We start from the raw sequence: 57,671 nt of genomic DNA on the forward strand, positions 1-57,671 counted from the left end.
TGCGGGCATCATCGCCGGAGGGCCCTACTATTGCGCACAGGGCGAAGTTGATATCGCAACGACGCGCTGCAGCTGCACCGGCATTCCCTTTTTCTCAACGTGCGAAGTAGGTCCTGGTTCCACCAATGTCGACCGTCTGGCGACAATCACCAAAAGTGCCGCCGCCGAAGGCAAGATCGATGCGGTGTCAGGCATGCGTGCCCAACGCCTGTGGCTGTTTTCCGGTGGGCGCGACAGCGTCGTGCCGCCGCCGGTCATGCAGGATCTGCAGGCCTATTACCATCGCTTCGTTCCCGCAGCACAGGTCCGGCTCGTCCAGGACGCGCGCGCTGAACACACATTTCCGACTGAAAGCTTCGGCAACGACTGCGGGGAGCTTGGCAGTCCCTATCTGAGCAAATGCGGCATTGATACGGCCGGCGAATTGCTGAAGTGGATTTACGGTCCACTCAATCCACGCAGCAACAGTCCTGGCGGAAGGATCATTGAATTCGATCAGGCGGAATTCGTGGACAGCGGACGTGCATCGGATGTCGGCCTGGCCGACTCCGGCTTCGCCTATGTGCCCGCTGCTTGCGACAACCGCCCGGGCACGCGCTGCCGCCTGCACGTCGCCTTCCATGGGTGCCGGCAGAATGCCTCTACCGTGGGCGACGACTTCGTGCGCCATGCCGGCTATAACGAATGGGCGGACGCCAACCGGATGGTGATTCTGTATCCGCAGACGACATCCCGGTTTTTGCGCAATCCGAATGCCTGCTGGGACTGGTTCAACTTCGGCCGCAATGACCCGGATTACGCCAACCGGAATGGACGGCAGATGCGAGCCGTCAAGGCGATGGTCGAGCGGCTGATGGTACAGCGCACGCCGCTGCCGGTGCGTACCTGCTTTACCGCAACCAATGCCGAGCATGTGCGTGCCGGTCGGGCATACGATCGTTTCCTTCTGGCTTTTGCCTATGGCTCGAATCAGCTGCTTGGTTTCGATAACAGTTTTACCACAAGCTCCCTGCAGCAAACCGGTCCGACGACTTATGTGATCGCTGCTTGTCCCTGAGTTGCAAAACGCTTCGGCGGCCACATCCACGCCAAACCTGCCGAAATGACAGATTTGTTCGTCTGGCAAAGAATGAACGTCTTGTCGTGTGGCATATCAAAGTTCCGAATAGCAATGGAATCACCATCCAATTGAGCTTTCCTGCGCTCTGTCAAACACATGTGTACTTCTAAGACGTCACCTTCAGTGTCAACGATAAGTACTTAATTTTTTTGAGAATTCACTAAACACGTTGCTCTAACGAAACGCGCTAAGTCATTGACTTCATTAGAAAAAACCCCATTTTTGTTGCCGGATATTACTTGACCGCAAATTAACCTCCCTTTAAAGTGGGCGGCAGTGTGAAAAAGTGTATTTTTGTGGGTGAAATTGCAGCGTCGGCTCCCAAAACCTTGTTTCACAGACATTACAAATAACGACAACCACGAGGGTAATCAGGGTGTTTCAGGGCGCGTCAGCACTGAGTCTCGATGCAAAAGGACGGATGACTATCCCGTCCAAGCATCGCGACGCCTTGTCGCTTCAATGCGAAGGCGGCGTCACGCTGACCAAGCATCCGCATGGTTGTCTGCTGTTCTTCCCCCGTCCCGTCTGGGAAAGCCACCGTGAACAGATCGCCGCCTGGCCGATGTCGGCCCGCGCCTGGCAACGGATTTTCCTGGGCAATGCCTCCGATGTCGATATGGATTCCGCCGGCCGCATTTTGATCGCGCCCGAACTGCGCAGTGCCGTCGGCTTGACGCGCGATGTGATGTTGCTCGGCATGGGCAGCCATTTCGAAATCTGGGATGCGGAAAAGCTCGCTGAAAGCGAAGCGCAGGCAGTGGCGAACGGCATGCCGGACGCATTAAGTAACTTTTCATTCTGACGGCCCATATGACAAATCAGACGGTGCCGGAATTGCAGCACCGTACGGTGCTGCTGGAAGAGGCGGTTGAAGCATTGCATATCGACGGCGAGCGCGCCAATGGCGTGTATGTCGATGGCACCTTCGGCCGCGGCGGTCACAGCCGCCGGATCCTCGAGCGTCTCGGTCCGCAAGGCCGGTTGATCGCATTCGACAAGGATCCGCAGGCGATTGCGACGGCGAGCACGATAGGTGACGCGCGATTTCAAATCGTGCATGACAGTTTCGCCACCCTGAGCGATGCGCTGAACGCACGCGGAATCGCGCAGGTGGATGGGATCTTGCTGGACCTGGGAATCTCCTCGCCGCAAGTAGATGAGGCGGCGCGGGGCTTCAGTTTTCGACTGGATGGTCCGCTCGACATGCGCATGGATACCACGCGCGGCATGTCGGCGGCAGAGTGGCTCGCGACCGAGGCTGAACAGACGATAGGAAAGGTTATAAAAGATTATGGGGAAGAACGGTTTGCTTTTCAGATTGCAAAGGCGATTACTGCTCGCAGGACAGTCGCCCCAATTTCAACCACACGACAGCTTGCCGAGATCGTGGCACACGCCGTCAAAACCCGCGAGAAGGGCAAAGATCCGGCCACTCGCACATTTCAGGCTATCCGGATTTACATCAATAAAGAGCTTGAAGAACTCGAAATAGGACTCGACGCCGCATTTGAAAAATTGGCTCCGCACGGGAGATTGGCTGTGATCAGCTTTCATTCACTGGAAGATCGCATCGTCAAGCGCTTCATGGCTTCCAAAGCCAACGCGCCGCAGCCAGACCGTCGCCTGCCGATTCGTGCCGTCGACCTGCCGCAGCCGCAATTGAAGCTGCTGGCAAAAATGAAACCCTCCGACGCCGAAGTCGCGGGCAACCCGCGTGCCCGTTCAGCGATCATGCGGGTTGCCCAGCGCACGACGGTGGCGCTTGGATCCTCCGCATCATCAGCATTACCGGGGAGCGCTCCGTGAGCGGCCGCGTCAATATCCTCCTGACCATCGCGCTGGTCGGGTGCGCACTGTTTACCGTGAACGCGCAGTATCAATCCCGCCGCCTGTTCATCGAACTGGAGCGCGCGCAGGCTGCCGCCCGCCAGCTTGAGATTGAATGGTCGCAGCTCCAGCTCGATCAGTCGACGCTGGGCAAGCATGCGCGCATTGAAGCCAATGCACGGCGCGATCTCAGTATGGCCGCGGTTACTCCCAATCGAACGCAATACCTGACCTCGGGAGCGAAATGATGCGCGCCGCTTCCCGTACCGCGGCAGGCAAGGGCGTTCAGTTCAGCGCCAGTCCGGTGCTGGCTGTCAAGCTGCCAGTATGGCGCTCGCGCGTCGTGCTGTTCGTCCTGTTCGCCGCGTTCGCCGCGCTGGTGGGCCGTGCGTTGTGGTTGCAAGGTTTGTCGACCGAATTCCTGCAAAAACAGGGCGCATCGCGTTATGCGCGTACGCTCGAGCTGCCGGCAACCCGCGGCAAGATCACCGATCGCAACGGCCAGATGCTGGCCTCGTCACTGCCGGTCAAGGCGATCTGGGCCATTCCGGAAGACGTGTCCGAAGCGCCGCCCGAAAAACTGCGCGAACTGGCCAAGCTGCTCGACATGAGCGAGCGCGACCTGAGCAAGAAACTGGACTCGGATCGTACCTTTGTCTATCTGAAGCGTCAGGTCGAACAGGAAACCGTCGACAAGATCCTCAAACTCGGCATCGCCGGTATCGAAACCCGCAAGGAATACAAGCGCTACTATCCGGAAGGCGAAGTGCTGGCGCATATCGTCGGCTTTACCAATGTCGAAGACGCCGGCCAGGAAGGCATGGAACTGGCCTTTCAAAAGAATCTCGCGGGCACCACGGGCACCCGGCGCGTGATCAAGGACCGGCTCGGCCGCGTGGTGGAAGACATCGGGTCCGCCCGCCTGCCGCATGACGGCAAGGATCTGGCGCTCTCGATCGATCGCAAGATTCAGTACATCGCGTTTTCGCATTTGAAGGAAGCGGTGGAAAAGCACAAGGCCAAGGCGGCTGGTATCGTCGTGCTCGATGTAAAGACCGGCGAAGTGCTGGCGCTCGCCAATCTGCCGACGTATAACCCGAACGACCGCTCCGGATTGACCGGCGCCCAGCTGCGCAACCGCGTTCTCACTGACACCTTCGAGCCTGGCTCTACCTTGAAGCCGTTCACCATCGCACTGGGCCTGGAGAACAAGCTGGTCACGCCGATGACCAATATCCAGACCGCTCCCGGGCGCCTCACAATTGGAAAAGCAACGATCGGCGACGCGCACCCGCACGGCATGCTGACGGTTGCGCAAGTGCTTGAGAAATCCTCCAATGTCGGTACCGCCAAAATCGCGCTGCAGATGCAGCCGCAACAGATGTGGGAATTGTTTACCTCGGTCGGGTTCGGGCAGCAGCCGAAGCTGGATTTCCCTGGCGCGGTAGCCGGCCGGGTCCGTCCGCACAAATCCTGGAAGCCGATCGAACAGGCGACCATGAGCTACGGGCACGGTATCTCGACGTCCTTGATCCAGATGGCGCATTCCTACATGATCTTTGCGCGTGACGGGGAAATGATACCGATCACCTTCCACAAGTCCGGCGACGAGCCGATCGGTCAGCGTGTGATTTCGTCCAAGACTGCGCGGGATGTACGCGGGATGCTGGAGATGGCCGCCGGTCCGACAGGGACCGCGCCGCAGGCCCAGGTGCCGGGATATCGGGTCGCCGGCAAGACCGGTACTGCGCACAAGCTGATCGGCCGCCAGTACGGCAATAAATACGTCGCATCCTTCGTCGGCTTTGCGCCGGTCTCCAATCCGCGCATCATCGTGGCGGTAATGGTGGACGAGCCGTCCAACGGTCAGCACTACGGAGGTCAGGTCGCCGGGCCCGTATTTGCCGCGGTGACTGCCAATGCATTGCGTGCATTGAACGTATCGCCCGACACGGCGGTTACCGACATCATCATCCCGGCCGATGCGCCGAAGGAGAGCCTGTGATGAGCATTGCTACCTTCATCCAGGGCACCAACATTGCCGATATCCTGGCCTGGCTCCATGCCGAGGCGCCCGGTGCACAGCTGTCTTCCGATTCGCGCAACGTACGGCCCGGCGATGTGTTCTTCGCGTATCCCGGCGACGTGGCGGATGGCCGCAACTATATTGCGCAGGCCGTTGCCAACGGCGCGCGCGCAGTCGTGTACGAGACGGATCGCTTTACATGGAACGATGGTTGGAATGTCGCGCATCTCGGTGTGAATGGCCTGAAAAAGACCGCCGGCCCGATAGCGCATGCCTACTATGAAGCGCCGGACAAGGACATGTTTTGCGTGGCCGTCACTGGCACCAACGGCAAGACTTCCTGCACCCAGTGGTTGGGCCGGGCGCTGTCGCGCCTGGGCCAGCCGACCGCAGTGATCGGCACGCTGGGAATTGGGCTGTTTCAGCGCGGAGAGCATGGCGGCTTTAATGTCACCGGATATACCACGCCCGATGCGGTATTGCTGCAGCGGGCCCTTGCGCAGCTGCGCGACGGCGGAGCACGTGCGCTGGCTATCGAAGCCTCATCGATAGGCATTGATCAGGGACGCATGAACGGCATGAAGGTGAACGTCGCATTGTTCACCAATTTCAGCCGCGACCATCTCGATTATCACGGTGACATGAATGCCTATGAGGCGGCCAAGCGCGCGCTGTTCGATTGGCCGGGCCTGAGCCATGCGGTGATCAATCTCGATGATGAGATGGGCATGCGGCTGGTACAGCACCTGCAGCAGCACAATGCATCCGTCGCCATCACCGGTTACACCGTGAGCGATCGCAGCGCGCCGGGCATTTCGGTATTGCGCGCGAACGAGATTCGGAGCAGTCATGGCGGGACCGCATTCAAGCTCGATGCCGACGCCGGTTCGGCGCAGGTGAAGACGCAATTGATCGGCCAGTTCAATGTGAGCAATGTGCTGGGTATCATCGGCGTCTTGCTTGCTAACAAGGTTGCATTCAAGGCCGCCATCGACGCGGTCGAGTCGCTTGTCTCCGTACCCGGCCGCATGCAACAGCTTGGCGGCCAGGAAGCGCCGCTGATGGTGATCGACTATGCGCATACGCCCGATGCGCTGGAAAAGACGATAACGACGCTGCGTCAGGTCGCGCAGCAGCGCGGCGGCCAGTTGTGGTGCGTATTCGGCTGCGGTGGCGACCGCGACCCAGGCAAGCGGCCTCAGATGGGAACAATCGCGCAGGCAGCCGATCATGTCATCGTCACAAGCGACAATCCGCGCAGCGAAGAGCCGTCGGCCATTCTCTCGCAGATCGTCGCCGGTATCGACGCTCAGAAGATGCAGAAGGATGCGCTGCACGTGATCGAAGATCGTGCCGCCGCTATCCTGTGGGCCGGCCGTCATGCGGCAAAAAACGATGTGGTCTTGTTGGCAGGGAAGGGCCACGAATCGTATCAAGAAATCAAAGGCAAAAAATTGCCGTTTTTGGATGCAGACCACGCCGCGCTGGCGCTGGCTGCAAGAGCAACAATGAAGGGGATGATGTAATGAAATCATCATTGGCTGTGATCCAGCCAAGGATTTCTGGTGCCGCCGTCGTGAATACGGCTGCGACGGATGTGGTGTTTGACGGCGTGTCCACCGACAGCCGCAACGTCGCCGCCGGCAATCTGTTCGTCGCCTTGCGCGGCGAACGGTTCGACGCGCACGATTTTCTGGCCGATGTCGCGTCGCGCGGCGTCGCCGCCGTTGTCGTCGAGCGTGTGCCTGCTGGATTGACCATACCGGCGCTGGTCGTTCCCGACACTCGCATTGCATTGGGCGAAATCGGCGCGTTCTGGCGCAGCGGGTTCACGCTTCCTGTGATCGGCGTTGCCGGCAGCAACGGCAAGACCACGGTCAAGGAAATGATCGCCTCCATCCTTGCCGCTGCCTTCGGCGCCGATAACACAATGGCCACGCGTGGCAACCTGAACAATGACATTGGCGTACCGCTCACGATATTTCGTCTCAACGATACCTATAAGGCTGCGGTCGTCGAGCTAGGCATGAATCATCCGGGCGAGATTGCTGCCATTACCGCCATCGCACAGCCTACGGTGGGATTGGTGAACAATGCACAACGCGAGCACCAGGAATTCATGGAAAGCGTGGAGGCGGTGGCAAAGGAAAACGGCGGTGTGATTCTCGGCCTGCCGGCAGACGGCGTCGCGGTGTTTCCGGCCGATGACACCTACACCACACTGTGGAAGGCCTACGCCGGCCAACGTAAAACAATGACATTCGGCCTCGCGCAAGATGCCGATGTCACTTGCACATTTCAGGTGAACGATTTCGGCAGTGACCTGTCCATTACTGCCGGTGGGAAACAATTTCAGGTTTCACTCTCTGCAGCGGGCGTACATAACGTGCGCAATGCACTGGCGGCGACTGCATGTGCGCTGGCGATCGGGGTGTCCGAAGACGCGGTGAAACGCGGACTCGAGGCATTCGCCCCGGTCAACGGACGCCTGCAGCGCAAGACCGCGAAGAGTGGGGCACTGGTAATCGACGATACCTATAACGCAAACCCGGATTCGGTGCGCGCGGCAATCGATGTGTTGTCGCATGCGCCGTCTCCCCGCGTGCTGGTGCTGGGCGACATGGGTGAAGTGGGCGATGAAGGCCCGCAGTTCCATGTCGAGATCGGCAACTATGCGCGGCAGCATGGCATTGACCGTTTGCTAACGCTGGGCCAGCTGGCCAGCCATGCAAGCAATGCCTTCGGCGCGGGTGGGCAGCATTACGACGATATCGATTCGATCAACCAGGCGACCGAAGCATTGGTTTCCGCCGATACGACGGCGCTGGTGAAGGGCTCGCGTTTCATGAAGATGGAGCGCGTGGTCCAGCACCTCGTCAATCAGATGGATCAAGGACAGGGAACGCACTGACATGCTGCTTTGGCTGGCACAATATTTTCAACAGGATCTCGGAACACTGCGGGTCTTCAACTTCATCACCTTTCGTGCCGTTTTCGCCACGCTTACCGCGCTGGTCATCGGACTGATTGCCGGTCCGGCCATGATTCGCATGCTGACCCGTCTGAAGGTCGGCCAGGCTGTGCGCACAAACGGTCCGCAAACGCATTTGATCAAAACCGGCACGCCCACGATGGGCGGCGCCTTGATTCTGCTGTCCATCGGTATCTCGACCATACTCTGGTCCGACTTCAGCAATCGTTTCGTCTGGGTCGTGCTGGTTGTAACACTGGGCTATGGTGCGATCGGCTGGGTCGATGACTATCGCAAGGTCGTCTACAAAAATCCGGAAGGCATGTCGTCGAAGGAAAAGTATTTCTGGCAATCGCTGATCGGCGTCGCCGCGGCGATCTATCTTGCATTCTCGGTATCGGCACCGACCAATACCAAGGTGCTGCAACTGTTCATGGAGTGGGTGCAGTCCGGCTTCAGTCTCGACCTGCCGCCCAAGGCTGACCTGATCGTCCCGTTCTTCAAGACCATCAGCTATCCGCTGGGTGTATGGGGCTTCATCGCATTGACGTACTTTGTCATCGTCGGCACCAGCAATGCAGTCAACCTGACCGATGGCCTTGATGGCCTTGCCATCATGCCGACCGTGATGGTGGGGTCGGCGCTGGGATTGATCGCCTACCTGACTGGCAGCGCAATGTATTCCAAGTATCTGTTCATTCCCTATATCCCGGGTGCCGCGGAGCTGATCATTTTCTGCGGTGCGATGGCGGGCGCAGGGCTTGCTTTCCTATGGTTCAACGCGCATCCGGCACAGGTATTCATGGGCGACGTCGGTGCACTGGCCCTCGGCGGCGCGCTTGGCACCATCGCGGTCATCGTGCGCCAGGAAATCGTCCTGTTCATCATGGGCGGCATCTTCGTTGTCGAAACGCTGTCGGTGATGCTGCAAGTCGCTTACTTCAAGTATTCGAAGAAGCGCTATGGCGTCGGCCGTCGCATTCTGTTGATGGCACCGCTGCATCACCACTTTGAACAAAAAGGCTGGAAAGAAACCAAGGTAGTGATCCGCTTCTGGATCATCACCATGATGCTCGTGCTGTTTGGTCTGTCTACATTGAAGCTGCGCTAATGGACTATCAGGGAAAACAGGTTCTCGTTCTCGGGCTGGGTGAATCCGGTCTGGCGATGGCATTGTGGCTCGCGCGATGCGGCGCTAGCTTGCGCGTCGCCGACACGCGTGCCGAACCGGATCGTCTTCCTGCGCTGCGCGCCGCCGTGCCAACCGCTGAATTCATGAGCGGTCCGTTCGCCGCTGCGCTGGTCGAAGGCATGGACTTCATTGCGGTCAGTCCCGGCCTTGCACCGACACGCGAACTGGCCGACATCGTTCCGGCTGCACGGGAAAAGGATGTGCCGCTGTGGGGCGAGATCGAACTCTTTGCGCAGGCGCTGGCTGCGTTGCGCGAATCGCAGGCGTACGCGCCCAAGGTCATCGCGATTACCGGTACCAATGGCAAGACCACCGTCACCAGCCTGACCGGCATGCTGTGCCGTCGTGCTGGCCTGACGACCCAGGTTGCGGGCAACATCAGTCCGGCGGCGCTGGATGTATTGCGTGAAGCGCTCGACAAGAATGAGCTGCCGCAGGCATGGGTATTGGAATTGTCCAGCTTCCAGTTGCACACGACTTACAGCCTGCAGGCCGATGTCGCTACCGTGCTCAACGTGACCCAGGATCATCTTGACTGGCATGGCGACATGGACGCTTATGCCGCCGACAAGGCACGCATCTTCGGCGCGCAAACCATCCGCCTGCTCAATCGCGACGATCCGCGCGTGATGCAGATGGCAGCGCCGATGACGCCCGTGATTACCTTCGGCACCGACGAGCCGGATCATGCCGATTGCTTCGGCCTGGCTGACGAGAATGGCATGCAATGGCTGTCCACCGCGATTGCGTCGGAAGAAGGCGAAAAGCGTCGGCGCAAGAAGGACAACATCGAAATCCCGATCATCCCCAACCGTCTGATGCCGGCCGATGCGCTCAAGATTCGCGGCCAGCACAATGCTGCAAATGCGTTGGCTGCGCTGGCGCTGTGCCGCGCGATCGGCCTGTCGATGGCGCCGCTGCTGCATGGCTTGCGCGAATATCGCGGCGAGCCGCATCGGGTCGAACTGGTGGCCAATGTCGGCGGCGTGGATTACTACGACGACAGCAAGGGTACGAACGTGGGCGCCACCGTGGCCGCGCTGAAAGGCCTCGGCGTCGGTCAGGGCAGCAATCGTTTGCTGCTGATCGCCGGCGGCGACGGCAAGGGGCAGGATTTTTCGCCGTTGGCCGAACCTATCGCCAAGTATGTGCGCGCGGTGCTATTGATCGGCAAGGATGCACCGGCCATTCGCGCGGTGCTCGCTTCGACTTCGGTCGAGCTGGTCGACTGCGCAACGCTGGAAGAAGCGGTACAGGCGGTCTCCGGCATCGCGCATATCGGCGATTCGGTATTGCTGTCGCCGGCATGCGCCAGCTTCGATATGTTCAGGAATTATGCACATCGGGCCGAGGTATTCATCGACGCTGTCCGTGAACTTGCCTTGTCGCGTGGCGAGGTCATCGCATGAAGTTTGCAATGCCGTCATTCTCTTCTTCATCGGCCAAGACGCCGATTCCCGGCGTGGTGCAACGCTCGAAGATGATGGACTACGACCAGCCTCTGGCATGGGTGGTCGTATTGCTGATGCTGTTCGGCATGGTCATGGTGTACTCGGCATCGATCGCGTTGCCGGATTCGCCGAAGTACGCAAGCTACAAGAATTCGCATTTCCTGTTGCGTCAGGCATCATTCATCAGCGTGGCCCTGATTGCCGGTTTCTTCGCATTCCGTGTGCGCATCGAAACCTGGCAACGGCTTGCGCCTTATCTTTTTGTCGCGACCATGGTGTTGCTGGTCCTGGTACTCGTGCCCGGCATCGGCAAAGGTGTCAATGGTGCGCGGCGCTGGTTGTCGTTCAAGGTGTTCAACCTGCAGCCGTCGGAACTCATGAAGCTGTTTGTCGTGCTGTATGCCGCCGATTACACCGTGCGCAAGCAGCAATACATGCACAAGCTGACCAAGGGCTTTTTGCCGATGACGGTTGCGATCGGATTTGTCGGTTTGCTGCTGCTGCTCGAACCGGACCTGGGTGCGTTCGGCGTGATCGTCTGTATCGCCATGGGCATTCTGTTCCTGGGCGGGATCAACGGCATCTGGTTCGGCGGCATCGGCGCGACCCTGGTCGGTATTTTTACCATGGTGATCTTGCTGTCGCCATGGCGCCGTGAGCGGATTTTTGCTTATCTCAATCCTTGGAACGAAGAGAATGCGCTGGGCAAAGCCTATCAGTTGTCGCATTCGCTGATTGCATTCGGGCGCGGCGAGCTGTTCGGCGTCGGCCTGGGCGGCAGCGTGGAAAAGCTGCACTATCTGCCGGAAGCGCACACCGACTTCCTGCTGGCCGTGATCGGCGAGGAGCTTGGCTTCGCCGGCGTGCTGGTGGTCGTTGCTATGTTTTACTGGATCGTCAAGCGCGCATTTGAAATTGGTCGCCAGGCGATTGCGATCGATCTGACCTTTGCCGGCCTTGCCGCCAAGGGCATAGGCATCTGGATCGGCGTGCAGGCCTTCATCAACATGGGCGTCAATCTCGGCTTGCTGCCGACCAAAGGCTTGACCCTGCCACTGATGAGTTATGGCGGTTCCGGCGTGCTGATCAATTGTGTCGGTCTGGCGATCCTGTTGCGCATCGACTACGAAAACCGTGTGCTGATGCGGGGAGGGCGGATATGAGCACGCATACCAAGCGGCTGATGATCATGGCGGCCGGCACCGGCGGTCATATTTTCCCCGGTCTGGCGATTGCGCAAACCATGAAGGCGCGCGGCTGGGAAGTGTCGTGGCTAGGCACCATGCATGGGATGGAGCGCGATATCGTGCCCCGGCATGGTGTGGCGATGGATTCGATCGACTTCGCCGGTCTGCGCGGCAAGGGTCTCAAGCATACCGTGCGCGGCGCGTTCAAGATGGTGGGCGGCTTTGCTTCCTGCTTCAATATCATCGGCCGCCGCAAGCCCGACGTCGTGCTCGGCATGGGCGGTTATGTCACCGTACCGGGCGGGGTGATGGCAAAACTGCGCGGCGTGCCGCTGGTGCTGATCAATGCCGATGCGGCGTTGCTGCTGTCGAACAAGGCGCTGGCGCCGGCGGCGCAACGCGTGCTGTTCGGTTTTCCAGCCGACTTCGGCAGTGCCGCGCGCAAGGCACTTGTCACCGGTAATCCGGTACGCCAGGAAATCATTGATGTGCCCGTGCCATCGCTGCGCTATGCGACACGCACCGGTCCGCTCAAGCTGCTGGTCGTCGGTGGCAGTCTTGGCGCGAAAGCCTTGAACGACTGTCTGCCGGCGGCGCTCGCGCGCATCCCGGAAGCGTCGCGACCCATCGTGACCCATCAGTCCGGCAAGCAGCATATCGATGTATTGCGCAATGCTTATGCAAGCGCAAAGGTACAGGCGGAAGTGGTCGATTTCATCGACGACATGCCGCGCCGCTATGCCGAAGCGGATCTCGTGATATGCCGGGCGGGCGCGATCACCGTATCGGAACTGACCGCCGCCGGCGTCGCAAGCGTACTGGTGCCGTTGGTCGCATCGACCACATCGCATCAGCGCGACAATGCGCAATGGATGGCCGCGCAAGACGCCGCGATTCATTTGCCGCAAGCGGAACTGACTCCGGAGCGACTGATGGTCCTGCTGCAGTCGATCACGCGTGAAAAATGCCGTGCCATGGCGGAAGCCGCCTATGGACGCGGCCGTCGCGAGGCCAATGAAGCCATCGCGAACGTCCTTGAAGAATGTGTCAATAAAGCATGAAACATAAAGTCAAAAACATCCATTTCGTCGGCATCGGCGGTTCCGGCATGAGCGGAATCGCGGAAGTGCTGCTCAACCTCGGCTATACCGTATCGGGCTCCGACCTTGGCAGCAATGCCGCAACACAGCGCCTGACCGAACTCGGTGCGCGCGTCACGCAAGGGCACGCCGCCGAGAACGTGCAGAACGCCGACGCGATCGTTACCTCGACCGCTGTCAAGAACGACAATCCGGAAGTCATCGCGGCCCGCGCCAAGCATATTCCGATTGTTCCGCGTGCCATCATGCTGGCCGAACTGATGCGGCTGAAGCAGGGCATCGCGATTGCCGGTACCCACGGCAAGACCACGACCACCAGCCTGGTCGCCAGTGTGCTGGCCGAAGGCGGCTTCGATCCCACGTTCGTGATCGGCGGCCGGCTCAATAGCGCCGGCGCCAATGCCAAGCTGGGCGCGGGCGACTTCATTGTCGCCGAGGCCGACGAATCGGACGCGTCCTTCCTCAACCTGTCGCCGTGCATCGAAGTCATCACCAATATCGATGCCGACCACATGGAGACCTACGATCACAGCTTCGCCAAACTCAAGCAGGCTTTCGTCGAATTCACCCAGCGCCTGCCGTTCTATGGCGTGGCCATGTTGTGCATCGACGATCCCAGCGTGCGCGAAATCATGCCCTTCATTTCCAAGCCCATCCTGACCTATGGTTTCCATCAGGATGCGCAGGTGCGCGCGGTCAATGCCAAGGCCGTCGACAGCCATATGGAATTCACCGTGCTGCAGGACGGCTATCCACCACTCGACGTGCATCTGAACCAGCCCGGCATGCACAACGTGCAAAATGCCTGCGCTGCGATTGCAATCGCGCGCGAGGTTGGCGTGGCCGACAGTGCAACACAAAAGGGCTTGCGTGAATTCAACGGCGTGGGCCGCCGATTCACGCGCCATGGCGACATCAAGCTGCCGGACGGCGGTTCGTTCACCCTGGTTGATGATTACGGCCATCATCCGGTAGAGACTGCGGCCACGCTGGCAGCCGCGCGCGGCGCCTATCCCGGTCGCCGGCTGGTGCTCGCCTTTCAGCCGCACCGTTATACCCGCACGCGCGACCTGTTCGAAGACTTCGTGAAGGTGCTGTCCAGCGCCGACGCGCTGGTATTGGCCGAAGTCTATGCGGCCGGCGAGCAGCCCATCGTGGCGGCCGACGGACGCGCGCTCGCGCATGCGCTGCGCGTCCTCGGCAAAGTAGAACCGATCTTCGTTGAAGACATTGGAGAAATGCCCGCGACCATCATCAACATGGCAAAAGATGGCGATGTCGTGATCACCATGGGTGCTGGTTCGATCAGTGGTGTGCCCGGCAAGCTGGCTCATACGAGCTGACAGGATTAATCATGAATGCAACAGATTTGAAAAAAGAATTTGGAAAAGTCGGCGTGCTGTTCGGCGGTCGTTCCGCCGAGCGCGAAGTCTCGCTGATGTCCGGCAGCGGCGTGCTGAAGGCACTGCAAAGCAAGGGTGTCGATGCCCACGGTTTCGATCCGGCCGAGCGCAGCATCGCTGAACTGGCTGCGGAAAAGTTTGATCGCGTATTCATCGCCTTGCATGGCCGCTATGGCGAAGACGGCACATTGCAGGGCGTGCTCGAACAGCTCGGCATCCCCTATACCGGCTCGGGCGTGATGGCTTCATCGATCGGCATGGACAAGATCATGACCAAGCGTATCTGGCTGAGTCATGGTTTGCCGACGCCGCGCTTTAGCGTGCTCGACTCGAAGGATGCGACGCTGGAAGAGTTGCGCAAGGTGCCGGACGACCTCGGATTGCCGCTGATGCTCAAGGCACCACATGAAGGCTCGACCATCGGCATCAGCAAGGTGGTTGGCTACTCCGACATGCAAAGCGGTTTCGAACTGTGCGCGAAGTATGACGAAGTCGTGCTGGCGGAAGAATTCATTTCCGGACGCGAGCTGACCGTGCCGGTGCTCGGTACCGGGCGCCATGCACGCGCGTTGCCGATCGTAGAGATCTGTGCACCGCAGGGCAACTACGATTACGAACACAAGTATTTCAGCGACGACACGCAGTATTTGTGCCCGGCACCGCTCGACGCCGCGTTGACCAAGCGCATCCAGTCGATCGCCGTGCGTGCTTTCAATGCGGTCGGCAGCTCCGGCTGGGCGCGCGTCGATTTCATGCTGCGTGCGGCCGACAACGAACCCTTCCTGCTGGAGATCAATACTTCTCCCGGCATGACCGGACATTCGCTGGTGCCGATGGCAGCCAAGGCGGCGGGAGTCAGCTATGAAGACTTGTGCGTGGAAATCTTGCGTTCGGCCGATTTGGACCTGAAGCCGTCGCAAGACTGGAAACCCGCTTAAGACAATCAAGGAAAGAGCCGGATCACCATGTGGCATGACGTCAGAACGCTCAACGCAACCACCAGCGCCTTGCTAGGCCTGCTGGTGTTGAGCTTGCTTGCGTCCGGCCTGTGGTGGGTGGCCAACCGGCCGATGTTTACGCTGAGAAGTATTCAGGTCGAGTCTGTCGACGGAACGCAGTTGAGGCACGTTAATCCTTCGACGATACGCACGACTGCGGTACCGCGCATCAAGGGCAATTTCTTCACCGCCAATCTCGATGCGGTCAGGCAGGCGTTTGAAGCGGTGCCTTGGGTGCGCAAGGCCAGTGTGCGGCGCGAGTGGCCGAACAAGTTGATCGTGCAGGTGGAAGAGCATATGCCGCTGGGCACCTGGGGTGATGACGGCAGGCTGGTGTCGATCAAGGGCGATATCTTCACGGCCAATCTGGATGAGGCGGAAGAAGATGGAGAGTTGCCCGAGTTCGCCGGACCGGAAGGTAGCGAGAAGGAAGTGGTTATGCGCTACCGAGAATTGCAGGACTGGTTCAAGCCTATCCAGCTGGAGCCCGATGCGCTGCAACTGTCCAGCCGCTACGCATGGACCGTCAGGCTCAACAACGGTTTGACAGTGGAACTGGGCCGCGAGCAGAGCAAGACGACCGTGAAAGACCGCGTGGACCGGCTGATCGGAATTTATCCGCAGCTTGCCGCCCGTCTGCAGGACAAGATGGAAAGTGTGGACATGCGTTACCCGAACGGCCTGGCTCTGCGGGCACCGGGAGTGAAGTTCGGAACGGATAGCAAAAAAGCGAAACAAGCGAAGCGATAAATATGACAAAAGACGCAAAAAACCTGATCGTCGGCCTCGACATCGGCACCTCGAAAGTCGTGGCCGTGGTCGCCGAAGTCATGCCAAACGGGAGGCATGAAGTCATCGGACTCGGGCAGCACGAATCCAAGGGCTTGAAGAAGGGGGTAGTGGTCAACATCGAAGCGACGGTCGAGTCTATCCAGCGCGCACTGGAAGAAGCCGAGCTGATGGCCGACTGCAAGATCAGGAACGTCTATACCGGTATCGCCGGCAGCCATATCCGCAGCTTCAATTCGAGCGGGATGGTGGCCATCAAGGACAAGGAAGTCACCGCCACCGACGTGGCGCGCGTGATCGAAACCGCGAAGGCGGTCAACATCCCGACCGATCAGCAGTTGCTGCATACGGTTCCGCAGGAATTCATCGTCGACAGCCAGGATGACGTGCGCGAGCCGATAGGCATGAGCGGCATCCGGCTGGAAGTGAAGGTACACATCGTGACCGGCGCGGTCTCGGCGGTGCAGAACGTCGTCAAGTGCGTGCGCCGCTGCGGTCTTGAAGTATCCGACCTGATCCTGCACCCGATGGCATCGGCCGACGCGGTGCTGACGCCGGATGAAAAGGAACTGGGCGTGGTGTTGATCGACATCGGCGGCGGCACCACCGATGTCGCGATCTTCACCGAAGGCGCGATCCGCCACACTGCGGTCATTCCGATCGCGGGCGACCAGATCACCAACGACATCGCGATGGCCTTGCGCACGCCGACGGCGGAAGCCGAGGAAATCAAGCTGCGCTACGGCGTCGCCAAGCAGGTGCTGGCGGATCCGGGCGAATCGCTGGAAGTGCCGGGACTGGGCGATCGCGGTTCGCGCAGCCTGTCGCGCCAGGCGCTGGCGGCGGTGATCGAGCCGCGCGTCGAAGAATTGTTTGCGCTCGTGCATCAGGTGGTGCGCGAGTCGGGCTATGAAGAAGTGCTGTCGTCAGGACTGGTACTGACGGGCGGCTCGGCAATGATGCCGGGCATGGTAGAGCTGGCGGAAGACATCTTCCTCAAGCCGGCGCGTTTGGGTGTACCCGAGTACAGCGGCCAGTTGGCGGATGTCGTACGCAGCCCCCGCTATTCCACCGTGCTCGGTTTGTTGCTGGAAGCAAAAAAGCAGTACTTGCGCGGCCATATCGTCACCCGCCAGGATGGTTCGGTGAAAGCGGTATGGCAACGCATGAAAGAGTGGTTCCTGGGTAATTTCTAAAATCAAAAATCGTCATTTGCAAAGAACGCAGTTTGCAGTTGCTAGTCGCCACACCGCGTGGTGACTAACGACTGAAAACTGCATCATCATCTAAGGGAGTCATCATGGAAATCGATATGATCGATAACGCAAACCTGGGCACGGTGATCAAGGTGGTCGGTGTTGGCGGCGCGGGCGGCAATGCAGTGCAACACATGATCAATAAGGGCGTGTCCGGCGTGGAATTCATCGCCGCAAATACCGACGCGCAAGCATTGGCGACTTCAAAGGCCAACAACGTCATCCAGATCGGCGAAACCGGCCTGGGCGCCGGCATGAAGCCGGAAGTGGGCCGCAAGCTGGCCGAAGAATCGCGCACGCGCATCGTTGATGCACTGCGCGGCGCGCACATGGTGTTCATCGCAGCCGGAATGGGCGGCGGCACCGGCACCGGCGCCGCACCGATCGTGGCCGAAGTGGCGAAGGAACTGGGCGCGCTGACTGTTGCAGTCGTGTCCAAGCCTTTCTCCTACGAAGGCGCGAAGTGCATGGAAATCGCCGACGAAGGCCTGGAAGCATTGTCCCAGCACGTCGATTCGCTGATCGTCATCCTCAACGAAAAGCTCGAAGAGATTTACGAAGACGACAGCATGATCGAATGGCTGCAGCATGCCGACGACGTGCTCAACAACGCGGTGGCTGGCATCGCCGAAATCATCAATGTGCCGGGTCACATCAACGTTGACTTCAATGACGTCAAGACCATCATGGGCGAGCAGGGCAAGGCAATGATGGGTACGGCAACCGCGTCCGGCGTCGACCGTGCACGTATTGCGGCCGAGCAGGCCGTCGCATCGCCGCTGCTCGACGGCATCGACCTGTCCGGTGCGCGCGGTGTGCTGGTCAATGTCACTGCCAGCCGTGGCTTGAAGGGTAAGGAAATCAAGGAAGTCATGGCGACGGTCCGTGCTTTCGCCGCGCCGGACGCGTCGATTGCGCAGGGCATCGCCTACGACGACTCCATGGGCGACGATATCCGCGTCACCGTGGTCGCCACCGGCCTGGGCCGCTCGCGCAAGAACGTGCAGCTGGTCCAGACACCGGTCCTGCGCACAGGCACGCACAACGAGCCGATCATGCAGAGCACCGGCATGATGAATCACGGTTCGGCCCAGCCTGGCGGTTCCTTCGAAGGCTTGAGCAAGCCGGCGGTATGGCGTCGCGAATCCGCGTCGGATACCGTGCGCGCGCTGGAAAAGAATGGCATGGAAACCTATGACATTCCGGCCTTCCTGCGCAAGCAGGCGGACTGAGTCGAAATAGCCGGCGTATACTTGCGCCGGTGCAGAAAAGGCAATAACAAGGCATACTGCGGTCTGTACGCCGCGCCCCTCGTGAAAACGGGCGGCGCGGCGTTTTTATTGGCGTTAGCGCCATGGCAATACCGCCACATCACATCAAATACGAGGACACATCATGACCATCAAGATCGGTGATCGCCTGCCGGAAGGCTCCCTTTCAGAATTTATCGAAGTCGAATCGGAAGGCTGCTCACTCGGCCCGAATACCTTCAACGTCAGCGAGCTGACCAAGGGCAAGAATATTGCCATTTTCGGATTGCCGGGCGCGTACACACCGACCTGTTCCGCCAAACATGTGCCGGGTTATATCCAGCATGCGGCTGATCTAAAAGCCAAGGGCGTGGATGAAATCTGGTGCGTTTCGGTGAACGATGCTTTCGTGATGGGTGCCTGGGGGCGTGATCAGAAGGCTACCGGTACCGTGCGCATGATGGCAGACGGGAATGCGGCGTTTTCGAAGGCGCTGGGCTTGGATGCGGACTTCAGCAAGTTTGGTATGGGGACGCGGTCGCAGCGGTATTCGATGCTGGTGGAAGATGGGGTGGTGAAGCAGCTGAATGTGGAGCATGCGGGGAAGTTTGAGGTTTCGAATGCTGAGACGTTGTTGGGGCAGTTGGGGTAAGGTTTTCGCTCTTCGGTAATTCGGTTCTTTTCGTTCTTCGGACGGGCTAGCCGGGACTGGCCCCGGCGGGCCACTTACTTTCTTTGCTTCGCCAAAGAAAGTAAGCAAAGAAAGGCGACCGGCGCTCGCAGCCCTTCGGGTCCCCGCCGGTGTGCATACGCAAGCGGGAAGCGAAACAAACTCGCCTGCGGCTTAGACAGGTTTCGCTTCTTTATCCGCTTGCGTATGCACACCGGCGGCTGCTCACAGCGGGAAAGGCTGACACCCATCCCCACCCTGACCCTCCCCTTGAAGGGGAGGGAATCATGCGTTCTTTACATTTCAACCGTAGTCAGAAATACCCGTATTTCCACCTGTTGAATTTATAAAGTAAAGGACAGCACAGTTCCCTCCCCTTCAAGGGGAGGGTCAGGGTGGGGATGGGGTGCAGGCAGTTCCCTTGTAGCGACGCCAAAAGAGTGCCGTTCAAAACGGATAAGAAGCGCAGTTGTCTGGGCCCGCGGAGGGGAGCCGCAGGCGAGTTCTGCGCTTCCCGTTTTGAACGGCAGTCTTTTGGGCACCCGCGCAGCGGGCGGCGATGCAGGGTTCGGCCTCGGCGGCCCCCCTATTTTTGCCTACTTTTTTGGCGAAGCAAAAAAGTGAGTGGCCCGCCGGGGCCAGTCCCGGCAAGCTCGTCCGAAGAAACAACGGAATAGAATCACCGAAGAAAAAGCAATCCATCAATCAAGGCGCCACCACCACCTTCACATGCGCCTCCTTCAACACCTTCGCCAACCCCTCCGGCGGCTTAACATCCGTAAACAACATATCAATCTGCGACAGATGCGCCATCCTCACCAGCGCCTGCCGCCCGAACTTATCCCGATCCGCCACCAGCCACACCTCCCGTGACTGCTCGATAATCGCCTGTGCCACCTTCACCTCACGCGGATCGAAATCGCGTAGCGTGCCATCGGATTCGATACTCGAAATCCCGATAATCCCGATATCCACCTTGAATTGCCGGATGAAATCGATCGTCGCCTCACCCACGATGCCGCGATCACGTCCTCGCACCACGCCGCCGGCGATGATGACCTCGCATTGCGGGTTATCGGCAAGAATGGCCGCGACGTTCAGATTATTCGTTACCACATGCAAGCCATGGTGATGAACCAGCGCCCGCGCCACTTCCTCCGTTGTCGTGCCGATATTGATCAGCAGCGAACATCCGGCTGGCACCTGTTTCGCCACCGCGCCGGCAATGCGTTGCTTGGCATCGATATTCATCACTTGCCGCTGGCTGTAGTCGATGTTTTCCACCGATGAGGGCAGGCCCACGCCGCCGTGATAGCGGGCCAGCAGCTTGGCTTCCTCCATCTGCTTGACGTCGCGCCTGACCGTCTGCGGCGTCACATCCAGCTGCTGCGCCAAGTCTTCGACCGACATCGTGACGCGCTGCCGGACCACTTCAAGCAAACGTCTTTGACGTGGATTAAGAGTCATTCCTTATCTCCGATAAACAATTACAGGACACTTAAACTGATTGTAAACGAACATAAACGAAAAAATAAAGTCAAAATATGTGTTGATTTCGATTCGATTGTTGTCGTATCTTTACGCTCTGTCATGTTACCGAGAATACACTTCTAAGGCGATTACCGCATGGAAATCAGTCAGCACACTCTGGATTGCGACCTGCTGATCGTGGGCGGCGGCATCAACGGCGCGGGCATCGCGCGCGATGCGGCCGGACGCGGTCTGTCGGTGGTCCTGTGTGAAAAAGATGATCTGGCCGCGCATACGTCATCGGCCTCGACCAAACTGATCCACGGCGGCTTGCGGTATCTCGAGTATTACGAATTCAATCTTGTGCGCAAGGCACTGATCGAACGCGAGGTGCTGCTGCGTTCGGCGCCGCATATCATGTGGCCGTTGCGCTTCGTAATGCCGCACGACAAGGGGCAGCGTGCGGGGTGGATGATCAGAACCGGGCTGTTCTTATATGACAGCCTGGCCAAGCGCGAGATTTTGCCCGGCTCCCAAGGCATAGACTTGCGCCGCCACGCCGCAGGCTCACCGCTCAAGCCGGAGTTCACCAAGGGATTCGTCTACTCCGACGGCTGGGTCGACGATGCGCGCCTGGTCGTATTGAATGCGGTCGATGCGGCGGAACGCGGCGCCAAGATTTTTACGCGCACGCTTTGCACTTCGGCGCAGCGTCAAGGAGATCACTGGCTTGCCCAATTGCGCACCGCTTCCGGCTCCGTGGTTGCGGTCAAGGCAAAAAGCCTGGTCAATGCTGCCGGCCCATGGACCGCGCACTTTCTGCAAACCGCGGCGCAACGCCCGTCGGCAAAGTCGCTGCGGCTGATCAAGGGCAGTCATATCGTGGTCAAGCGCCTGTTCGACCATCCCTATGCCTACATCTTTCAGCATCCGGATGGCCGCATCGTCTTCGCGATTCCGTATGAACAGGATTTTACGTTGGTCGGCACCACCGATATCGATTACCAGGGCGACATGAACAAGGTGGCGATCGACGAGAAGGAAATCGCTTATCTGTGCGAATTGACCAATCGCTATTTCCGCAGATCCATTACGCCCGGCGACGTGGTCTGGACGTATTCCGGCGTGCGTCCCTTGGTCGAGGACGAGGCGGCAAGCGCTTCCGCAGTCACGCGCGACTATCGCTTTGAAATGGATGCGGACGGTCCGCCGCTGCTATCGGTGTTCGGCGGCAAGATCACGACCTTTCGCAAACTCGCCGAAGAAGCCGTCGACATGCTGGCGCCAAAGTTGCCGACGCGCAGCAGCGGCGCATGGACCGCAAAGGCATGCATGCCCGGCGGCGATCTGTTCGGCAGCCAGCCGACCAACCAGTCGGTGCTGCAATTCGATCGCTTCGTGCAGGAGCTCCAGAAGCAGTATGCATGGCTGCCGGCGGCGCTGGTTGCCCGCTATGCCCGCGCCTACGGTTCGCGTACCCGCATGCTGCTGGCCGGACGCACCCGAGTCGGCGATATGGGAGAAGAAATCGCGCCGGGCTTGTATGTGGCCGAAGTGAATTACCTGATGGAGCATGAATGGGCGGTAAGCGCGGCCGACATTCTGTGGCGACGCTCCAAGCTCGGCCTGCATCTTCCGGCCGGAAGCGAAGCAAAACTGGATGCATGGATGCGCACGAGCAGGGCCGTCGCATAGCGGATTGTGCCCCAACGATAAGAACGGCGATAACAACCGCACAGGGATTTTTAGGAGGAAGACAGCGTGCTTCTCGTATTGGAAAACGTCAGCAAGAAACATGGCGCGGAAGATCATATCTATCCGACCTCGCTCTCGCTGATACCGGGGACGATCAACGTGCTGCTCGGGACCACCCGGGCCGGCAAGACTTCATTGATGCGGCTGATGGCCGGGCTCGACCGCCCGACCGGTGGCCGCGTGCTGGCCGATGGCAAGGATGTGACCGGCGTGTCGGTGCGTCAGCGCGACCTGGCAATGGTGTACCAGCAATTCATCAACTATCCCTCATTTACGGTATTCGACAACATTGCTTCGCCGCTGCGCATACAGCGCGTGCCTGAAGCGGAAATCAGGAAGCGCGTGGCCGACATGGCCGAGCGCCTGCATATCGCGCCCTATTTGCAGCGTTCACCGGCCGAACTGTCCGGCGGACAGCAACAACGCACCGCGCTCGCCCGAGCGCTGATCAAGAATGCAGGACTGCTGTTGCTCGACGAGCCGCTGGTCAACCTCGATTACAAATTGCGCGAAGAATTGCGACGCGAACTGACCGAATTGTTTTCCGAAGGGCATACCACCGTTGTATACGCAACGACCGAACCGCTCGAAGCCTTGCAGCTGGGCGGGCATGTCGCGGTCATGCATGAAGGACGCGTGCTGCAGGAGGGGAATACGGTCGAGGTCTTCAATGCGCCGAACTCGATCCAGGCGGCACGCACGTTCAGCGACCCGCCGATCAACTTGATGGAAGCCACCGTCGATGCAGGCGGCGTTGCACGCCTGAGCGGCGATCTGTCGATCCAGCTCAATCCCGGACAAGTACAGCGCGCGGCCGGGCACAAGCAAGTCGTACTGGGACTGCGCGCGCATAGCTTGCACCTCGCCGCGCGCTATCCCGACGATATCGCCATCGATGCCGAGGTGGATCTGTCCGAAATCAGCGGTTCCGAAACCTATATCCACGTACATCGCGGCCCGATTGCACTGGTAGCGCAATTGCCCGGTGTGCACGATCTTGAACTTGGCTCGCGTTGCAGCATGTATTGCCGCCCGGGCGACTTGTTCCTGTTCGCTTCCGACGGCGCGCTGTTGTCGGCACCGAAGCAGAACGAGACTGGAGCATAAGCATGGCCCGTATCGAACTCAGGGAACTGGCGCACGCCTATGGCGCCAATCCGTCGCAGCCCAGCGATTACGCACTGCGCCCGATGGACATGGACTGGGACGATGGCGGCGCCTATGCGTTGCTCGGTCCTTCCGGCTGCGGCAAGACCACGCTGCTCAATATCATTTCCGGCCTGGTGCGTCCTTCGCACGGCCGCGTGCTGTTCGATGGCAAGGATGTCACCGAACTGCCGCCGGAGGCGCGCAATATTGCGCAGGTTTTCCAGTTTCCGGTGATCTACGACACCATGACGGTGTTCGACAATCTCGCTTTCCCGCTGCGCAATCGCGGCTGGAAAACCGGCGACATCAACAAGCGCGTGCATCAGGTCGCGGAAATGCTGGAACTGTCGCCGGACCTCAAGCATCGCGCAAGCGGCCTGTCGGTCGATGCGAAACAAAAGATTTCGCTCGGTCGTGGCCTGGTGCGTCCCGACGTAGCTGCCGTGTTGTTCGACGAGCCTCTGACGGTGATCGATCCGCACCTGAAATGGCTACTGCGTCGCAAGCTCAAGGAAATCCATCACGAGCTCAAGCTCTCGCTGATTTATGTGACGCATGACCAGGTCGAGGCGCTGACTTTCGCCGACAAGGTGGTGGTCATGACGCAGGGCGAGGTCGTGCAGGCAGGTAGCGCGCAGGAATTGTTTGAAGAACCGGCGCATACCTTCGTGGGCTACTTCATCGGCAATCCCGGCATGAACCTGCTGCCATGCTCGATCGCCGATGGACACGCGCGCATTGATGGCAGCAGCATTGCATTGTCTCCTTCCACTGCCGCGGCACTGCAGGGAGCACAGGGCAAGATCACGCTCGGGATCCGCCCCGAATTCGTCGAATGCGAATTCGAACAGCAGGAGGGCACCGTGCCCGCCACCGTGAATGCGGTGCGCAACCTTGGTACGCATTACCTGGCCGACTTCCAGCTGGGCGGAAATGCAGTGTTCGCCAAGCTGCGGTATCTGACAGCGCGTGCGGGTGACAAGGTCTGGCTGCGACTGCCGCCAGACCGCACGCTTTACTACGTCAACGACAAGCGGGTAGCCTGACATGAAAACCTATAACAACCGCGCGTGGTTCCTGATCCTGCCCGTGATTCTGTGCGTGGCATTTTCCGCCATCCTGCCTTTGATGACGATCGTCAACTATTCGGTGCAGGATATTCTCAGTCCGTCGCAGAGCGTGTTCGTCGGCACCGAATGGTTCAAGCTGGTGATGCGCGACAGCGAATTGCACGGCGCGCTTTATCGGCAGATGCTGTTCTCATTGTCGGTGCTCGCGATCCAGATTCCGCTCGGCATCCTGATTGCGCTGACCATGCCGGCGCAGGGGTGGAAAGCGTCATTGTCGCTGGTGCTGATCGCGCTGCCGCTGCTGATTCCCTGGAACGTAGTCGGTACCATCTGGCAGATCTTTGGCCGTGGCGATATCGGCCTGCTCGGCTATGGCGTCAACAGTCTCGGCGTCAACTACAACTACACAGGCGATTCGATCGACGCGTGGGTTACCGTGCTGGTGATGGATATCTGGCACTGGACGCCACTGGTGGTGTTGCTGTGCTATGCCGGCTTGCGTGCGATACCGGACGCATATTACCAGGCGGCGCGTATCGATGGCGCGTCGCGCTGGGCGGTATTCCGCTTCATCCAGTTGCCCAAGCTGCGCAATGTGCTGATGATCGCGGTGCTGCTGCGCTTCATGGATAGCTTCATGATTTATACCGAGCCCTTCGTGCTGACTGGCGGCGGTCCCGGCAATGCGACGACTTTCCTGTCGCAATACCTGACGCAAAAGGCGGTCGGCCAGTTCGACCTTGGTCCGGCTGCGGCATTTTCCCTGATTTATTTCCTGATCATCCTGCTGTTCTGCTTCCTGCTGTACAACTGGATGCAACGCGTCGGCACGGGAGACCAAAAATGATGAGCAAACGCCTGACGGCACCCATACTCGCAATCTATCTGCTGCTGTCGCTGCTGCCGATCTACTGGATGCTGAATATGTCGCTCAAGACCAATGAAGAAATCATTGGCGCGCTGACGATGTGGCCCAGCAACCTGACCTTCGACAACTTCAAGACCATCTTCACCGATCCGTCCTGGTATGACGGTTACATCAATTCGATCATTTATGTGGCGATCAATATGGTGTTGTCGGTGCTGGTCGCTTTGCCGGCGGCCTATGCGTTTTCGCGCTATTCCTTCCTTGGGGACAAGCATTTGTTCTTTTGGCTGCTGACCAACCGCATGACGCCGCCGGCGGTGTTCCTGCTGCCATTCTTCCAACTGTATTCGACGGTGGGATTGATGGATACCCACCTCGCGGTGGCGCTGGCGCATATGGTGTTCAACGTGCCGTTGGCGGTCTGGATCCTGGAAGGTTTCATGTCCGGCATACCGAAGGAAATCGATGAAACCGCATATATCGACGGCTACAGTTTCCCGAAATTCTTCGTCAAGATTTTTCTGCCGATGATCAAGGCCGGCGTTGGCGTGACGGCATTCTTTTGCTTCATGTTCAGCTGGGTCGAACTCCTGCTCGCACGCACGCTGACTTCGGTCAATGCCAAGCCGATCTCGGCCACCATGACGCGCACCGTGTCGGCCGCCGGCATGGACTGGGGCGTACTGGCAGCGGCCGGCGTACTGACGATAGTCCCGGGCGCATTGGTGATCTGGTTTGTCCGGCATTACATCGCCAAGGGCTTTGCGATGGGGAGGGTGTGACATGGAAAACACGTTTGCATGGATGGCGTGGACACCGCCGGTCGCGATCTTTTTCACCGCGATCGTGTTGATGCTGATCGGGATGACCCTATGGCAGATACGCGCACCGACGATCGAGCGCAAAGGGTTTCTCCCGATTCCGACGACTCGCGGCGACCGGCTGTTCATCGGCTTGCTGACCGCAGCCTACGTCAACCTTGCATGGGCCGGGTTGACCGAACTGCAGCAATGGATGGGTGCGGTAGTTGGGTTTGTTGTCTTGCTGATTGTGATGCGCTGGGGTTGATCTGCGCCGCGGTGCAGGCTGGCTACCTTTCCCGCTAGTCCTGCGCTTCTGTCCAAGGGAAAGGCATAAAAAAGGTGGAGATATGAGACTGAAACTGACGGTACTAGCGGCTGCAGCAATGTTGGCCTCAGGTGCATCATGGGCCGATATGAAGGCAGCCGAAAAATGGGTGGATCAAGAATTCCAGCCATCCACGCTGAGCAAACAGCAGCAGCTCGATGAAATGAAATGGTTCATCGCGGCAGCGGACAAACTCAAGGCCAAAGGCATCAAGGAAATCAACGTGGTATCGGAAACCATCGATACCCATGTCTATGAATCCAAGACCCTGGCCAAGGCGTTTACCGAAATCACCGGCATCACGGTCAAGCACGACCTGATCCAGGAAGGCGACGTCGTCGAAAAACTGCAGACCTCCATGCAGTCCGGCAAGAGCATCTATGACGGCTGGATTTCCGACTCCGACCTCATCGGTACCCACTATCGCTATGGCGCGGTCGAGCCGCTGTCTGATTACATGGCCGGCAAGGGCAAGGATTTCACCAATCCGAACCTGGACATCAAGGATTTCATCGGCACCAGCTTCACAACCGCGCCTGACGGCAAGCTGTACCAGCTGCCCGACCAGCAGTTCGCCAACCTGTACTGGTTCCGCGCCGACCTGTTCGAGCGCAAGGACTTGAAGGACAAATTCAAGGCTAAGTACGGCTATGAACTCGGCGTGCCGGTCAACTGGTCCGCTTATGAGGATATCGCCAACTTCTTCACCAACGATGTGAAGGAAATCGATGGCAAGAAGATCTACGGTCACATGGACTATGGCAAGAAGGACCCGTCGCTCGGCTGGCGCTTTACCGATGCCTGGCTATCGATGGCAGGTACCGCCGACAAGGGTATTCCGAACGGCTTGCCGGTTGACGAATGGGGCATCCGCGTTGCCGACGACAAGTGCACACCGGTAGGCGCGTCGGTATCGCGCGGCGGTGCCACCAATTCGCCGGCCGCGGTATATGCACTGACCAAGTACGTGGACTGGATGAAGAAGTATGCGCCGCCGCAAGCGAACGGCATGACTTTCTCCGAAGCCGGTCCGGTGCCGGGCCAGGGTGAAATCGCGCAGCAGATCTTCTGGTACACGGCATTCACCGCGCCGATGACCAAGGCTGCCGCGGTCATCAATCAGGACGGCACACCGAAGTGGCGCATGGCGCCTGGCCCGCATGGCCCGTACTGGAAAGACGGTATGCAGAACGGCTATCAGGACGTCGGTTCATGGACGTTCTTCAAGTCGACGCCGGATGATCGGAAGGCTGCTGCCTGGCTGTATGCGCAGTTCGTGAATGCGAAGACGACCTCGCTGAAGAAATCCATCGTCGGCCTGACCTTTGTGCGCGACTCCGATATCCGTCACGACTACTTCACCAAGAATGCGGCCAAGTACGGCGGCCTGGTCGAGTTCTACCGCAGCCCGGCACGCGTCGCATGGACGCCGACCGGCACCAACGTTCCGGATTATCCGAAGCTGGCGCAGCTGTGGTGGAAGAATGTCGCGACTGCGGTCACCGGCGAAAAGACTCCGCAGGCAGCGATGGATAATCTGGCCGAGGAAATGGACCAGGTGATGGCCCGTCTGCAGCGTGCCGGCATGAAGGCATGCGCACCCAAGCTCAATGCCAAGGGCGATCCGAACAAGTATCTGTCGGATACCGGCGCGCCATGGAAGAAGCTTGCGGAAGAAAAGCCGAAGGGTGAAACCATTGCCTACGACAAGCTGCTGCAGGCATGGAAAGAAGGGCGTGTGAAGTAATATCATTCGCTCTGGAAAAGCGCGGCAGGTGCCGCGCTTTTTCGGTTAAGGGCTTATACAGGAGTAAGGTGAAATCGCTTACCTTATTCCTGCATGAGGCCATCAGTAACGGAGACGTCCGGTGACCCAATACATTCTCGCCCTCGATCAGGGCACGACGAGTTCGCGCGCCATCCTGTTTGATCATGACGGCCGCATTCATGGCATTGCGCAACAAGAGTTTCGTCAGATCTTTCCGGAGTCCGGTTGGGTGGAACATGACGCCGGCGAAATCTGGCGCAGTCAGCTTGCAGTCGCTCAGCAAGTGTTGAAGGAAAACGGCGTGACTGCCGAGCAGATTGCTGCGATCGGCATCACCAACCAGCGCGAGACCGTCGTGTTATGGGATCGCGCAACGGGTGAGCCGGTTGCCAATGCGATCGTCTGGCAAGACCATCGTACTGCCGGGCTGTGCGATGCCCTGCGCGAACAAGGCAAGGGACAGGTATTTCAGCAAAAGACCGGGCTGGTCATCGATGCCTATTTCTCCGGCACCAAATTGAAGTGGCTGCTGGATCAGGTGCCAGGTGCACGCACCCGTGCGGAGCGGGGCGAGCTGGCATTCGGCACCGTCGACTCCTGGCTGATCTTCAAGTTATGCGGCAAGCATGTGGTGGATACCAGTAATGCATCGCGCACCTTGCTGTTCAACATCCACACCATGCAGTGGGATGAGGAATTGCTCGCACTGCTCGACATACCAGCCGGCATACTGCCGCAGGTCGTGCCAAGCAGCGGCATCGTCGGCCATAGCGCAGTCGAACTGCTTGGCGGTGCGATTCCTATCGCCGGCATCGCGGGCGACCAGCAGGCGGCCACATTCGGCCAGGCCTGCCATCGTCCAGGCATGGCGAAGAATACCTATGGCACCGGTTGCTTCATGCTTATGAACACCGGCAAGCAGGCGATCGCTTCGCGCAACAACCTGTTGACGACTGTCGGCTGGACGATCGCCGGCCAGTCCGACTACATGCTGGAAGGCAGCGTATTCAATGCCGGCGCGGCCGTACAGTGGCTGCGCGACGGTCTCGGCATCATCAAGACATCGGCTGACGTAGAAGCGCTTGCGCAATCCGTGCCTGACTCGGGCGGCGTATTTTTTGTGCCGGCCTTTGCCGGTCTCGGCGCACCGTATTGGGATGCGTATGCACGCGGCACAATACTCGGTATCAGTCGCGGTACGACGGCAGGGCATATCGCACGCGCGACGCTGGCCGGCATTGCCTATCAAAGCGCCGATGTGCTCGATGCGATGCAGCGCGATGCAGAGATTCAGTTGACTGAACTGCGCGTCGACGGCGGTGCGGCACGCAATGACTTGCTGATGCAATTCCAGGCCGATGTCCTCGGCGTGCCGGTGGTGCGGCCGATGGTCACCGAAACGACCGCATTGGGTGCGGCTTATCTGGCGGGCTTGGCGGTCGGATATTGGCAATCGACAGAAGAAATCGCTGCACAGTGGAAAGTCGAGAAGCGCTTCGAACCGCTGATGTCGGCCGATGAGCGTGCACAGCGATTGGCGCAATGGCGTCGCGCGGTACAGCGCTCGCAACAATGGCTTGAGTGAGCGCTGATATTTTGATGTTGCTTGACGGGAGTGAAGGCAGGCATCGCGTGGTGTAACACCAACAGCGTTACATGTCCATACAACTGACCCATGGGTTAGTTGCTATACTTCTACAATGCTCAAACAACGCACTGTCAAACAACTTGTCAAAACCGTCGGCGTCGGTTTGCATTCCGGCACCAAGGTGGAACTGACCCTGCGTCCGGCGGCGCCGGATACCGGCATCGTGTTTCGCCGGGTCGATCTCGACCCCCCGGTCGATCTGCCCGCGAGTGCAACCGGCGTAGGCGATACCCGTATGGCATCGGTCCTGGACCGTGACGGTGCGCGAGTGTCGACTGTCGAACATCTGATGTCCGCCTGCGCCGGACTGGGTATCGACAACATGTATGTCGATGTGACAGCCGAAGAAATTCCCATCATGGACGGCTCGGCCGCTTCCTTTGTCTTTCTACTGCAGCAGGCCGGCTTGCAGGAACAAAACGTTTCCAAAAAATTCATCCGCGTCAAGAAACCGGTTGAAGTCCGTGAAGGCAAGGGCGCCCAGGAAAAGTGGGCGCGGCTCGAACCTTACGACGGCTTCCGTCTGAAATTCTTCATCGAATTCAATCACCCTGCAGTCGATGCGACCGGCCAGTTTGCCGAAGTCGACTTCGGCATCGAATCCTATGTGAAGGAAATCGCAAGAGCGCGCACCTTCGGCTTCATGCAGGATGTCGAAACGCTACGCGGGATGGGCCTGATCCGCGGCGGCTCGCTGGAAAATGCGATCGTGATGGATGAATATCGCATCCTGAACCCGGATGGCCTGCGTTACGACAACGAGTTCGTCCGTCACAAGATACTGGATGCCATCGGCGACTTGTATCTGATCGGACATCCCTTGCTTGCAAGTTATGTAGCGCACAAATCGGGTCATACGTTAAATAATCTCTTATTGCGTGAACTGCTCGCGCACCCCGATGCTTACGAAATCGTTAGCTTCGATTCTGACGATGCCACGTCGCCAGCGTATGTGCGGCAAACACGGCAGGAGTGGGTCTTCAATTAGATTGGCCGCACGATGAGCCGTCAGCGTGCGCGTCGATGACGATTCACCATGGCGCTCAAGGCATCTTTCAATGCCTGATTGCGCGGCGAATCATCCAGCGCCTCAGTCAGTGAAGCAAGCGCCGAGACCGCTTGTGGAGGAAGTTTTAGTTGCTTCACTGGCTTTGCCTTTTCGACAAGCTTCCTAACTTGCACTTTGATACGTATTGCGTTAACCTGCCAGCCCCGTTGCAATAGTGCTTCTTGCAACTTAGGCAATTGTTGTTTCAGTTTCGCGGCGAGGGCGGCATTCGGTGTCGATAAAACAAGTTGTCCCGCCTCGAACTGAATGACCGAACATGCATCAAACATCGCGGGCAAAATCGCCGAGCAATCTTGCTGCAAGGCAGCCATCCGCGTGATGGCCGGCAATAGTGCAGCCATCTTGTCGTTGGCGCGCAGGAAGTCGGTAACACCCTGAGCGGTCTTCTTGGCAGGCCCGCGTGCGGGCCGTGTGCCGGGACCATAAGAGAAAAATGAGGACGAGCGCATCATGCTCGCACCTTATCACACCGCATTCCCGGTGGACGAATCGCAGGAGTCATAATGCAAATTATCCTGTTGCACCCGCGTTTTAATGCCAAGTCCGTCACACTCACGCATTGGCATCTGGCACTTGCAGCATTTGCATTTGTACTGGCTGTCGTCATGGCGGCTTCTCTCATGTATTACCTGACTTTCCGGCATGCGGCTGAACTGAATATTCCCATCGTCAAAGAAGCGCTGGCCTCGGCCACACAGGAAGACGTCACCAAAAAAGATAAATACGTCAAGGAAAACCTGGCCGCAATGGCCATGAAACTGGGAGAAATGCAGGCGCAGCTCATGCGTCTGGATGCACTCGGCGAACGGGTGCAAGGCCTGGCCGGTGTCAAGCCGCAGGAGTTCAACTTCAAGGAATTGCCGGGCCGTGGCGGTGCAGAACCTTCCAGCGTAAAGCAAAAGCCGATCAGCATGAACGAGTTTCAGCAATTGCTGGACGCGACCGCGAAAGACGTCGAGCATCGCGCCGACTACATGAATGTCGTGGAAACCACGCTCATGAGCCAGAAAGTCAAATCGAAACTCTTGCCCACCATTCAGCCGGTCAATGTCAGTTACAACGCTTCCGGCTTTGGATGGCGGCTCGATCCATTCAGCGGGCGCAGCGCTTTCCATGAAGGAATCGATTTCGCGGCGGCGACCGGTACATCTATCGTGGCCGCTGCCGGTGGGGTAGTGATTGCCGCGGAATACCATCATCAGTTCGGCAATATGCTTGAAATCGATCACGGCAACGATATGGTGAGCCGCTATGCTCACGCGTCGCGCTTGTTGGTCAAGGTCGGCGACATCGTCAAGCGTGGGCAGCATATCGCAGATATCGGTTCCACCGGACGTTCCACCGGCGCGCATCTGCATTTCGAAGTGCTGGTCAAAGGTGTACAGCAAGACCCGCATAAATTCCTGGCCGCTGGCGCCGACCAGGCAAAGCTCGCGGCACTAAGTCCGAAATAACCGCCCAGCCAGCAGTCTCAATCTTCTACATCCCATGGCAGGCGCACTTAGGTATATTGTGCCCCTGCTATTGTTTCCTGAAGCGCAAGCCCAATATTCCCCTACATCATGTTCTGGCAGGCCAAAAGGCAGGCAATGGTGGTACGTCGAGCGGAGTGCGCCGGGGTGCATGATAGAATCCGCAATTTAGCCAAGTTCGGACACCGTAAGTGCCATGATGGCGGCTGCGGGGCCATTTTCAGAATTCAAGCATGTCATTACTGACCCAGATTTTCGGCAGTCGCAATCAGCGGCTGATCAAGCAATACCAAAAGACCGTCCGCGACGTCAATGCGCTGGAACCGGCCATGGAAAAGCTCTCGGATGCCGAGCTGCAGGCCAAGACGCCCGAGTTCAAGGAGCGCATTGCGAAAGGCGCATCGCTCGATGACATGTTGCCGGAAGCATTTGCCGTCTGCCGCGAGGCCAGCAAGCGCGTGCTGAAAATGCGTCACTTCGATGTGCAGCTGATCGGCGGCATGGTCCTGCACTACGGGAAAATCGCCGAGATGGGCACCGGCGAAGGCAAGACGCTGATGGCGACGCTTGCGGCTTATCTCAATGCGCTCGCCGGTACGGGCGTGCATGTGGTGACCGTCAATGATTACCTGGCCCAGCGCGACGCGGAATGGATGGGACGCCTCTATGGTTGGCTCGGCCTCTCCACCGGCGTCAATCTGTCGCAGATGGCGCACGATGCCAAACAGGCTGCCTACGCATCGGACATCACTTACGGCACCAATAATGAATTCGGCTTCGATTATTTGCGCGACAACATGGTGTATGACACCGGTGACCGGGTGCAGCGCAGCCTGAATTTCGCCATCGTCGACGAAGTCGACTCCATTCTGATCGACGAAGCGCGTACCCCGCTCATCATTTCCGGCCAGGCTGAAGACCATACCGACCTGTATGTCCGCATGAACGATGTGCCGCCGCAGCTCACGCTGCAGATCGGCGAAGAAACGCCGGACGGCAAGGGCAAGATCGAAGTTCCGGGCGACTATACCAAGGATGAAAAGTCGCACCAGGTATTGCTGACCGAAGCCGGTCATGAAAAGGCAGAAGAGATCCTGACCCGTATGGGCCTGCTGCCGGAAGGCGCATCACTTTACGATTCCGCCAACATCACCCTGATCCATCACCTGTACGCGGCATTGCGCGCGCATACGCTCTATCACAAGGATCAGCACTATGTGGTGCAGAACGGCGAAGTCGTGATCGTCGACGAATTTACCGGTCGCCTGATGACAGGTCGCCGCTGGTCCGACGGCTTACACCAGGCCGTCGAGGCGAAAGAGCGCGCCAAGATCCAGAACGAAAACCAGACGCTCGCGTCGATCACGTTCCAGAACTATTTCCGCATGTACGGCAAGCTGGCCGGCATGACCGGCACGGCCGATACCGAAGCCTACGAATTCCAGGAAATCTACGGGCTCGAAACCGTGGTTATCCCGCCGAACCGCCCCAGCCAGCGCAAGGACCGCCAGGACCAGGTCTACAAGAGCGCGCAGGAAAAATACGATGCAATGCTGACGGATATCCAGGATTGCTATGAGCGCGGACAGCCTGTGCTCGTGGGTACGACCTCGATCGAAAACTCGGAAGTCCTGTCCGGCATTCTGACCAAGGCCAAGCTTCCGCATAACGTGCTCAACGCGAAGCAGCATGCACGCGAAGCGGAAATCGTCGCGCAGGCAGGCCGTCCGAAAATGATCACGATCGCCACCAACATGGCCGGTCGCGGTACCGACATCGTCTTGGGCGGCAATGTCGAAAAGCAGATCCAGATCATTGAAGCCGATGCGGGCCAGGGCGATGCCGACAAGCAGGCACAGTCAAAGACTCTGCGCGACGAATGGCAATCGCTGCATGATCATGTGGTCTCGCAAAGCGGCTTGCATATCATCGGTACCGAACGCCATGAATCGCGCCGCGTCGACAATCAATTGCGCGGACGTTCAGGCCGTCAGGGCGATCCGGGCTCATCGCGCTTTTACCTGTCGCTCGACGATCCGCTGTTGCGCATTTTTGCCGGCGACCGCGTACGCGCGATCATGGACCGTCTGAAGATGCCGGAAGGCGAACCGATCGAAGCCGGTATCGTGTCGCGTTCCATCGAATCTGCGCAGCGCAAGGTCGAAGCCCGCAACTTCGATATCCGCAAACAGTTGCTCGAATACGATGACGTCGCCAACGACCAGCGCAAGGTCATTTATCAGCAGCGCAATGAATTGCTTGAGTCGCAGGACGTGGCCGATCTGATCGCGTCGTTGCGGCAGGGTGTGTTCACCGATCTGTTCCGCAGCTTCATTCCCGCGGAATCGATGGAAGAGCAGTGGGATATCAAGGGTCTGGAAGCTGCATTGGCCAACGAGTGGCAGCTTGAGGTGCCGCTTTCCAAGGTGCTGGAAGCCGAACCCGATCTCAGCGACGAGGATTTGCTGGAACGCGTGTTGAAGGCAGCCAATGATGCCTACGACACGAAAATCGCGGCAATAGGCCGGGAAGCATTCAGCGGCTTCGAGCGCAGCGTGATGCTGCAGAGCGTCGACAGTCACTGGCGTGAACATCTGGCCGCGCTCGATCACCTGCGCCAGGGCATTCACTTGCGTGGCTATGCGCAAAAGAATCCGAAGCAGGAATACAAGCGCGAAGCATTCGAACTGTTCGGCCAGATGCTCGATCTGATCAAGAATGAAGTGGTACGTATCGTGATGACAGTACGTATCCAGTCGCGCGAAGAGATCGATGCGGCCGAGGAAGAGCTGTCGCATTCGCATGTCGAAAACCTGCATTTCCAGCATGCCGATTTCAACCCGAATGCCGCTCCGGAAGAGTTGCTGGCGCCGGTTGCCAATCCCGATAATGCGCGCCTGCAATCAGCCGGTGAAGTGCCCAAGGTAGGTCGTAACGATCCTTGCCCATGTGGCAGCGGCAAGAAGTACAAGCAGTGTCATGGCAAACTGGCGTAATTCACATTAGCCATGCGAGGCAAGGGCGGGGTGACCCGCCTTTTTCTTTGGAGTCCATGTGATGCAGCGTGCATCCCAAACTATCCGTTTACAATAAGCTTCTTTTTTTCACCGTCCTACGAGCAACATTGCCATGGCCGTCAATCTCCCTCTACCCATTCCTGCCAACCTGAAACCTGTTGCCGGCATCGAGCTCGGCTATGCCGAAGCCGGTGTGCGCAAAGCCAACCGCAAGGACTTGCTGGTCCTGAAGCTCGCCCCCAGCGCGAGCGTGGCAGGCGTCTTCACCAAGAACCGTTTTTGCGCGGCACCAGTACAAGTCTGCAAAATCCATCTGGAAAAACTCAAGGATGGAAGCGCGCCGATACGTGCACTAGTGATCAACACCGGCAATGCGAATGCAGGGACCGGGGATCTTGGTCTGGCCAACGCCAATGCAAGCTGTGCAGCGCTGGCGGAATTGCTTCAGTGCGATGCATCGCAGATCCTGCCGTTTTCCACCGGTGTCATCCTCGAGCAATTGCCGGTGGACCGCATCAAGGCCGGCATGCCGCAGGCAATCGCCAACCTGAAAGCGGATAACTGGTATAACGCCGCCGAAGCGATCATGACCACGGATACGCAGCCGAAAGCGGCGTCACGCACCGTCACGATAGACGGCAAGAGCGTGACGCTCACCGGCATCAGCAAGGGCGCAGGCATGATCAAGCCGAATATGGCGACCATGCTCGGCTTCCTTGCTATCGATGCTAAGGTCGCGCAGCCGGTGCTTGAACAAATGGTGAAGGAAGCGGCTGACAAGTCCTTCAATTGCATCACCATCGACGGGGATACTTCGACTAACGATTCATTCATTCTGATCGCAACCGGCGCTGGGGCGCTGGAAGTCGACAGTGTCGCTTCAACGGCTTACGCTGAACTGTCCGCCGCGGTTACCGCCATTTCGCAGGAACTCGCGCAAATGATCGTGCGCGACGGCGAAGGCGCGACCAAATTCATGACCATTACGGTCGAAGAGGGCGCGAGCGCGGATGAATGCCGGCAAATCGCCTACTCGATCGGCCACTCGCCATTGGTAAAGACCGCTTTCTACGCGTCCGATCCCAACCTCGGCCGTATTCTTGCGGCCATCGGCTATGCAGGGATCGACGACCTCGACGTCAGCAAGCTGAATCTGTATCTCGACGACGTATGGGTTGCCAAGAATGGCGGCCGCAATCCGGATTACAAGGAAGAAGACGGCCAGCGCATCATGAAGCAAAGCGAAATCACCATCCGCGTGCGCCTCGCGCGCGGCACGGCTGCCGCCACCATCTGGACATGCGATCTGTCGCATGACTACGTCAGCATCAATGCCGATTACCGTTCCTGACATGACACAGCTCGATCAGTTTCTTTTGCGCGCCGAAGCCATGCTCGCGCGCCTTGAGTCGGTACTGCCTCCGACTACCACCGCACCCGACTGGAATGCTGGCACCGCGTTCCGCTGGCGCAAGCGCGGCGGCAAGGACGGGCGCGGCTTTCTGCAGCTGGTCGGCCATATCGCATCGATCACCTTGTCTGACCTGCATAACATCGAGCCGCAGAAACTGCAGATCGAGCAGAACACCCGCCAATTCGTCGAAGGCAGGCCTGCGAACAATGTGCTGCTCACGGGCGCACGCGGCACCGGCAAATCCTCGCTGATCAAGGCTTGCCTGAACCAGTATGCGGCACGGGGCTTGCGCCTGATCGAAGTCGACAAGGATGACCTCGGCGACCTGCCGGATATCGTCGACCTCGTGGCGGGACGTCCCGAGCGATTTGTGATCTTTTGCGACGACCTGTCGTTCGAGGAAGGCGAGAGCGGTTACAAGGCGCTGAAGGTCGCGCTGGACGGCAGCATCGCCGCCCAGTCGGACAATGTGCTGATCTATGCGACTTCCAATCGCCGCCATCTGCTGCCCGAACGCATGTCGGATAACGCCAGCTATGTGCACACTGAGGATGGCGATTTGCATCCCGGCGAAACCGTGGAAGAAAAAATTTCACTGTCCGAGCGCTTCGGCCTCTGGGTATCGTTTTATCCCTTCAAGCAGGATGACTATCTGGACATTGCTGCGCACTGGCTCCGGCATTTCGGCTGCAATGCGCAGCAAATCGAAGAGGCGCGCGGCGATGCATTGCGCTGGGCTTTGCAACGCGGCTCGCGCTCGGGACGGGTGGCATGGCAGTTCGCCAAAGACCATGCCGGCAAGCTTGGCCGCTGACAGGGTACCGGTATCACAATGACTTCCGCTTCTCCGATCGACGTTGCAGTCGGCATCCTCATGAAGCCGAACGGCGATGTGCTGCTTGCACAGCGTCCGGATGGCAAGCCTTATGCAGGCTACTGGGAATTCCCCGGCGGCAAGGTCGAGCCCGGCGAAACCATCGAGAATGCGCTCAAGCGGGAATTCGTCGAAGAACTTGGTGTACAGATTGTTTCGGTCGAACCCTGGTGCGGTGTCGAGCATGTGTATCCACACGCACATGTGCGTCTGCATTTTTATATCAGCCGCGATTGGGATGGCGAACCGCAGTCGCTGGAAGGCCAGGCTTTTGCCTGGCAGGGAGCCTTGGGCGTCGAGCCGTTGCTTCCGGCGACCATCCCTTTGATCGAATGGCTTGACCGGGTGCGCTATGCACGCCAAGTCACGAAAATTCTGTAGATTCTCTTTCGATATTCAAACTGTACGTCTTTGTATACGCTGTATTTATTTAAATACAGCTCCATAAGTCATTGAATTTTAAAGAATTTTAATGCGCCACTTCCATGCTGTACATAAGCATGTACAGCATGGAAGTGGCGCATTGCGCTGAGACCTTAGGTAAGTCGTTGATCTGAATAGTATTTTCGCTTTGGCACATATGTTGCTGATGTGATCTTCAAATACTTGGGACAAATGTCCCAAGAAAATACTGGAGACCATATATGGCAGAACGTGCCGAGCATGCCGGGGCGATACTGAATATCGACCTGAGTGCTATTCAATGCAATTACCGTATATTGCAGCGGCTGGCCGGGAAAGCGCGTTGCGCGGGCGTACTGAAGGCAAACGCCTATGGACTCGGTGCCAATGAAGTCGCGACGGCGTTGTCGGCAGTTGGCTGCACGCATTTCTTTGTCGCTCACCTCGATGAGGGGCTTGCGCTCCGGCCGCACGTACCGGAATCCACGCGCATATTCGTGCTGCATGGACCGCCGGTCGACACCGAGATGGAATTCGTGCGGCATCGCCTTACTCCAGTTCTTAATAGCCTGCCGCAAGTAGTCGGATGGCAGCGCACCGCACACACCCTGAACCGGCGTCTCCCGGCGATTCTTCAAGTCGATACCGGCATGTCGCGGTTGGGCCTGAGTAAATCCGAAGTCCAGACCTTGCTGCTGGAACCGGATCCGCTGCGCGGAATTGACCTGCAATACCTGATGAGTCATCTGGCTTGCGCCGAGCAGACCGGGCACCCGATGAATCAGGCGCAGCTGGCTGCGTTCACTGCCTTGAGAAAAGGCCTGCCCCCATGTCCGGCGAGCTTTGCCAATTCCTCCGGCATTTTTCTCGGCCCCGACTATCACTTCGACCTCGTGCGTCCGGGCGCAGCGCTGTATGGCATTTCTCCGAGCATCGACAGCGCCAACAACCCAATGCAGCCGGTTGTCCGTCTGCAGGGAAGAATCATCCAGACACGTTATCTTGGTACCGGCGACCGCGTCGGCTACAGCTTGACTTACCAGGCGTCCGGTCCGTGCTGCATCGCGACGATCGCGGTCGGTTATGCGGATGGCTGGCTGCGAGCTTTCAGCAATCGCGGCGCGGTCTTGATCGGCGGCACGCGGGCACCCATCGTCGGCAATGTTTCGATGGATACCGTCACTGTTGATGCGACCGAAGCCGATCCGGCGCTGCTGCATCCCGGCATGCTGGTGGACCTGATTGCACCCGACCAACCGGTCGACGTCGTGGCTGCCCAGGCAGGCACGATAGGCTATGAAATCCTGACCGGCCTCGGCAACCGCTATCGGCGACAGTACGTCGGTGTACCGATGCAGGTAAATGCCACGCGCACGTACCAGCCGGCTTGCGAACCGACCAACTGACCAACTGATTCATTCAATACCTTGAGGTACGCATCGTGAAAATCATCGTTTTAGGCAGCGGCGTTATCGGTACTGCATCCGCTTACTATCTGGCGCAGGCGGGGCATGAAGTCACCGTGGTGGATCGCCAGCCGGCCGCCGCACTGGAAACAAGCTTCGCGAATGCCGGTGAAGTGTCGCCCGGTTACTCCGCGCCGTGGGCTGCGCCGGGCATTCCAGTCAAGGCGCTCAAATGGCTGCTGATGCGCCACAGCCCGCTGGTGATTCGTCCGAGCGTAGACCGCGACATGTGGCGCTGGGTCTTGCAGATGCTGATGAATTGCACCAGCACGCGCTACGAAATCAACAAGGGTCGCATGGTCAGGCTGGCCGAATACAGCCGCGATTGTCTGATCGACTTGCGCGCTTCCACCCATATCAGCTACGACGAGCGTATGCAGGGAACACTGCAGTTATTCCGCACGCAAAAGCAGCTTGACGCGTCGGCGCAGGATATCGCCGTGCTTCAGCGCTATGGCGTGCCATACGAAGTGCTGGATCCGGCCGGCTGCATCGCGGTCGAACCGGCATTGGCCCATGTCCGGGAAAAGTTCGTCGGTGCGTTGCGCCTGCCGAACGATGAAACCGGCGATTGCTTCAAGTTTACGCAGCGCCTGGCGGAACTGGCCGAGCAAGCCGGCGTGATCTTCAACTACGGCGTGGGCATAGAGCGCCTGCTCACCGACGGCCGCAAGATCGCTTCCGTGAAAACTACTGCGGGCGAAATGAAAGCAGATGCCTATGTACTCGCACTCGGCAGCTATTCGCCGCTGCTGCTGCGCGACGTCGGCATCCGTATCCCGGTTTATCCGATCAAGGGATACTCGATCACGGTGCCGATTCACGACCGTGCCTGCGCGCCGGAATCGACAATCATGGACGAAACCTACAAGGTCGCGATCACGCGTCTGGGCGACCGCATCCGGGTCGGCGGCACCGCTGAAATCTCGGGTTATGACTTGTGCCTGCGCAATGCCCGCCGCGAAACGCTGGAACATTCCGTCATCGATCTCTTCCCCAATGGCGGCGACGTCGCGCGCGCTCAATTCTGGGCGGGCTTGCGGCCGATGACGCCGGATGGAACGCCGGTGGTTGGGCCCACTCCTTATCGCAACCTGTTCCTGAACACCGGCCATGGCACGCTGGGCTGGACCATGGCTTGCGGTTCCGGACGGGTAGTCGCCGACCTGGTGTCGGGCAAACGCCCGGAAATCGATACGGAAGGCCTCTTCATGGATCGTTATGGAAAAGCCGCCCACACGTTCACCAGACCACAAGAGGTGCAGGCATGAATACGGAAATGGCGGAGCGGCCGGCAATACAGGAATTTCTGTTCGGCGATGCGTTGTTGCATACCAGGTTTTCTTGTGCGATCGATCTTCTGGGGCGCCTGATAATGGCTAATCCAGGCGCGCTGACGGCGGCGGCCTTGGCCGAAGCATCGGGACAGCCGGTGCGTAACGTGCGCAGCCTGCTCGCGAATCTGCAGGCGTTCGGATTGGTTCATCCGGATACCCGGCAAAAGGATGCCTGGTATTGTTCCGTTAACTCGGGGTCGCTCACGCTGGCCGACGTCTTTCGCAGCGTTGCTGCCGTCAAGCCCGAATCGTCCGCACCCCGCAAGCTCGCTTCTCAGGATGCGGCGCATGCGGCAGCCCGTATTGGCGTCGATCTCTTGCTGATGCAGGCGACAATGGCAATCAATCAGGTGGTGTTGCAGCATCTCCAGTCGTTTGATCTCGGCAAGCTGAAGGCCGTCTCCACGCGCGATACCTATCGCGTTCCAGCGTCGCGCACGCGCGCCTACGTTGCCGAGCCGCTCTAGCGCGCTATTGTCGTGCTGCGGCTACGAAGGTAAAGTGATCTCCAGGCCTTCGCCGTCCGCACAACGCGGGCAGCTTGAACCGAAAAACAGGAGATTATGCGGATAAACGTCCAGTTTGCCGACCGCGTCGGCATTGCCCATGAAATTCTCGCCGTGCTGGCGCGCCGCAACCTGAATGTGGTGGCCGTCGAGGTCGACTCGTCGGATGTCTTCATCGATATCCCGCAGCTCAAACCCGACCTGTTGCCCCCGTTGCAGGAAGATGTCATGTGCGTTGCCGGTGTGTATGCGGTCAACGTGATCGACGTGTTGCCCGGCACGCGCCGGCGTCTGCATCTCGATACCCTGATGGCGGTGATGGCCGATCCGGTGATGGCAGTAGATGCGACCGGGCGCATCGTAGCGGCCAATGCCGCCGCCGCCGCTGTTGCGCACCTGCCCGAGAACGAGTTGCATGGAAAAACCCTGCAGGCCCTGTTTGGCGAAGCATCGCTGCAATCGGAACTGCTGACCAGTAAGTTCAGCGCCCCGTCGCGTGAAGTCCGGCTTGGCGGCGAACCTTTCCTGCTGGAAGTCACACCCGTGTCCGAGCTGGCCGATTCCGCGCTCGGGCTTACTGTGGGCGGTGTCATCACGCTGCATGCGCCACGGCGGCTGGGCGGGCGTCTGCATGCGCTGCAGCATGCAGGTGGCGGTTTTGAAGCCATACTCGGTGAATCGGAAGCAATTCGCGCGCTCAAGGCACAGGGCGCACGGGTGGCGACGGTCGATGCACCCTTGCTCATCACCGGCGAGACCGGAACCGGCAAGGAACTCGTCGCCCAAGCCTGTCATGGCGCCAGCCCGCGCGCCAATGCCCCGTTTCTTGCACTCAATTGCGCGGCACTTCCGGAAAGTCTGGCCGAAAGCGAATTGTTCGGTTATATGTCCGGCGCATTCACAAGTGCCCAGCGCGGCGGCAAGCCGGGTTTGATTGAAATGGCCGAAGGCGGCACCGTATTTCTTGATGAAATAGGGGAAATGTCGCTATACCTGCAGGCAAAACTGTTGCGCTTTCTAAATGACGGCAAATTTCGCCGCATCGGCAGCGACCGCGAGATCAAGGTCAATGTGCGCATCATCAGTGCCACACACCGCAACCTGCGCAAGATGGTCGCCGAAGGTACGTTCCGCGAAGATCTGTTCTACCGCTTGAATGTGCTGCAACTCGAAGTCCCTGCACTGCGCGACCGGCCGGACGACATTCTGCTGCTGGCAAGGCATTTCATCGAGGGCGCATGCACGCAGGCGCAAAAACCCATCTGTCGCCTGAGCTCACAGGCTTCTGCGGCACTAGTTGGCAACAATTGGCCGGGCAATGTCAGGCAGCTGCAAAACGTGGTGTTCAGGGCCATTACGATGACCGACAAGCGCCTGCTGGACGTGTCCGATCTTGATTTGCCAGAGGAGGGAAGAAGTGCAGGTTATCCGGCCGCCGGTGCCGAATCGGCGGATACGGACGACTGGCAAAGTTCAATCGCAGAGTTTGAGCGCATGCTGCTGGAACAGCTGTACCCGCTATATCCCTCCAGCCGGAAGCTGGCGCAACGCCTGAAAACCTCGCATTCGATGATCGCCAACAAGCTGCGCAAATACCGGATCCCAGGCTCGTCCGGCTAAGCGGCGCACTTTTCGTATCTATTCTCGTTGCTTTGAATGCTCAATGCGCAGAGCCGTCTTCATCCGGATCTGCAGGCGGCGTCACGGCCGGGATTGAATATTTTTCCTCGGCCCAAGCGCCAAGATCTATTTGCTTGCAGCGTTCCGAACAAAAGGGGCGATACTTGTTTTTTTCGCTCCATTCGACCTTTTTGCCGCACGTCGGGCAATCCACTACGGTCGCCATGTCATACCTCAGAAATTACAAAGTGTTAATTCGAATGGCACATCGCCTTCGAATGCCTTGGGCTTCATGTCCCCGTCCTGCGAAGTAAAGCGCACCCACAACATGTACTTGTTGGCTGAGATTTCTGGTATTGCACCCAAGCTTTCATCGATGGTCAGCCGTAGCATCTGATAGACCTTGCCCTGCAACATTTGCTGGTAGCTGCCGGCCTGTGCCACCGTTGTAATCGAGCGCCCCGATTCGCGCAACAGCTTGAGTACAACGCCTATCGCATCAAACAGCGGGGCCAGCGGTGCAAACCAGTGGGATATATCATCATAGCGCTGCTGCGGCGTACGGTGCTGCCAGGCGTAATACGAAGGCAGATCGAATTCACAGGCGCCGCCGGGAATGATGGTGCGTCCGCGTATGCTCATCAGCCATTCATTGTCGCGGACATTCTGGCCGGTCTTGCCTTGCGCCGCCATCAATGCGGTGCTGCTGCGATCGATATCGGCCAGAACCGCATTGAGCCGGTCGGGAATCACATTCGGGTTGGACTTGAATCCCAGTAAAGTGTTTTTCTGCCGTTCCAGCTCCTGCAGCAGATCGGATTTCAGGTCGGCACGTCCCGCTACTTCCAGCATTTCAAAAATCGTCGACAACGCGATATGGTGCTGCTGGGCATGTTCCTGATGAAGAAAGAAAACGAATTTATCGTAGAGATCTTCCAGCCGCAGCAGCGTGCGAATACGCTCGTTGAAAGGGTATTCGTAGATGATCAAAGTGACATCCCTTTGGTGAAAAGGTGGGCTGGAAACAATTACGTGATTCTGACCCAAGCCGTCGAAAATTACAAATACTGCATGGCGAGCGAATCGTAACCAAACATGTCTATGCCCCGTTGTCCGGCGCTGTCAGAAACAGCGCCGTCACGCCTCGCGCGCCAGCGCAACATAGCGGGCGTGCAGCTGATCGACCTGAGGTACCAGGGACAGGGCATCGCCATCGTTATCGATGACATCGTCCGCTGCCGCCAGCCGTTGGGTACGCGTGGCCTGCGCTGCCATGATTGCGCGTACCTGAGCTTCGGACAGGCCGCTGCGGCTCATTACGCGCCTGATTTGCGTCTGCTCGAGACAGTCGACGACCAGCACGCGCGACACGCGCTCCTTCCATCCGCGCGATTCAACCAGCAAGGGCACGACGAAAACCAGATAATCCCCTTGCGCCTGAGCGGCAGCACGTTCGGTCTCGATGCGGATCAGCGGATGCAGGATCGCTTCCAGCCGGGCCTTTGCATTGGCTTCGGCAAATACATATTCCCGCATGCGGGCACGGTTCATCGCGCCCTCGGCCGTCAGAAAGGCTGCGCCGAACTGCGTATGGATGTCGGGGATCGCCAGGCCGCCGGGTGCCGTCAACTGGTGAGCGATCGTATCGGTATCGACCATCGCGGCGCCACGGGCAGCCAGCATGTCCGCCACCGTGGTCTTGCCGCTGCCTATGCCGCCGGTCAGCCCGACCGAAAACCTGCGTGCGGTAGGAGAATTCATGGCTTCATCTTAAACCGCAAAGCCCAGATACGCTTGCGCCAGCGATTTTCCGTATAACAGGGCGATGACGCCTGCGGCCGCCAGATACGGTCCGAAGGGAATCGGGTTGTTTCTTCCATGGCGGGCAAAGACGATCAGCGCAATGCCGACGACCGCTCCCACCAGCGAGGACAGCAGGATGATAATGGGCAGCATCTTCCAGCCCAGCCAGGCACCTAGCGCTGCCAGGAGCTTGAAATCGCCGTATCCCATGCCTTCCTTGCCGGTCACCAGCTTGAACAGCCAGTACACGCTCCACAAGCTTAGATAACCGGCGACCGCACCAATGACCGCTTCATCCAGCGGTACGAATACGCCATTCAAATTGATCAGCAAGCCGCACCACAGCAAAGGCAGAGTCAGGTCGTCCGGCAGCAATTGCGTGTCCGCATCGATGAAGGTCATCGCAATGAGCAGCCAGGCAAACAACAGTGTCGCCAATCCGGCCGCGCCGCTGCCGAAGCGCCAGACCAGGAAGGCGGACAAGGCACCGGTCAATGCTTCAACGATCGGATAACGAGGCGAAATCGGCGCCTTGCACTGGATGCATTTGCCGCGCAATGCCAGATAGCTGAGTACCGGAATGTTTTCGAGGGCGCCGATCTTGTGCCCGCAGTGCGGGCAGCATGAGCGCGGGACCATCAGGTTGTAGCGATCCGTATGCGGCAGAGGTTTGCCGCTTTCATGTGCGACGTAATTGTCGGATTCGCGCTGCATCATCTTTGGCAGCCGATGGATCACGACATTCAAAAAGCTGCCGATCAACAGACCGAGAATGCCGACAAAGACGGTGGCAAGCACGCTGCCTGGCGGGGCGAAAAGAAAAGGTTCAAACAACATTCAGCGTACCTTGTAATGCTGCACGCTGGCGGCCGGTGCTTTTTCGAGCCTCGGAACGACGTACTGTGCAACTGGATCAATCGTCGGGGCTGCAATATCACAGGCATGCAAGCTGCCATTGAAAGAGTGATATCGCTTGTGCACACGGCTTGCATGCGCCGACATATTAAAAAACTGTGCAGCGCCCTAGGCCGGGTGCTGCACAAAGCCTTACATTAGACCACTGCGCCCAGCTTGAAGATTGGCAGATACATGGCCACGACCAGGCCGCCGATCAGCACGCCGAGGATCGCCATGATCAATGGTTCCATCAAACTCGACAGTGACGCCACCGCATCATCGACTTCCGCTTCGTAAAAATCGGCCACCTTGCTCAACATCTGATCGAGTGCGCCGGATTCTTCGCCGATCGCCACCATCTGCGTGACCATATTGGGGAACACATTGGAATTCTGCATCGCAGCGGTCAGGCTGGTGCCGGTACTGACTTCAGTCTGAATTTTCTTGGTGGCGTCGATATATATCGTGTTGCCAGATGCGCCACCCACCGAATCGAGCGACTCTACCAGCGGCACGCCGGCAGCGAACATGGTGGCCAGCGTACGTGTCCAGCGTGCGATGGTTGCCTTGCGGATTACCTCGCCGAAAATCGGCGCTTGCAGAAGGACGCGGTCCATCACGCGCTGAACTTTTGGCGAACGCTTCCACGACTGGAAAAACAGGTAAAGACCCGAGAACAGGCCGCCGAATATGATGTACCAGTACGCGACAAAGAAATCCGAAATCGCCATCACGAACAGAGTCGGGGCCGGCAAGTCGGCACCAAAGCTCTTGAACACATCCTTGAAGGCCGGCACAACCCAGATCATGATGACTGACGTCACCACGAATGCGACCACGAGAATCGAAATCGGATAGAACAGCGCCGACTTGATCTTGCCCTTGATCGCCTGGGTTTTTTCCTTGTAGACGGCCAGACGTGTCAGCAGATCTTCAAGAATACCGGCCTGTTCGCCAGCGGCCACGAGATTGCAGAACAGATTGTCGAAGTACAGAGGAAACTTGCGAAACGCCTGATTCAGGCTGCTACCGGTTTCGATGTCAGTACGGATATCCTGGATCAGTTTGGCGACCGAAGGATTGGAATGACCTTTCGCCACGATATCGAAGGATTGCAGCAGCGGCACGCCGGCTTTCATCATGGTGGCCAGCTGACGGGTAAACAAGGTGATGTCCTTGTCGCTGATCTTTTTACCGCTGCGGAAAGTCTTTTTCTTGAGCTTGGTAACAAGGATGCCTTGACGGCGCAGCGTGACGTTGACGATGGTTTCACTACCTGCTCGCAGTTCTCCCTTGACGATCTTGCCGGACTTATCCTTCCCTTCCCAAAGGTAGATGATTTCCTTGACGCCTGTGTTGATCGCACCTTTGCTGGCACTGGTTGCCATATAAATCCCCTCGTTATTCGTTGGTGCAGCCGAGTACTTCTTCCAGGCTGGTCAGCCCGAGCCTGACCTTGACCAGGCCGGATTCACGCAATGTCTTCACGCCGTCGCGCCGCGCCTGCGCTTCGATTTCCAGCGCGGTTCCGTGCGCCAGGATGATGCGCTCGATGTCTTCCGATATAGGCATGATTTGATAGATGCCGACGCGGCCCTTGTAGCCGCTCCCGCTGCAGCGTTCGCAGCCGACCGGCTTGTACGGCATCCAGCTGCCGTCAAGTTCGTCTTCCTTGTAGCCGGCGGCCAGCAGAGCCTCATCCGGAATCGATATCGGCTGCTTGCAGGTACACAGCCGGCGCGCCAGGCGCTGCGCCGTAATCATGATGACTGATGACGCGATGTTGAATGGCGCTACGCCCATGTTCATCAAGCGTGTCAGCGTCGATGGCGCATCGTTGGTATGCAGGGTGGAGAACACCATGTGGCCGGTCTGCGCGGCCTTGATCGCGATATCCGCCGTATCGAGATCGCGGATTTCGCCCACCATGATGATGTCCGGGTCCTGACGAAGGAAAGCCTTGAGCGCTGCTGCAAAGGTCAGACCGGCACGGTCGTTGACGTTGACCTGGTTGACGCCGGGCAGGTTGATTTCCGCAGGGTCTTCGGCGGTCGAAATATTGATGCCCGGCTTGTTCAGGATGTTGAGACAGGTATAAAGCGACACGGTCTTGCCCGAGCCGGTCGGTCCGGTCACCAGTACCATCCCATAGGGGCGCTCGATCGCCTTGAGCAGCAATTCTTTCTGATCCGGATCGTATCCCAGCGCATCAATTCCGAGCTGCGCCTGGCTGGGATCGAGAATGCGCATGACGATTTTTTCGCCGAAAAGCGTGGGCAGCGTACTCACCCGGAAATCGATCGCCCGGTTTTTTGACATGACGAGTTTCATGCGGCCATCCTGCGGCACGCGCTTCTCCGAAATATCGAGCTTGGAAATCACCTTGATACGCGACGCCAGCTTTTCCTTGATCGCCAGCGGCGGTTGCGCGATCTCGCGCAGCACCCCGTCAACGCGGTAACGGATACGGTAAAACTTTTCAAAAGGTTCGAAATGCAGATCGGACGCACCCATGTTGATCGCATCCAGCAAGACCTTCTGGAGGAACTTGACCACCGGCGCATCGTCGATATCCGCGCTTTGCGCTTCACTGGAGGCCGCCGCGGCGACTTCTTCTTCGCTCAAGTCGAAATCGAGGTCGTCGCCGATCAGTTCATCGAGGTTGTCCTCGGCACTCTTGCCCAGTTTCTCGATCAGCTGCAGCAGTGCGCCATGCTCGACAATCACCGGTTCTACGGTAAGCTCGGTCTGGAATTTGATCTGATCCAGGATATGGGTATTGGTCGGATCGGAAATCGCAACCGATACCTTGTTGCCCCGCTTGGCCAGTGCAATGACGCGCTGTTTCTGCACCAGCTTGAGGTCAATGACGTTATCGGGAAGATAATTGGAATTGAAGACCGAAAAGTCGACCAGGGGGTAGCCGAAGGTATCGGAACAAAACGCTGCCAGTGCGCGCCCGTCGATACTGCCGCTATCTACCAACACATCGATAAATGGCACTTTTTCCGCCGTTGCCTGCTTGCTCAAGGCGTCGGCCTGCTGTGCAGTCAGCTTGGCCGCCTGCACCAAAGCGCGCGCAAGGCCGGGCAAGGTCGCGTTTGTGGCTTGATTGGGAAGTACCGCCGCCATGTATATTATCGAGCCGTATTGAGGTCAGAATCGTCCAAGTTGGATTAGATAATGCCTATAGGCATCTGATTTGTAAAGATATTGTGTCAAAATGACATCAAGAAGCTGCGCTGAATGCCTTGCGAGTGTTACTTCAATGTAACGCCGGGCGACAAGATGTGGTTTGTGCCCGCAGGATTGCGTGGTCTGGAGCCGTCCGATCAGGCTGAAATGCCTTTGATCAACTTGACGACTTTGATCGATTGGTTTTGGACCTGGACGATTTCGATAATACAGTCGGCAACCTTGAGGCTGATCGCCGCTTCCGGGATGTCGCGCAATTCTTCCAGCAGCAGGCCGTTGAGCGTCTTTGGGCCGTCGACCGGCAGGGCGAGGCCAAGATGCTTGTTGATATCGCGAAGGGTGGTCGCGCCTTCGACCAGGCACTCGCCGTTGTCGTCCCAGGCAAAACCTTCTGCTCGCGCAGCGCCCGGCATCGACGTCGTGAATTCGCCAATCATTTCTTCGATGATGTCTTCCAGAGTCACCAAGCCTTGTACTTCGCCGTATTCGTCCACAACGATGCCGAGACGCTCATGGTTTTCCTGGAAATACTGCAACTGGGTAAAGACGCCAGTATCTTCCGGGATAAAGTAGGGTGGCGTCAGGAGGTGCCGAAAATGCTCGGAGGTGAGTTCGTCTCTCTGGTCCAGCAGGGCAATCGTCTTACGCACATGCAGTATGCCGACAACGCGATTAATTTCACCTTCGTATACGGGCAACTTGTTGTGATAGCAGGTTGCCAGTTGATGCAGGATTTCCTCGACCGGCATCGCAATGTTCAGCGCTTCGATCTGCGCGCGCGGCGTCATGACGTCTTCCACAGAAAGATCTTCCAGCGCAAACAGATTGAGCAGGATGCTCTTGTGCTTTTGCGGAATAAAGTGCCCGCTCTCCAGCACGATTGACCGCAATTCGTCGGTCGACATGGCCATATCGGAGGGTTTTTCCGGAACACGAAGCAAGCGCAACAAAAATTTGACGATGAGATTCGTGATCCAGACCAGAGGATTCATGACGACCATTAATACGCGCAGAATGGGCGCAACCAACAGTGCGATTCGTTCCGGATAGGTGGCACCGATCACTTTAGGGGTGATTTCGGCAAAGATGATGATGGCAAAGGACACCGCCGCCGACGCAATGGCCAATGCATACTTACTCTGGCCGAAATAATAAATGGCGAAGCTTGCAGCAAGCGCCGATGCGGCGGAATTGATGAGGTTGTTGCCTAGCAGGATGACGCCAAGCAAGCGTTCCGTCTGATCCAGCAGTTTGAGGACCAGCGTTGCGCGCCGGTTACCGCCGGATGCAAGATGTCTGACGCGATAACGGCTCAATGCCATCATGGCTGTTTCAGAAATCGAAAAGAAACCGGATAGAAGAAGAAGTAAAACGAGCCCGAGAATTTGAGCCCATAAGGGAACGGCATCCAAAGGGTCACCGTGAGAAAGGTTACTGGAGAATGTCCGGAAAGCGATTACGGTCTGATGCGACGCTTGCCATACGCTTGTTGATTTCTGGACTTTGCAAGATCTGGTCGGGGTGAGAGGATTCGAACCTCCGGCCTCTACGTCCCGAACGTAGCGCTCTACCAGGCTAAGCTACACCCCGCTTGCAGTGCCGACATAACCTATGGCGATTAACGCCAGTCTAATGATTACGGTCGACCGCGAAAGCGCATAATTGTAGCAGAGAATCCTTAAATTTGGTATCTGCCAGAGGCGCGATTGCGTCGGAGGCGCGTCTCGCCGCCTTTTCCGCTTCCCGCTTGGTATAGTCCAGTGCGCCGGAATGAGTAATCGCAGTCAGCACTTCATCGAAGTGCTGTTCGTCACCATTTTGTATGCATGCGCGTACCAGTTGCCGTTGCTCCTCGGTCCCATGTTGCATCAGATAGATAAGCGGCAGTGTCGGTTTGCCTTCGCGCAGGTCGTCCCCGACGTTCTTGCCGGTGTCGTCCGCATTTCCGCTGTAATCCAGCACATCGTCAATCAATTGAAACGCCGTGCCAAGCGAGCGTCCATATTCTGCGGCCGCATCGATCTCGGCTTCGCCGGCGCCGGCAATCAATGCGCCCAGTTGTGCCGCAGCTTCAAACAATTTGGCGGTCTTTGACCGTATAACTTGCAGGTAGCGTTCTTCCGTCACATCGGGATCGTGCATGTTCAAGAGTTGCAGAACTTCGCCTTCAGCAATGACATTGGTGGCATCGGCCAGAATTTGCATTACCCGCATGTTCCCTACCGCGACCATGATCTGGAATGCGCGCGAATAAACGAAGTCACCGACGAGTACGGAGGCGGCATTGCCGAACATGGCATTGGCGGTTTCGCGTCCGCGCCGCATCGACGATTCATCAACCACATCGTCATGCAGTAAGGTTGCGGTGTGAATGAACTCCACAACGGCCGCAAGATCATGATGATGGGTGCCGCGATAGCCGAATGCATTTGCGATCAGTAAGACGAGGACCGGTCGGATGCGCTTTCCGCCTGCACTGATGATGTACTCGGCAATCTGATTGACCAGCGGCACCTCGGAATGGAGTTGTCTGCGGATGACCGCATTGACCGCTTCCATGTCGGCGGAGATCGGCGAAATAATCGTGTTCTGGGTAGCGGATTGCGGAGCGGCAGACAAGATGAAACCTGCGGGATCGTTGAATTTGCGGAATTATACGATGACAACGCAGGCGCGCCAGCATTGCTTTTTCGTCAGCTGCCATCCCCAGAGGCTTTCTGCATGATCGAAAACGGCTTTTGACGCACGTTCTAAGCCTATGTATAATCAGGGGTTTTCCCGATTCAGTCTGGCAACAATGCTGGGTCGCGAAAAAAGTTCTTTTACCATATTCGATGAGGTTTCACATGTACGCGGTCATAAAAACCGGCGGCAAACAATATAAAGTTGCTGCTGGGGAAAAACTCAAAGTAGAACAGATACCGGCTGACATTGGTTCCGAAATCACCCTTGATCAAGTGCTCGCAGTGGGCGCTGGTGACACCATTAAATTCGGTGCACCGCTGGTTGAAGGTGCCAAGGTCCAGGCTACGGTAGTGGCGCACGGTCGCCACGATAAGGTCAAAATTTTCAAGATGCGCCGCCGCAAGCATTACCAGAAGCGTCAAGGCCATCGTCAAAATTACACCGAATTGCAAATCGTCTCGATCAACGCCTGATCAATCGGCAATCGAGCTAACCGGATACCAAGGAGTCTCAAATGGCACATAAAAAAGGCGGCGGCACCACGCGCAACGGTCGCGATTCCGAGTCAAAACGACTGGGCGTCAAGGTTTACGGCGGCCAAAGCATCAATGCAGGCGGCATCATCATTCGTCAGCGCGGTACCCGCGTACACGCTGGTGAAAACGTTGGCATGGGCAAGGACCACACCCTGTTCGCGCTGATCGACGGCAAGGTGCAGTTCGCTACCAAGGGCGCTCTGCAGCGTCACACTGTCATCGTAGTGCCGGCATAACAACCGCATCTATAAGACAGTAATCAAGTAAAGGCGAAAGCCTTCCAATAAAAAGGCTCTGCCGACGGTAGGGCCTTTTTTAATTTTTATTGGTATTTTTGGCGGCAAACATGAAGTTCATCGACGAAGCAAAAATCGAAGTCATTGCTGGAGACGGCGGCAACGGCGTCGCGTCATTTTGCCGCGAAAAGTTCCGGCCATTTGGTGGCCCTGACGGCGGAGACGGAGGCAAGGGCGGCAGTATCTGGGCCGTCGCCGACCGCAACATCAACACGCTGGTTGACTACCGCTACTCCAAGCTGCATAAGGCAAAAAATGGCGAAAACGGCCGTGGTTCCGACTGCTATGGCAAGGGTGCGGACGACGTCATGCTGCGTATGCCGGTGGGTACCCAAATCAGCGATTTCAACACGGGCGAAATTATTGCCGACCTGACAGACCATGATCAAATCGTCTTGCTCTCAAAAGGCGGCGAGGGCGGATGGGGAAATATCCATTTCAAAACCTCGACCAATCGTGCGCCACGGCAAAGGACGGATGGCAAGGAAGGCGAGCGGCGCGAACTCAAGCTTGAACTGAAGGTATTGGCCGATATCGGCTTGCTGGGTATGCCGAATGCGGGCAAATCCACCTTCATCACAGCGGTATCGAATGCCCGTCCCAAGATTGCGGACTATCCGTTTACTACCTTGCATCCAAACCTGGGTGTTGTGCGCGTCAGCCATGAAAAGAGCTTTGTCATTGCCGATATTCCTGGTCTGATTGAAGGTGCCGCAGAAGGCGCCGGACTTGGTCACCAGTTCCTGCGGCATTTGCAGCGTACTCGTTTGTTGCTGCACATTGTCGATCTGGCACCATTTGAAGATACGGTGGATCCGGTCAAGGAAGCCAAGGCGATCGTAAAGGAATTGAAGAAATACGACGAGTCGTTGTACGACAAACCTCGCTGGCTGGTACTCAATAAACTGGACGTCGTGCCCGAAGACGAGCGCAAGAAGCGGGTCAAGGATTTCATCAAGCGCTTCGGCTGGAAAGGTCCGGTGTCCGAGATTTCCGCACTGACCAGAGACGGTTGCGAAGAATTGGTCACCGCGATCTATGACTACCTCGCCGAGCAACGCCAGCAAGAGCATCGCGCGGAGGAAACCCACATCGTCGAAGAAGCGCGCGGTATTGTTTCGATCGACCCGGACGATCCACGCTTTAAAGTCATAGAATAGAGTCGAATGCGCTGGCGTTTTGCCAGCAGGCGACGAGCATGAGGTCATCACGACCTTTTCTCCGTCGTCGACCCTGCCTATCCGTCCGCTGTCTCTGTCGTTTTTACCTATATGAATTCCGCTATCCAGAAATCCAAACGCCTGATCATCAAAGTCGGTTCATCGTTGGTCACCAATGATGGCAAGGGACTGGATAGCGCGGCAATTGCGAGATGGGCCGAACAGATTGCCCAGTTGCGGGCCTTGGGTAAGGAAGTCGTGCTAGTCAGCTCGGGGGCGATTGCCGAAGGAATGCAGCGTCTCGGCTTTGACAAACGGCCGAGCGGCGTGCATGAGTTGCAGGCCTGTGCGGCTGTCGGCCAGATGGGGCTGGCCCAGATTTACGAGACCAGCTTCCGGCACCACAATCTGCGTACGGCCCAGGTGCTGCTGACGCACGCAGATCTTGCCGACCGCGAGCGCTATCTGAACGCGCGTTCCACGTTGTTTACGCTTTTGCGCTTCGGTGTCATCCCGATCATCAATGAAAACGATACGGTCGTCACCGACGAAATCAAGTTCGGTGACAATGACACGCTGGGCGCGCTGGTGGCCAATCTGATCGAAGGCGATGCCTTGGTCATTCTCACAGACCAGAAGGGCTTGTACACCGCTGATCCGCGCAAGGACCCGACGGCCGAATTTGTGCACGAAGCCAAGGCGGGAGACCCTGCGCTCGAGGCAATGGCCGGAGGTGCAGGCACCGGCATAGGCCGGGGCGGAATGCTGACAAAAATCCTGGCAGCGAAGCGGGCCGCGACATCCGGCGCGCACACCGTAATCGCCTGGGGTAGAGAAGAACAGGTATTGACGCGCCTGGCAGCAGGTGAAGCAATCGGTACCCAGTTGAGCGCTCAGACCGCACAGCTGACAGCGCGCAAGCAATGGATGGCGGATCACCTGCAAACTGCCGGCAGAGTCGTACTGGACGCCGGCGCCGTACAAAAGCTGACGACAGAGGGAAAGTCATTGCTGCCGATCGGCGTGATCGAAGTCGCTGGCGAATTCGGTCGAGGTGATGTCATTACCTGTATCGATGAAGCGGGGCGTTCGGTTGCGCGCGGCATGAGCAATTATTCAAGCTCTGAAGCGCGCCGCATCATGCGGCGCCCATCCAACGAAATTCTTGCCATTCTCGGTTTCGTTGAAGAACCGGAACTGATCCATCGCGACAACATGGTCTTGCTGTAAAGGCCGCGGCGGCTCACGCCGCCGGCAACACTCTCTCCAACAACAAGAAGCGCCGCGCTTTTCTTGGCATCTTACCGATAGTTCAAGGATGATAATGGCTTGTTTTCGCGGATCCTTGCGACCATCTGTTCGGCTTTGCCGGCCACCGTCAATTGGTCGCAGAAATAATCCTTGGCCAGGATGGCGTGCTGACGGTTCACTACGTTTCCGGTAATCCGCTCCCATTGATCGCGGCGCGAGCGTGTCCACGAGCCATCCTGCTGGCCGAATGCATACAGCTTGCGCTCATGCGCCTGACAGCGAATACCTTCATAACTGACATTGCGCGCTCCGCTTTCACTGGTTGCGACCAGAGTATAACGAACCACGCCATCGCTACCAACCGCCACCGAGCTGGCGTCGATCGAGAACGACTGCGATGGACTCGAATAAAACGGCAACAGGTTTTCGGCTTTGGGTGCTGCGGGAAGTTGAATGGCAATTTCCTGCCAAGGCTTATCTTCGTCGTTGAAATCTTCTTCAAAGCGTGACTGCGCATGTGCGGACGCGGCAACAAGCACCAGCGTGCACACCGCGGCCGCACGGAATACTCCTGCAGGCATTGCAATATCCTTTCTGCTGTTCTGTTTGCCATGCCGGATTGTGCGGCATGGCTTGGGAATAACAGGTGCAAGCGTGATCGCTTGCGCCATGACTATTCCGGTTTTGGTTTGACTGCAGGCACCTGTGCTTCCGCCGCTGTGCGGCCGGCGTGGTTTTGCCGAAGATAGCGGGCGCCATGGCGCTGGCCGCCGCCGTGTCCGTGCGACGGCCGTGCCAGGAATCGTGACAATTCCTGCAATGCTTTTTGGTAAACATCGCGCTTGAATTCGATCACGACATCCAGCGGAACCCAGTAATCGTGCCAGCGCCATGCGTCGAATTCAGGGTGGTCCGTGCCTCTCAGATTGATATCGCAGTCGCGGCCGACCATACGCAGCAGAAACCAGATCTGCTTTTGTCCGCGGTAATGGCCGCGAATTTCCCGTTTGATGAAGCGGTCAGGCACTTCATAACGCAGCCAGTCGCGTGTCCGGCCGACGATCTTTACATGTTCGGCCTTCAGGCCAACTTCTTCCTCCAGTTCGCGGTACATTGCCTGTTCGGGTGTTTCTCCGAACTTGATGCCGCCTTGTGGAAATTGCCACGAATGTTCGCGCACCCTTTTTCCCCACCACACCTCGTTATGGGTGTTCAGCAGGATAATGCCGACGTTCGGGCGGAAGCCTTCACGGTCCAGCATGTTGCACCTCAAAACTTTCTGCGGCTAGACGACCCTCATCGTTACAAATTTTGCAAACGCCGCTTGGCGCAGGCATCAGCCGCCCCCCGTTTTCGGAAGACAGCGTGAATCAAATATGTCGGTAATGGATGCATCAGCCAGCTAATCCTTTAAAATTGAGTTGATTATAACCCTCTCTTTTTAAAAAGAATTCACCGTCATGCGCGCATCACGATTTTTTATTTCCACTCTTAAAGAAGCTCCGTCGGACGCGGAAATCATCAGCCATAAATTGATGATGCGCGCCGGGATGATCAAACGCCTTGGCTCCGGTATTTACACCTACATGCCCATGGGTTTGCGCGTGATTCGCAAGGTCGAAAACATCGTGCGCGAAGAAATGAACCGCGCCGGCGCGGTCGAGCTTCTGATGCCGGTCGTGCAACCCGCTGAGCTGTGGCAGGAAACCGGCCGCTGGGACAAGATGGGTCCGGAACTGATGCGGGTCAAGGACCGCCACGGCCGCGATTACGCGATACAACCGACCTCGGAAGAAGTGATTACCGATGTGGTGCGCGCCGACATCAAGTCCTACCGCCAGCTGCCCGTCAACTTCTACCATATCCAGACCAAGTTCCGCGACGAACGCCGTCCGCGCTTCGGTCTCATGCGCGGCCGCGAATTCACCATGAAGGATGCGTATTCCTTTGACCGCGACGTGGCGGGCATGCAGCAATCCTACAAGATCATGTACGACGCCTATGTCCGCATCTTCGACCGCTTCGGCCTGCAGTTCCGCGCGGTAGCCGCGGATAACGGCGCCATCGGCGGATCCGGTTCGCATGAATTTCATGTGATTGCCGATATCGGTGAAGATGCGCTGGTGTACTGCCCGCAATCCGACTTTGCCGCCAACATGGAAGCAGCGGAAGCCGTTGCGCTGTCAGCATCGCGTCCTGCCGCGTCGCAGGCACTAGTCAAGACGCCGACGCCCGGCAAGGCCAAGTGCGAACATGTAGCAGAGCTGCTCAAGCTGCCGCTGTCGCACACCGTGAAATCGATCGTGTTGACGGTGGAGAAGGAAGACGCCGACAAGGAAGTCTGGCTGCTGCTGTTGCGCGGCGATCATGAACTCAACGAGGTCAAGGCGAGCAAGGTGCCCGGCCTCGCCAACTATCGCTTCGCCAGCGAAGGTGAAATCGTTGAATGGTTCGGTACCAAGCCGGGTTACCTCGGGCCCGTCGACCCCAAAAAACCGATCAAGGTCGTGGCCGACCGCACCGTGTCCAACATGAGCGATTTTGTCTGCGGTGCCAATGAAGAGGACTTTCA

General features: G+C 58.1%; 52 protein-coding genes and 1 tRNA gene (2 of these 53 only partly in view). 40 read left to right on the top strand and 13 right to left on the bottom strand.

Going from position 1 to position 57,671, the window contains the following annotated elements; genetic code table 11:
* The 17 genes from D3871_RS03605 to D3871_RS03685 form a co-directional block, all read left to right on the top strand.
* Window positions 1–1,057: the 3' portion of an extracellular catalytic domain type 2 short-chain-length polyhydroxyalkanoate depolymerase gene (locus D3871_RS03605; protein WP_119767654.1), read on the top strand. Its footprint begins 233 nt before the window's first position; only the last 1,057 of its 1,290 coding nucleotides appear in the window; its start codon lies off the left edge, out of view; its stop codon occupies window positions 1,055–1,057.
* Window positions 1,058–1,496: 439 nt separating this feature from the next.
* Window positions 1,497–1,925: a division/cell wall cluster transcriptional repressor MraZ gene (gene mraZ, locus D3871_RS03610; protein ID WP_119767655.1), complete on the top strand. Its 429-nt coding sequence runs from the start codon at window positions 1,497–1,499 to the stop codon at window positions 1,923–1,925.
* A gap of 8 nt (window positions 1,926–1,933) precedes the next feature.
* Window positions 1,934–2,929 carry a 16S rRNA (cytosine(1402)-N(4))-methyltransferase RsmH gene (gene rsmH / locus D3871_RS03615; RefSeq protein ID WP_119767656.1) on the top strand — a complete coding sequence of 332 codons (996 nt, stop codon included), beginning with the start codon at window positions 1,934–1,936 and terminating at the stop codon, window positions 2,927–2,929.
* Window positions 2,926–3,198 carry a cell division protein FtsL gene (gene ftsL / locus D3871_RS03620; RefSeq protein ID WP_119767657.1) on the top strand — a complete coding sequence of 91 codons (273 nt, stop codon included), beginning with the start codon at window positions 2,926–2,928 and terminating at the stop codon, window positions 3,196–3,198. Before rsmH ends, ftsL begins: the two co-directional genes overlap by 4 nt.
* Window positions 3,195–4,955: a peptidoglycan D,D-transpeptidase FtsI family protein gene (locus D3871_RS03625; protein ID WP_119767658.1), complete on the top strand. Its 1,761-nt coding sequence runs from the start codon at window positions 3,195–3,197 to the stop codon at window positions 4,953–4,955. Before ftsL ends, D3871_RS03625 begins: the two co-directional genes overlap by 4 nt.
* Window positions 4,955–6,502 carry a UDP-N-acetylmuramoyl-L-alanyl-D-glutamate--2,6-diaminopimelate ligase gene (locus D3871_RS03630; RefSeq protein ID WP_119767659.1) on the top strand — a complete coding sequence of 516 codons (1,548 nt, stop codon included), beginning with the start codon at window positions 4,955–4,957 and terminating at the stop codon, window positions 6,500–6,502. The genes D3871_RS03625 and D3871_RS03630 overlap by 1 nt, the downstream gene beginning before the upstream one ends.
* On the top strand, window positions 6,502–7,887 hold the full coding sequence (locus D3871_RS03635) for a UDP-N-acetylmuramoyl-tripeptide--D-alanyl-D-alanine ligase (RefSeq protein WP_119767660.1): 1,386 nt from the start codon (window positions 6,502–6,504) through the stop codon (window positions 7,885–7,887). The genes D3871_RS03630 and D3871_RS03635 overlap by 1 nt, the downstream gene beginning before the upstream one ends.
* A 1-nt stretch (window position 7,888) precedes the next feature.
* The gene (mraY, locus tag D3871_RS03640; RefSeq protein WP_119767661.1) at window positions 7,889–9,058 is read left to right on the top strand and encodes a phospho-N-acetylmuramoyl-pentapeptide-transferase; all 1,170 of its coding nucleotides are present in this window, start codon (window positions 7,889–7,891) and stop codon (window positions 9,056–9,058) included.
* Window positions 9,058–10,548: a UDP-N-acetylmuramoyl-L-alanine--D-glutamate ligase gene (gene murD, locus D3871_RS03645; protein ID WP_119767662.1), complete on the top strand. Its 1,491-nt coding sequence runs from the start codon at window positions 9,058–9,060 to the stop codon at window positions 10,546–10,548. The genes mraY and murD overlap by 1 nt, the downstream gene beginning before the upstream one ends.
* Window positions 10,545–11,753 carry a putative lipid II flippase FtsW gene (ftsW, locus tag D3871_RS03650; protein ID WP_119767663.1) on the top strand — a complete coding sequence of 403 codons (1,209 nt, stop codon included), beginning with the start codon at window positions 10,545–10,547 and terminating at the stop codon, window positions 11,751–11,753. The genes murD and ftsW overlap by 4 nt, the downstream gene beginning before the upstream one ends.
* Window positions 11,750–12,838 (top strand): undecaprenyldiphospho-muramoylpentapeptide beta-N-acetylglucosaminyltransferase, encoded by a 1,089-nt coding sequence (murG, locus tag D3871_RS03655; RefSeq protein ID WP_119767664.1) that lies wholly within the window; start codon window positions 11,750–11,752, stop codon window positions 12,836–12,838. Before ftsW ends, murG begins: the two co-directional genes overlap by 4 nt.
* A complete protein-coding gene (gene murC / locus D3871_RS03660) occupies window positions 12,835–14,220 on the top strand; it encodes a UDP-N-acetylmuramate--L-alanine ligase (protein WP_119767665.1) in 1,386 nt (461 codons plus the stop codon). Before murG ends, murC begins: the two co-directional genes overlap by 4 nt.
* A gap of 11 nt (window positions 14,221–14,231) precedes the next feature.
* On the top strand, window positions 14,232–15,218 hold the full coding sequence (locus tag D3871_RS03665) for a D-alanine--D-alanine ligase (protein WP_119767666.1): 987 nt from the start codon (window positions 14,232–14,234) through the stop codon (window positions 15,216–15,218).
* Between the two features lie 27 nt (window positions 15,219–15,245).
* Window positions 15,246–16,028: a cell division protein FtsQ/DivIB gene (locus D3871_RS03670; protein ID WP_119767667.1), complete on the top strand. Its 783-nt coding sequence runs from the start codon at window positions 15,246–15,248 to the stop codon at window positions 16,026–16,028.
* A gap of 2 nt (window positions 16,029–16,030) precedes the next feature.
* Window positions 16,031–17,263 (top strand): cell division protein FtsA, encoded by a 1,233-nt coding sequence (gene ftsA / locus D3871_RS03675; protein ID WP_119767668.1) that lies wholly within the window; start codon window positions 16,031–16,033, stop codon window positions 17,261–17,263.
* Between the two features lie 104 nt (window positions 17,264–17,367).
* Entirely contained in the window at window positions 17,368–18,555 is a 1,188-nt protein-coding gene (ftsZ, locus tag D3871_RS03680) for a cell division protein FtsZ (RefSeq protein ID WP_119767669.1), read from the top strand.
* 163 nt (window positions 18,556–18,718) lie between these two features.
* The gene (locus D3871_RS03685) at window positions 18,719–19,225 is read left to right on the top strand and encodes a peroxiredoxin (protein WP_119767670.1); all 507 of its coding nucleotides are present in this window, start codon (window positions 18,719–18,721) and stop codon (window positions 19,223–19,225) included.
* 723 nt (window positions 19,226–19,948) lie between these two features.
* Here the strand turns inward: D3871_RS03685 and D3871_RS03690 are convergent.
* A complete protein-coding gene (locus tag D3871_RS03690) occupies window positions 19,949–20,710 on the bottom strand; it encodes a DeoR/GlpR family DNA-binding transcription regulator (RefSeq protein ID WP_119767671.1) in 762 nt (253 codons plus the stop codon).
* Window positions 20,711–20,869: 159 nt separating this feature from the next.
* Here D3871_RS03690 and glpD point away from each other — a divergent pair, with 159 nt between their 5' ends.
* The 9 genes from glpD to lpxC all read left to right on the top strand — a co-directional run bounded on the left by glpD (window position 20,870) and on the right by lpxC (window position 31,087).
* Window positions 20,870–22,408: a glycerol-3-phosphate dehydrogenase gene (glpD, locus tag D3871_RS03695; protein ID WP_119767672.1), complete on the top strand. Its 1,539-nt coding sequence runs from the start codon at window positions 20,870–20,872 to the stop codon at window positions 22,406–22,408.
* A 66-nt stretch (window positions 22,409–22,474) separates the two neighbouring features.
* A complete protein-coding gene (locus D3871_RS03700; RefSeq protein ID WP_119767673.1) occupies window positions 22,475–23,575 on the top strand; it encodes an ABC transporter ATP-binding protein in 1,101 nt (366 codons plus the stop codon).
* Window positions 23,576–23,577: 2 nt separating this feature from the next.
* A complete protein-coding gene (locus tag D3871_RS03705; RefSeq protein ID WP_119767674.1) occupies window positions 23,578–24,663 on the top strand; it encodes an ABC transporter ATP-binding protein in 1,086 nt (361 codons plus the stop codon).
* 1 nt (window position 24,664) lies between these two features.
* Window positions 24,665–25,534 (top strand): carbohydrate ABC transporter permease, encoded by an 870-nt coding sequence (locus D3871_RS03710; RefSeq protein WP_119767675.1) that lies wholly within the window; start codon window positions 24,665–24,667, stop codon window positions 25,532–25,534.
* Window positions 25,534–26,337, top strand: coding sequence for a carbohydrate ABC transporter permease (locus D3871_RS03715; protein ID WP_119767676.1), 804 nt, complete (start codon window positions 25,534–25,536; stop codon window positions 26,335–26,337). Before D3871_RS03710 ends, D3871_RS03715 begins: the two co-directional genes overlap by 1 nt.
* 1 nt (window position 26,338) lies before the next feature.
* Window positions 26,339–26,623 (top strand): DUF2160 domain-containing protein, encoded by a 285-nt coding sequence (locus D3871_RS03720; RefSeq protein WP_119767677.1) that lies wholly within the window; start codon window positions 26,339–26,341, stop codon window positions 26,621–26,623.
* A gap of 82 nt (window positions 26,624–26,705) precedes the next feature.
* Window positions 26,706–28,430: an ABC transporter substrate-binding protein gene (locus tag D3871_RS03725; RefSeq protein WP_119767678.1), complete on the top strand. Its 1,725-nt coding sequence runs from the start codon at window positions 26,706–26,708 to the stop codon at window positions 28,428–28,430.
* Between the two features lie 121 nt (window positions 28,431–28,551).
* A complete protein-coding gene (gene glpK, locus D3871_RS03730) occupies window positions 28,552–30,036 on the top strand; it encodes a glycerol kinase GlpK (protein WP_119767679.1) in 1,485 nt (494 codons plus the stop codon).
* A 115-nt stretch (window positions 30,037–30,151) separates the two neighbouring features.
* On the top strand, window positions 30,152–31,087 hold the full coding sequence (gene lpxC / locus D3871_RS03735) for a UDP-3-O-acyl-N-acetylglucosamine deacetylase (protein WP_119767680.1): 936 nt from the start codon (window positions 30,152–30,154) through the stop codon (window positions 31,085–31,087).
* 20 nt (window positions 31,088–31,107) lie between these two features.
* On the opposite strand, the gene D3871_RS03740 is transcribed toward lpxC, so the two are convergent.
* On the bottom strand, window positions 31,108–31,509 hold the full coding sequence (locus D3871_RS03740; RefSeq protein ID WP_338016830.1) for a DciA family protein: 402 nt from the start codon (window positions 31,507–31,509) through the stop codon (window positions 31,108–31,110).
* A 162-nt stretch (window positions 31,510–31,671) separates the two neighbouring features.
* Between D3871_RS03740 and D3871_RS03745 the strand changes: the two genes are divergently transcribed.
* From D3871_RS03745 to D3871_RS03785, 9 genes are all read left to right on the top strand, one after another.
* Window positions 31,672–32,622 carry a M23 family metallopeptidase gene (locus D3871_RS03745; protein ID WP_119767681.1) on the top strand — a complete coding sequence of 317 codons (951 nt, stop codon included), beginning with the start codon at window positions 31,672–31,674 and terminating at the stop codon, window positions 32,620–32,622.
* A gap of 251 nt (window positions 32,623–32,873) precedes the next feature.
* Window positions 32,874–35,636 (top strand): preprotein translocase subunit SecA, encoded by a 2,763-nt coding sequence (gene secA, locus D3871_RS03750; RefSeq protein ID WP_119767682.1) that lies wholly within the window; start codon window positions 32,874–32,876, stop codon window positions 35,634–35,636.
* 133 nt (window positions 35,637–35,769) lie between these two features.
* Window positions 35,770–37,008: a bifunctional glutamate N-acetyltransferase/amino-acid acetyltransferase ArgJ gene (gene argJ / locus D3871_RS03755; protein WP_119767683.1), complete on the top strand. Its 1,239-nt coding sequence runs from the start codon at window positions 35,770–35,772 to the stop codon at window positions 37,006–37,008.
* Window position 37,009: 1 nt separating this feature from the next.
* Entirely contained in the window at window positions 37,010–37,885 is an 876-nt protein-coding gene (locus D3871_RS03760; protein WP_119769868.1) for an ATP-binding protein, read from the top strand.
* An 18-nt stretch (window positions 37,886–37,903) separates the two neighbouring features.
* On the top strand, window positions 37,904–38,326 hold the full coding sequence (mutT, locus tag D3871_RS03765) for an 8-oxo-dGTP diphosphatase MutT (RefSeq protein ID WP_119767684.1): 423 nt from the start codon (window positions 37,904–37,906) through the stop codon (window positions 38,324–38,326).
* 263 nt (window positions 38,327–38,589) lie between these two features.
* Window positions 38,590–39,753 (top strand): alanine racemase, encoded by a 1,164-nt coding sequence (alr, locus tag D3871_RS03770; protein WP_119767685.1) that lies wholly within the window; start codon window positions 38,590–38,592, stop codon window positions 39,751–39,753.
* Between the two features lie 35 nt (window positions 39,754–39,788).
* Complete coding sequence (locus D3871_RS03775; RefSeq protein ID WP_119767686.1) at window positions 39,789–41,084, top strand: D-amino acid dehydrogenase; 1,296 nt, start codon at window positions 39,789–39,791, stop codon at window positions 41,082–41,084.
* Window positions 41,081–41,617 carry a hypothetical protein gene (locus D3871_RS03780; RefSeq protein WP_147376741.1) on the top strand — a complete coding sequence of 179 codons (537 nt, stop codon included), beginning with the start codon at window positions 41,081–41,083 and terminating at the stop codon, window positions 41,615–41,617. The genes D3871_RS03775 and D3871_RS03780 overlap by 4 nt, the downstream gene beginning before the upstream one ends.
* Window positions 41,618–41,713: 96 nt before the next feature.
* Window positions 41,714–43,276, top strand: a complete 1,563-nt coding sequence (locus D3871_RS03785; RefSeq protein WP_119767688.1) for a sigma 54-interacting transcriptional regulator — start codon at window positions 41,714–41,716, stop codon at window positions 43,274–43,276.
* 40 nt (window positions 43,277–43,316) lie between these two features.
* Here the strand turns inward: D3871_RS03785 and yacG are convergent, their stop codons facing one another.
* The 9 genes from yacG to ispB form a co-directional block, all read right to left on the bottom strand.
* Entirely contained in the window at window positions 43,317–43,502 is a 186-nt protein-coding gene (gene yacG, locus D3871_RS03790) for a DNA gyrase inhibitor YacG (protein WP_119767689.1), read from the bottom strand.
* Between the two features lie 8 nt (window positions 43,503–43,510).
* Window positions 43,511–44,266 (bottom strand): cell division protein ZapD, encoded by a 756-nt coding sequence (gene zapD / locus D3871_RS03795; RefSeq protein ID WP_119767690.1) that lies wholly within the window; start codon window positions 44,264–44,266, stop codon window positions 43,511–43,513.
* Between the two features lie 147 nt (window positions 44,267–44,413).
* Entirely contained in the window at window positions 44,414–45,037 is a 624-nt protein-coding gene (coaE, locus tag D3871_RS03800) for a dephospho-CoA kinase (RefSeq protein WP_119767691.1), read from the bottom strand.
* 9 nt (window positions 45,038–45,046) lie between these two features.
* Window positions 45,047–45,916, bottom strand: a complete 870-nt coding sequence (locus D3871_RS03805) for a prepilin peptidase (RefSeq protein ID WP_119767692.1) — start codon at window positions 45,914–45,916, stop codon at window positions 45,047–45,049.
* Between the two features lie 215 nt (window positions 45,917–46,131).
* A complete protein-coding gene (locus D3871_RS03810; RefSeq protein ID WP_119767693.1) occupies window positions 46,132–47,364 on the bottom strand; it encodes a type II secretion system F family protein in 1,233 nt (410 codons plus the stop codon).
* A gap of 13 nt (window positions 47,365–47,377) precedes the next feature.
* Window positions 47,378–49,108 (bottom strand): type IV-A pilus assembly ATPase PilB, encoded by a 1,731-nt coding sequence (pilB, locus tag D3871_RS03815; RefSeq protein WP_119767694.1) that lies wholly within the window; start codon window positions 49,106–49,108, stop codon window positions 47,378–47,380.
* 200 nt (window positions 49,109–49,308) lie between these two features.
* Entirely contained in the window at window positions 49,309–50,583 is a 1,275-nt protein-coding gene (locus tag D3871_RS03820) for an HlyC/CorC family transporter (RefSeq protein ID WP_119767695.1), read from the bottom strand.
* A 101-nt stretch (window positions 50,584–50,684) separates the two neighbouring features.
* A tRNA-Pro gene (locus D3871_RS03825) sits at window positions 50,685–50,761 on the bottom strand.
* Between the two features lie 39 nt (window positions 50,762–50,800).
* Window positions 50,801–51,790: an octaprenyl diphosphate synthase gene (gene ispB / locus D3871_RS03830; RefSeq protein ID WP_119767696.1), complete on the bottom strand. Its 990-nt coding sequence runs from the start codon at window positions 51,788–51,790 to the stop codon at window positions 50,801–50,803.
* A 227-nt stretch (window positions 51,791–52,017) separates the two neighbouring features.
* On the opposite strand from ispB, the gene rplU reads away from it, so the two are divergent.
* The 4 genes from rplU (at window position 52,018) to proB (ending at window position 55,078) form a co-directional block, all read left to right on the top strand.
* Window positions 52,018–52,329, top strand: a complete 312-nt coding sequence (rplU, locus tag D3871_RS03835; RefSeq protein ID WP_057290114.1) for a 50S ribosomal protein L21 — start codon at window positions 52,018–52,020, stop codon at window positions 52,327–52,329.
* A 41-nt stretch (window positions 52,330–52,370) separates the two neighbouring features.
* Window positions 52,371–52,628: a 50S ribosomal protein L27 gene (gene rpmA / locus D3871_RS03840; protein ID WP_119767697.1), complete on the top strand. Its 258-nt coding sequence runs from the start codon at window positions 52,371–52,373 to the stop codon at window positions 52,626–52,628.
* A gap of 110 nt (window positions 52,629–52,738) precedes the next feature.
* Window positions 52,739–53,848: a GTPase ObgE gene (gene obgE / locus D3871_RS03845; RefSeq protein ID WP_119767698.1), complete on the top strand. Its 1,110-nt coding sequence runs from the start codon at window positions 52,739–52,741 to the stop codon at window positions 53,846–53,848.
* 111 nt (window positions 53,849–53,959) lie between these two features.
* Window positions 53,960–55,078: a glutamate 5-kinase gene (gene proB, locus D3871_RS03850; protein ID WP_119767699.1), complete on the top strand. Its 1,119-nt coding sequence runs from the start codon at window positions 53,960–53,962 to the stop codon at window positions 55,076–55,078.
* 71 nt (window positions 55,079–55,149) lie between these two features.
* On the opposite strand, the gene D3871_RS03855 is transcribed toward proB, so the two are convergent.
* Both D3871_RS03855 and D3871_RS03860 read right to left on the bottom strand, forming a co-directional pair.
* Window positions 55,150–55,680, bottom strand: a complete 531-nt coding sequence (locus D3871_RS03855) for a CNP1-like family protein (RefSeq protein ID WP_119769869.1) — start codon at window positions 55,678–55,680, stop codon at window positions 55,150–55,152.
* Between the two features lie 92 nt (window positions 55,681–55,772).
* Window positions 55,773–56,360, bottom strand: a complete 588-nt coding sequence (locus tag D3871_RS03860) for an RNA pyrophosphohydrolase (protein WP_119767700.1) — start codon at window positions 56,358–56,360, stop codon at window positions 55,773–55,775.
* A gap of 199 nt (window positions 56,361–56,559) precedes the next feature.
* Between D3871_RS03860 and D3871_RS03865 the strand changes: the two genes are divergently transcribed.
* Window positions 56,560–57,671 carry the 5' portion of a proline--tRNA ligase gene (locus tag D3871_RS03865; protein ID WP_119767701.1) on the top strand. Its footprint extends 613 nt past the window's final position, so 1,112 of the gene's 1,725 nt are visible here — the first part of the coding sequence; it begins with the start codon at window positions 56,560–56,562; the stop codon falls past the right edge of the window.

The organism is Noviherbaspirillum saxi, assembly GCF_003591035.1.
Taxonomy (GTDB): domain Bacteria; phylum Pseudomonadota; class Gammaproteobacteria; order Burkholderiales; family Burkholderiaceae_D; genus Noviherbaspirillum; species Noviherbaspirillum saxi.

What these genes read in the sequence shown, in the direction of transcription:
- yacG (WP_119767689.1), bottom strand. Translation starts at nt 43,502, where the DNA reads ATGGCGACCGTAGTGGATTGCCCGACGTGCGGCAAAAAGGTCGAATGG.
- D3871_RS03785 (WP_119767688.1), top strand. Translation starts at nt 41,714, where the DNA reads ATGCGGATAAACGTCCAGTTTGCCGACCGCGTCGGCATTGCCCATGAA.
- D3871_RS03805 (WP_119767692.1), bottom strand. Translation starts at nt 45,916, where the DNA reads ATGTTGTTTGAACCTTTTCTTTTCGCCCCGCCAGGCAGCGTGCTTGCC.
- glpD (WP_119767672.1), top strand. Translation starts at nt 20,870, where the DNA reads ATGGAAATCAGTCAGCACACTCTGGATTGCGACCTGCTGATCGTGGGC.
- murC (WP_119767665.1), top strand. Translation starts at nt 12,835, where the DNA reads ATGAAACATAAAGTCAAAAACATCCATTTCGTCGGCATCGGCGGTTCC.
- D3871_RS03745 (WP_119767681.1), top strand. Translation starts at nt 31,672, where the DNA reads ATGCAAATTATCCTGTTGCACCCGCGTTTTAATGCCAAGTCCGTCACA.
- ftsW (WP_119767663.1), top strand. Translation starts at nt 10,545, where the DNA reads ATGAAGTTTGCAATGCCGTCATTCTCTTCTTCATCGGCCAAGACGCCG.
- D3871_RS03740 (WP_338016830.1), bottom strand. Translation starts at nt 31,509, where the DNA reads ATGGCTGCACTATTGCCGGCCATCACGCGGATGGCTGCCTTGCAGCAA.
- lpxC (WP_119767680.1), top strand. Translation starts at nt 30,152, where the DNA reads ATGCTCAAACAACGCACTGTCAAACAACTTGTCAAAACCGTCGGCGTC.
- D3871_RS03630 (WP_119767659.1), top strand. Translation starts at nt 4,955, where the DNA reads ATGAGCATTGCTACCTTCATCCAGGGCACCAACATTGCCGATATCCTG.
- obgE (WP_119767698.1), top strand. Translation starts at nt 52,739, where the DNA reads ATGAAGTTCATCGACGAAGCAAAAATCGAAGTCATTGCTGGAGACGGC.
- murG (WP_119767664.1), top strand. Translation starts at nt 11,750, where the DNA reads ATGAGCACGCATACCAAGCGGCTGATGATCATGGCGGCCGGCACCGGC.
- D3871_RS03670 (WP_119767667.1), top strand. Translation starts at nt 15,246, where the DNA reads ATGTGGCATGACGTCAGAACGCTCAACGCAACCACCAGCGCCTTGCTA.
- murD (WP_119767662.1), top strand. Translation starts at nt 9,058, where the DNA reads ATGGACTATCAGGGAAAACAGGTTCTCGTTCTCGGGCTGGGTGAATCC.
- argJ (WP_119767683.1), top strand. Translation starts at nt 35,770, where the DNA reads ATGGCCGTCAATCTCCCTCTACCCATTCCTGCCAACCTGAAACCTGTT.
- alr (WP_119767685.1), top strand. Translation starts at nt 38,590, where the DNA reads ATGGCAGAACGTGCCGAGCATGCCGGGGCGATACTGAATATCGACCTG.
- D3871_RS03665 (WP_119767666.1), top strand. Translation starts at nt 14,232, where the DNA reads ATGAATGCAACAGATTTGAAAAAAGAATTTGGAAAAGTCGGCGTGCTG.
- rplU (WP_057290114.1), top strand. Translation starts at nt 52,018, where the DNA reads ATGTACGCGGTCATAAAAACCGGCGGCAAACAATATAAAGTTGCTGCT.
- D3871_RS03690 (WP_119767671.1), bottom strand. Translation starts at nt 20,710, where the DNA reads ATGACTCTTAATCCACGTCAAAGACGTTTGCTTGAAGTGGTCCGGCAG.
- coaE (WP_119767691.1), bottom strand. Translation starts at nt 45,037, where the DNA reads ATGAATTCTCCTACCGCACGCAGGTTTTCGGTCGGGCTGACCGGCGGC.
- ftsA (WP_119767668.1), top strand. Translation starts at nt 16,031, where the DNA reads ATGACAAAAGACGCAAAAAACCTGATCGTCGGCCTCGACATCGGCACC.
- proB (WP_119767699.1), top strand. Translation starts at nt 53,960, where the DNA reads ATGAATTCCGCTATCCAGAAATCCAAACGCCTGATCATCAAAGTCGGT.
- secA (WP_119767682.1), top strand. Translation starts at nt 32,874, where the DNA reads ATGTCATTACTGACCCAGATTTTCGGCAGTCGCAATCAGCGGCTGATC.
- D3871_RS03720 (WP_119767677.1), top strand. Translation starts at nt 26,339, where the DNA reads ATGGAAAACACGTTTGCATGGATGGCGTGGACACCGCCGGTCGCGATC.
- D3871_RS03625 (WP_119767658.1), top strand. Translation starts at nt 3,195, where the DNA reads ATGATGCGCGCCGCTTCCCGTACCGCGGCAGGCAAGGGCGTTCAGTTC.
- D3871_RS03760 (WP_119769868.1), top strand. Translation starts at nt 37,010, where the DNA reads ATGACACAGCTCGATCAGTTTCTTTTGCGCGCCGAAGCCATGCTCGCG.
- D3871_RS03855 (WP_119769869.1), bottom strand. Translation starts at nt 55,680, where the DNA reads ATGCCTGCAGGAGTATTCCGTGCGGCCGCGGTGTGCACGCTGGTGCTT.
- D3871_RS03715 (WP_119767676.1), top strand. Translation starts at nt 25,534, where the DNA reads ATGAGCAAACGCCTGACGGCACCCATACTCGCAATCTATCTGCTGCTG.
- mraY (WP_119767661.1), top strand. Translation starts at nt 7,889, where the DNA reads ATGCTGCTTTGGCTGGCACAATATTTTCAACAGGATCTCGGAACACTG.
- rsmH (WP_119767656.1), top strand. Translation starts at nt 1,934, where the DNA reads ATGACAAATCAGACGGTGCCGGAATTGCAGCACCGTACGGTGCTGCTG.
- D3871_RS03705 (WP_119767674.1), top strand. Translation starts at nt 23,578, where the DNA reads ATGGCCCGTATCGAACTCAGGGAACTGGCGCACGCCTATGGCGCCAAT.
- mutT (WP_119767684.1), top strand. Translation starts at nt 37,904, where the DNA reads ATGACTTCCGCTTCTCCGATCGACGTTGCAGTCGGCATCCTCATGAAG.
- D3871_RS03810 (WP_119767693.1), bottom strand. Translation starts at nt 47,364, where the DNA reads ATGGCAACCAGTGCCAGCAAAGGTGCGATCAACACAGGCGTCAAGGAA.
- D3871_RS03635 (WP_119767660.1), top strand. Translation starts at nt 6,502, where the DNA reads ATGAAATCATCATTGGCTGTGATCCAGCCAAGGATTTCTGGTGCCGCC.
- D3871_RS03685 (WP_119767670.1), top strand. Translation starts at nt 18,719, where the DNA reads ATGACCATCAAGATCGGTGATCGCCTGCCGGAAGGCTCCCTTTCAGAA.
- D3871_RS03710 (WP_119767675.1), top strand. Translation starts at nt 24,665, where the DNA reads ATGAAAACCTATAACAACCGCGCGTGGTTCCTGATCCTGCCCGTGATT.
- D3871_RS03860 (WP_119767700.1), bottom strand. Translation starts at nt 56,360, where the DNA reads ATGCTGGACCGTGAAGGCTTCCGCCCGAACGTCGGCATTATCCTGCTG.
- ftsZ (WP_119767669.1), top strand. Translation starts at nt 17,368, where the DNA reads ATGGAAATCGATATGATCGATAACGCAAACCTGGGCACGGTGATCAAG.
- rpmA (WP_119767697.1), top strand. Translation starts at nt 52,371, where the DNA reads ATGGCACATAAAAAAGGCGGCGGCACCACGCGCAACGGTCGCGATTCC.
- D3871_RS03725 (WP_119767678.1), top strand. Translation starts at nt 26,706, where the DNA reads ATGAGACTGAAACTGACGGTACTAGCGGCTGCAGCAATGTTGGCCTCA.
- pilB (WP_119767694.1), bottom strand. Translation starts at nt 49,108, where the DNA reads ATGGCGGCGGTACTTCCCAATCAAGCCACAAACGCGACCTTGCCCGGC.
- D3871_RS03780 (WP_147376741.1), top strand. Translation starts at nt 41,081, where the DNA reads ATGAATACGGAAATGGCGGAGCGGCCGGCAATACAGGAATTTCTGTTC.